The organism is Streptomyces mutabilis (genome assembly GCF_014649815.1).
Taxonomy (GTDB): domain Bacteria; phylum Actinomycetota; class Actinomycetes; order Streptomycetales; family Streptomycetaceae; genus Streptomyces; species Streptomyces mutabilis.
On the sequence record NZ_BMTT01000014.1, the window covers coordinates 1 to 57,671 of the forward strand.

44 protein-coding genes and 4 pseudogenes (1 of these 48 running past the window's edge) are annotated in these 57,671 nt (G+C 72.9%); 21 read left to right on the plus strand and 27 right to left on the minus strand.

The features are described 5' to 3' along the window. Window positions 1-382: 382 nt before the first annotated feature. The gene (locus tag IE142_RS25130) at window positions 383-832 is read left to right on the plus strand and encodes a PTS sugar transporter subunit IIA (RefSeq protein ID WP_191887870.1); all 450 of its coding nucleotides are present in this window, start codon (window positions 383-385) and stop codon (window positions 830-832) included. 77 nt (window positions 833-909) lie between these two features. Further along, window positions 910-2,580, plus strand: a complete 1,671-nt coding sequence (gene ptsP, locus IE142_RS25135; protein WP_191887871.1) for a phosphoenolpyruvate--protein phosphotransferase — start codon at window positions 910-912, stop codon at window positions 2,578-2,580. Window positions 2,581-2,653: 73 nt separating this feature from the next. Here the strand turns inward: ptsP and IE142_RS25140 are convergent, their stop codons facing one another. Both IE142_RS25140 and IE142_RS25145 read right to left on the minus strand, forming a co-directional pair. Then, window positions 2,654-3,544: a DUF8829 domain-containing protein gene (locus IE142_RS25140; RefSeq protein WP_191887872.1), complete on the minus strand. Its 891-nt coding sequence runs from the start codon at window positions 3,542-3,544 to the stop codon at window positions 2,654-2,656. Between the two features lie 122 nt (window positions 3,545-3,666). After that, window positions 3,667-5,643: an acetoacetate--CoA ligase gene (locus IE142_RS25145; RefSeq protein ID WP_191887873.1), complete on the minus strand. Its 1,977-nt coding sequence runs from the start codon at window positions 5,641-5,643 to the stop codon at window positions 3,667-3,669. A 212-nt stretch (window positions 5,644-5,855) separates the two neighbouring features. On the opposite strand from IE142_RS25145, the gene IE142_RS25150 reads away from it, so the two are divergent. Continuing rightward, window positions 5,856-8,237 carry a TIM-barrel domain-containing protein gene (locus IE142_RS25150; RefSeq protein ID WP_191887874.1) on the plus strand — a complete coding sequence of 794 codons (2,382 nt, stop codon included), beginning with the start codon at window positions 5,856-5,858 and terminating at the stop codon, window positions 8,235-8,237. A 31-nt stretch (window positions 8,238-8,268) separates the two neighbouring features. On the opposite strand, the gene IE142_RS25155 is transcribed toward IE142_RS25150, so the two are convergent. Together IE142_RS25155 and IE142_RS25160 are read right to left on the minus strand one after the other, a co-directional pair. After that, window positions 8,269-8,805: an NUDIX domain-containing protein gene (locus IE142_RS25155; protein WP_191887875.1), complete on the minus strand. Its 537-nt coding sequence runs from the start codon at window positions 8,803-8,805 to the stop codon at window positions 8,269-8,271. A 47-nt stretch (window positions 8,806-8,852) separates the two neighbouring features. After that, a complete protein-coding gene (locus IE142_RS25160; RefSeq protein WP_191887876.1) occupies window positions 8,853-9,662 on the minus strand; it encodes a M15 family metallopeptidase in 810 nt (269 codons plus the stop codon). 149 nt (window positions 9,663-9,811) lie between these two features. Here IE142_RS25160 and IE142_RS25165 point away from each other — a divergent pair, with 149 nt between their 5' ends. Then, complete coding sequence (locus IE142_RS25165) at window positions 9,812-11,437, plus strand: GGDEF domain-containing protein (protein WP_191887877.1); 1,626 nt, start codon at window positions 9,812-9,814, stop codon at window positions 11,435-11,437. Window positions 11,438-11,752: 315 nt separating this feature from the next. Further along, window positions 11,753-12,362: pseudogene (locus IE142_RS25170) on the plus strand (MIP/aquaporin family protein); the annotation flags it as partial. 103 nt (window positions 12,363-12,465) lie between these two features. Here the strand turns inward: IE142_RS25170 and IE142_RS25175 are convergent. The 4 genes from IE142_RS25175 to IE142_RS25190 are packed head-to-tail and all read right to left on the minus strand — an operon-like array spanning window position 12,466 to window position 16,870. Beyond that, entirely contained in the window at window positions 12,466-13,071 is a 606-nt protein-coding gene (locus IE142_RS25175) for a GTP-binding protein (RefSeq protein ID WP_043375304.1), read from the minus strand. Between the two features lie 46 nt (window positions 13,072-13,117). Then, window positions 13,118-13,513, minus strand: a complete 396-nt coding sequence (locus tag IE142_RS25180) for a DUF742 domain-containing protein (protein WP_191887878.1) — start codon at window positions 13,511-13,513, stop codon at window positions 13,118-13,120. A 10-nt stretch (window positions 13,514-13,523) separates the two neighbouring features. Continuing rightward, the gene (locus IE142_RS25185; protein WP_191887879.1) at window positions 13,524-13,958 is read right to left on the minus strand and encodes a roadblock/LC7 domain-containing protein; all 435 of its coding nucleotides are present in this window, start codon (window positions 13,956-13,958) and stop codon (window positions 13,524-13,526) included. Continuing rightward, window positions 13,955-16,870, minus strand: coding sequence for a sensor histidine kinase (locus tag IE142_RS25190; protein WP_191887974.1), 2,916 nt, complete (start codon window positions 16,868-16,870; stop codon window positions 13,955-13,957). Before IE142_RS25190 ends, IE142_RS25185 begins: the two co-directional genes overlap by 4 nt. Window positions 16,871-17,298: 428 nt before the next feature. On the opposite strand from IE142_RS25190, the gene IE142_RS25195 reads away from it, so the two are divergent. Both IE142_RS25195 and IE142_RS25200 read left to right on the plus strand, forming a co-directional pair. Beyond that, window positions 17,299-17,853 carry a hypothetical protein gene (locus tag IE142_RS25195; protein WP_306432604.1) on the plus strand — a complete coding sequence of 185 codons (555 nt, stop codon included), beginning with the start codon at window positions 17,299-17,301 and terminating at the stop codon, window positions 17,851-17,853. Window positions 17,854-17,855: 2 nt separating this feature from the next. Then, a pseudogene (locus IE142_RS25200) lies at window positions 17,856-18,104 on the plus strand (SRPBCC family protein); the annotation flags it as partial. A 6-nt stretch (window positions 18,105-18,110) separates the two neighbouring features. Here IE142_RS25200 and IE142_RS25205 read toward each other — a convergent pair. The 4 genes from IE142_RS25205 to IE142_RS25220 form a co-directional block, all read right to left on the minus strand. Further along, a complete protein-coding gene (locus tag IE142_RS25205; protein WP_191887881.1) occupies window positions 18,111-22,781 on the minus strand; it encodes a hypothetical protein in 4,671 nt (1,556 codons plus the stop codon). 62 nt (window positions 22,782-22,843) lie between these two features. Continuing rightward, window positions 22,844-23,725, minus strand: coding sequence for a hypothetical protein (locus IE142_RS25210; RefSeq protein ID WP_191887882.1), 882 nt, complete (start codon window positions 23,723-23,725; stop codon window positions 22,844-22,846). Between the two features lie 82 nt (window positions 23,726-23,807). Then, complete coding sequence (locus tag IE142_RS25215; RefSeq protein ID WP_191887883.1) at window positions 23,808-25,334, minus strand: hypothetical protein; 1,527 nt, start codon at window positions 25,332-25,334, stop codon at window positions 23,808-23,810. 134 nt (window positions 25,335-25,468) lie between these two features. Beyond that, a complete protein-coding gene (locus IE142_RS25220) occupies window positions 25,469-26,164 on the minus strand; it encodes a GntR family transcriptional regulator (RefSeq protein ID WP_191887884.1) in 696 nt (231 codons plus the stop codon). Window positions 26,165-26,340: 176 nt separating this feature from the next. Between IE142_RS25220 and IE142_RS25225 the strand changes: the two genes are divergently transcribed. The 3 genes and pseudogenes from IE142_RS25225 to IE142_RS25235 form a co-directional block, all read left to right on the plus strand. Then, entirely contained in the window at window positions 26,341-27,663 is a 1,323-nt protein-coding gene (locus IE142_RS25225; protein WP_191887885.1) for an MFS transporter, read from the plus strand. Continuing rightward, complete coding sequence (locus tag IE142_RS25230) at window positions 27,660-28,490, plus strand: putative hydro-lyase (protein WP_191887886.1); 831 nt, start codon at window positions 27,660-27,662, stop codon at window positions 28,488-28,490. The genes IE142_RS25225 and IE142_RS25230 overlap by 4 nt, the downstream gene beginning before the upstream one ends. A gap of 47 nt (window positions 28,491-28,537) precedes the next feature. Then, window positions 28,538-29,237, plus strand: a pseudogene (locus IE142_RS25235) (LamB/YcsF family protein); the annotation flags it as partial. Between the two features lie 10 nt (window positions 29,238-29,247). On the opposite strand, the gene IE142_RS25240 reads toward IE142_RS25235, so the two are convergent. The 5 genes from IE142_RS25240 to IE142_RS25260 all read right to left on the minus strand — a co-directional run bounded on the left by IE142_RS25240 (window position 29,248) and on the right by IE142_RS25260 (window position 35,070). Continuing rightward, entirely contained in the window at window positions 29,248-30,096 is an 849-nt protein-coding gene (locus IE142_RS25240) for an SGNH/GDSL hydrolase family protein (protein ID WP_191887887.1), read from the minus strand. Beyond that, window positions 30,093-31,253 carry a glycosyltransferase gene (locus tag IE142_RS25245; protein WP_191887888.1) on the minus strand — a complete coding sequence of 387 codons (1,161 nt, stop codon included), beginning with the start codon at window positions 31,251-31,253 and terminating at the stop codon, window positions 30,093-30,095. Before IE142_RS25245 ends, IE142_RS25240 begins: the two co-directional genes overlap by 4 nt. Continuing rightward, on the minus strand, window positions 31,250-32,377 hold the full coding sequence (locus IE142_RS25250; protein ID WP_191887889.1) for a glycosyltransferase family 4 protein: 1,128 nt from the start codon (window positions 32,375-32,377) through the stop codon (window positions 31,250-31,252). The genes IE142_RS25245 and IE142_RS25250 overlap by 4 nt, the downstream gene beginning before the upstream one ends. A 547-nt stretch (window positions 32,378-32,924) precedes the next feature. Continuing rightward, window positions 32,925-34,343: a HEAT repeat domain-containing protein gene (locus tag IE142_RS25255; protein WP_191887890.1), complete on the minus strand. Its 1,419-nt coding sequence runs from the start codon at window positions 34,341-34,343 to the stop codon at window positions 32,925-32,927. Window positions 34,344-34,677: 334 nt separating this feature from the next. Next, window positions 34,678-35,070, minus strand: coding sequence for an ankyrin repeat domain-containing protein (locus IE142_RS25260; protein ID WP_073730749.1), 393 nt, complete (start codon window positions 35,068-35,070; stop codon window positions 34,678-34,680). Between the two features lie 319 nt (window positions 35,071-35,389). On the opposite strand from IE142_RS25260, the gene IE142_RS25265 reads away from it, so the two are divergent. Together IE142_RS25265 and IE142_RS25270 are read left to right on the plus strand one after the other, a co-directional pair. Beyond that, complete coding sequence (locus IE142_RS25265) at window positions 35,390-35,584, plus strand: hypothetical protein (RefSeq protein ID WP_003977410.1); 195 nt, start codon at window positions 35,390-35,392, stop codon at window positions 35,582-35,584. 53 nt (window positions 35,585-35,637) lie between these two features. Further along, window positions 35,638-37,371, plus strand: coding sequence for a P-loop NTPase family protein (locus IE142_RS25270; protein ID WP_191887891.1), 1,734 nt, complete (start codon window positions 35,638-35,640; stop codon window positions 37,369-37,371). 327 nt (window positions 37,372-37,698) lie between these two features. Here the strand turns inward: IE142_RS25270 and IE142_RS25275 are convergent, their stop codons facing one another. Then, complete coding sequence (locus tag IE142_RS25275; RefSeq protein WP_191887892.1) at window positions 37,699-39,198, minus strand: SCO1417 family PLP biosynthesis transcription factor; 1,500 nt, start codon at window positions 39,196-39,198, stop codon at window positions 37,699-37,701. A 64-nt stretch (window positions 39,199-39,262) separates the two neighbouring features. Here IE142_RS25275 and yczE point away from each other — a divergent pair, with 64 nt between their 5' ends. From yczE to IE142_RS25295, 4 genes are all read left to right on the plus strand, one after another. Continuing rightward, entirely contained in the window at window positions 39,263-39,961 is a 699-nt protein-coding gene (yczE, locus tag IE142_RS25280) for a membrane protein YczE (protein WP_191887893.1), read from the plus strand. Further along, window positions 39,958-40,734 (plus strand): glycerophosphodiester phosphodiesterase family protein, encoded by a 777-nt coding sequence (locus tag IE142_RS25285; RefSeq protein WP_191887894.1) that lies wholly within the window; start codon window positions 39,958-39,960, stop codon window positions 40,732-40,734. The genes yczE and IE142_RS25285 overlap by 4 nt, the downstream gene beginning before the upstream one ends. A 57-nt stretch (window positions 40,735-40,791) precedes the next feature. Beyond that, the gene (locus IE142_RS25290) at window positions 40,792-42,141 is read left to right on the plus strand and encodes an MFS transporter (protein WP_191887895.1); all 1,350 of its coding nucleotides are present in this window, start codon (window positions 40,792-40,794) and stop codon (window positions 42,139-42,141) included. 278 nt (window positions 42,142-42,419) lie between these two features. After that, window positions 42,420-42,794: an RNA polymerase-binding protein RbpA gene (locus tag IE142_RS25295; RefSeq protein ID WP_003977404.1), complete on the plus strand. Its 375-nt coding sequence runs from the start codon at window positions 42,420-42,422 to the stop codon at window positions 42,792-42,794. A 128-nt stretch (window positions 42,795-42,922) separates the two neighbouring features. Here the strand turns inward: IE142_RS25295 and fxsA are convergent, their stop codons facing one another. The 4 genes from fxsA to IE142_RS25315 all read right to left on the minus strand — a co-directional run bounded on the left by fxsA (window position 42,923) and on the right by IE142_RS25315 (window position 47,196). Further along, window positions 42,923-43,501, minus strand: a complete 579-nt coding sequence (gene fxsA, locus IE142_RS25300) for an FxsA family membrane protein (RefSeq protein ID WP_191887896.1) — start codon at window positions 43,499-43,501, stop codon at window positions 42,923-42,925. A 95-nt stretch (window positions 43,502-43,596) separates the two neighbouring features. Then, window positions 43,597-44,475: a polyprenol monophosphomannose synthase gene (locus IE142_RS25305; RefSeq protein WP_229830875.1), complete on the minus strand. Its 879-nt coding sequence runs from the start codon at window positions 44,473-44,475 to the stop codon at window positions 43,597-43,599. Between the two features lie 525 nt (window positions 44,476-45,000). Next, window positions 45,001-46,605, minus strand: coding sequence for an amidohydrolase (locus IE142_RS25310; protein WP_191887897.1), 1,605 nt, complete (start codon window positions 46,603-46,605; stop codon window positions 45,001-45,003). A 150-nt stretch (window positions 46,606-46,755) separates the two neighbouring features. Then, window positions 46,756-47,196, minus strand: a complete 441-nt coding sequence (locus tag IE142_RS25315; RefSeq protein ID WP_043375238.1) for an Lrp/AsnC family transcriptional regulator — start codon at window positions 47,194-47,196, stop codon at window positions 46,756-46,758. Window positions 47,197-47,459: 263 nt separating this feature from the next. Here IE142_RS25315 and IE142_RS25320 point away from each other — a divergent pair, with 263 nt between their 5' ends. Both IE142_RS25320 and IE142_RS36965 read left to right on the plus strand, forming a co-directional pair. After that, entirely contained in the window at window positions 47,460-47,897 is a 438-nt protein-coding gene (locus IE142_RS25320) for a hypothetical protein (protein WP_191887898.1), read from the plus strand. Window positions 47,898-48,133: 236 nt separating this feature from the next. Beyond that, the gene (locus IE142_RS36965) at window positions 48,134-48,415 is read left to right on the plus strand and encodes a hypothetical protein (protein WP_229830877.1); all 282 of its coding nucleotides are present in this window, start codon (window positions 48,134-48,136) and stop codon (window positions 48,413-48,415) included. On the opposite strand, the gene IE142_RS25325 is transcribed toward IE142_RS36965, so the two are convergent. After that, window positions 48,378-49,550 carry an acyl-CoA dehydrogenase family protein gene (locus IE142_RS25325; RefSeq protein ID WP_191887899.1) on the minus strand — a complete coding sequence of 391 codons (1,173 nt, stop codon included), beginning with the start codon at window positions 49,548-49,550 and terminating at the stop codon, window positions 48,378-48,380. The two genes, IE142_RS36965 and IE142_RS25325, sit on opposite strands and share 38 nt — an antisense overlap. A gap of 311 nt (window positions 49,551-49,861) precedes the next feature. On the opposite strand from IE142_RS25325, the pseudogene IE142_RS25330 reads away from it, so the two are divergent. Then, a pseudogene (locus tag IE142_RS25330) lies at window positions 49,862-51,113 on the plus strand (glycoside hydrolase family 18 protein). Between the two features lie 76 nt (window positions 51,114-51,189). Here the strand turns inward: IE142_RS25330 and IE142_RS25335 are convergent. The 3 genes from IE142_RS25335 to IE142_RS25345 form a co-directional block, all read right to left on the minus strand. After that, window positions 51,190-51,846, minus strand: coding sequence for a TetR/AcrR family transcriptional regulator (locus IE142_RS25335; protein ID WP_191887900.1), 657 nt, complete (start codon window positions 51,844-51,846; stop codon window positions 51,190-51,192). Window positions 51,847-51,927: 81 nt separating this feature from the next. Continuing rightward, window positions 51,928-52,068, minus strand: a complete 141-nt coding sequence (locus IE142_RS25340; protein ID WP_107476404.1) for an SCO1431 family membrane protein — start codon at window positions 52,066-52,068, stop codon at window positions 51,928-51,930. Window positions 52,069-52,247: 179 nt separating this feature from the next. Then, window positions 52,248-53,627 (minus strand): C39 family peptidase, encoded by a 1,380-nt coding sequence (locus IE142_RS25345; protein ID WP_191887901.1) that lies wholly within the window; start codon window positions 53,625-53,627, stop codon window positions 52,248-52,250. A gap of 290 nt (window positions 53,628-53,917) precedes the next feature. Between IE142_RS25345 and IE142_RS25350 the strand changes: the two genes are divergently transcribed. Together IE142_RS25350 and IE142_RS25355 are read left to right on the plus strand one after the other, a co-directional pair. After that, on the plus strand, window positions 53,918-54,538 hold the full coding sequence (locus tag IE142_RS25350; protein ID WP_191887975.1) for a uridine kinase family protein: 621 nt from the start codon (window positions 53,918-53,920) through the stop codon (window positions 54,536-54,538). Between the two features lie 431 nt (window positions 54,539-54,969). After that, window positions 54,970-56,835, plus strand: coding sequence for an AAA family ATPase (locus tag IE142_RS25355; RefSeq protein ID WP_191887976.1), 1,866 nt, complete (start codon window positions 54,970-54,972; stop codon window positions 56,833-56,835). A 78-nt stretch (window positions 56,836-56,913) separates the two neighbouring features. Here the strand turns inward: IE142_RS25355 and IE142_RS25360 are convergent, their stop codons facing one another. After that, window positions 56,914-57,671, minus strand: partial view of a hemolysin family protein gene (locus IE142_RS25360; RefSeq protein ID WP_191887902.1) — the 3' portion only. It continues 280 nt past the right edge of the window; only the last 758 of its 1,038 coding nucleotides appear in the window; the start codon falls outside the window, past its right edge; it ends in the stop codon at window positions 56,914-56,916.

Consider the following 57,671-nt stretch of genomic DNA (forward strand, 5'->3'; position numbering starts at 1 on the left):
AAGGAACGGTCGCTTCCTTTGTACTCACCCTCTCGGGCTTTCCTCCGGGCGCTTCCCTTCGGTGTTTCCAACACTATCAGGCTTTCCTGGTGCTTCTGACCACCATCCTGCGGGCATGCAGAAGGCGATCCGGCGATAGGATCTGACGAGTTGGTTGCTGCCGCGGCGGATGCTTGGTTCGCACCCCTCAGCCTCAGGCAGGACTAATTACTGTACACGGTGTCGTGGAAAGCGTGCAAATCCGGGTGGACTGTGGTCTAGACCTCTAATCGGAACTCTCGTGCGGAACCGGTACTTCCTATGACATACCCTGCTGCACAGTGGCGCCGTCCGGGACAGGCAGTGACGGCCCGTACACATCTCCGCCCCCTGGAGGCTCCCCATGACCACCGTCTCGTCCCCGCTCGCAGGACGTGCCATCGGACTGGCCGCCGTGCCCGATCCCGTCTTCTCCGGGGCCATGGTCGGCCCGGGTACCGCCATCGACCCCGTCAGGGAGCCTTCAGAGGCAGTGGCCCCCGTGGACGGGGTCATCGTCTCTCTGCACCCACACGCCTTCGTCGTGGTCGACGACAGCGGGCACGGCGTTCTCACCCACCTCGGTATCGACACCGTGCAGCTCAACGGTGAGGGGTTCGAGCTTCTGGTGAACAAGGGGGACACCGTCGTACGCGGGCAGGGCGTGGTGCGCTGGGATCCGGCGGCCGTGGAGGCCGCGGGCAAGTCGCCGGTCTGTCCGATCGTGGCCCTCGAGGCGACCGCCGAGGCGCTCACCGAGCTCCGTGAGGACGGCGAAGTGACGGCCGGCGAGAGTCTCTTCCTCTGGAAGTGACATCAGCGCCGTCGTAGGACGGCTCGTAGGACAACCACCGCGGCGGCGGGACCCGCCGCACTATCGGGACAGGTGAGATGGAGACAACGCTGCGAGGCGTCGGTGTGAGCCACGGCGTGGCGATCGGCGAGGTTCGGCACATGGGGACGGCGGTGCTCGAGCCGCCGGCGAAGCGAATTCCGGCCGAGGAAGCCGAGCGCGAGCAGGGGCGCGCCCGCAAGGCCGTGGAGGCGGTGGCTGCCGACCTGATGGCGCGCGGCAATCTGGCGGGCGGCGAAGCCCAGGCGGTGCTCGAGGCGCAGGCCATGATGGCCCAGGACCCCGAGCTGATGGCGGATGTGGAGCGACGGATCGCCGTCGGCAGCACGGCCGAGCGCGCGGCGTACGACGCCTTCGCCGCCTATCGCGCTCTGCTGGCCGGTGCCGGTGAGTACCTGGCGGGCCGCGTGGCGGATCTCGACGATGTGCGGAATCGTATCGTCGCCCGTCTGCTCGGGGTGCCGATGCCGGGCGTCCCGGACAGCGAGGAGCCCTACGTCCTTATCGCGCGTGACCTCGCGCCGGCGGACACGGCGCTGCTGGACCCGACGCTGGTGCTCGGATTCGTCACCGAGGAGGGCGGTCCGACCAGCCACAGTGCCATTCTCGCGCGGGCGCTCGGTGTGCCTGCCGTGGTGGCGCTGCCGGGTGCCGGGGAGCTTCCGGAGGGCACGGTCATCGCCGTGGACGGCAGCACCGGCGAGATCCTCGTCAACCCCAGCGCGGAGAAGAAGGCGCGGATGGAGGCGGACGCGGCCGAGCGCAAGGCCGCCCTCGCCGCATCGACGGGGCCGGGGGCGACCTCGGACGGTCACAAGGTGCCGCTGCTGGCGAACATCGGCGGTCCCGCGGACGTACCCGCTGCTGTCGAGGCCGGGGCGGAGGGTGTCGGTCTTTTCCGTACCGAGTTCCTCTTCCTCGACGACAGCGAGAACGCACCGTCCGAGGAGAAGCAGGTCGCCGCCTACCGACAGGTGCTGGAGGCCTTCCCCGAGGGGCGGGTCGTCGTGCGGGTGCTGGACGCCGGCGCGGACAAGCCGCTGGACTTCCTGACGCCGGGCGACGAGCCGAACCCGGCGCTGGGCGTGCGCGGGCTGCGGACGCTGCTCGATCACCCGGAGGTGCTGCGCACGCAGCTGACCGCGCTGGCCAAGGCGGCGGAGGGTCTCCCGGTCTACCTCGAGGTCATGGCCCCGATGGTCGCTGACCGCGCCGACGCCAAGGCGTTCGCGGACGCGTGCCGCGATGCCGGGCTGCGGGCGAAGTTCGGCGCCATGGTGGAGATCCCGTCGGCCGCGCTGCGGGCCCGATCGGTGCTGCAGGAGGTCGAGTTCCTGTCGCTGGGGACGAACGACCTCGCGCAGTACACCTTCGCGGCCGACCGTCAGGTGGGCGCGGTGTCCCGGCTGCAGGACCCGTGGCAGCCGGCGCTGCTCGACCTCGTCGCGCTGTCCGCTGAGGCGGCGAAGGCGGAGGGCAAGAGCTGCGGCGTCTGCGGTGAGGCGGCGTCGGACCCGCTGCTGGCGTGTGTGCTGACCGGTCTGGGCGTCACCTCCCTGTCCATGGGTGCCGCGTCCCTTCCCTACGTCCGGGCGACACTGGCGAAGTTCACGCTGGCTCAGTGTGAGCGGGCCGCAGCGGCGGCCCGGGCCGCGGACAGTGCCGAGGATGCGCGCAACGCCGCTCAGGCGGTGCTGTCCGGCGAGTAGGGCCGGGCGGGGCCGAAGTCGTGGCCGTGAGTGCGGGGCGTTCCACCTTCGGGTGGGGCGCCCCGCACCGCGTTCAGTGGTGGTGTCCCGGTGACCTGTGGTCGTCTCCCAGGTCGGGCGGCGCGCAGTAGTCGACGTTGGACTCCGGGGCGATGAGGTCGCCGGATTCCACGTCGGTGCAGTAGGCGTCGAAGACCTCGCCGGCGGTGAGGGGTTCGAGGCCGTAGCCGCGCAGGCGCCAGCCGTGGATGCGGTCGGGGCCGTTCGGTGTGCTGGTGCGCATGACGAGCCCGCCGGGGCTGTGGGTGGCCAGGCCGAGGGCGAGGACGCTGGTGAATTCGAGGGCCTCGGCCTCGTCGATGAGCGGGGTGCCGTCGAGTTCGTCGTCGGCGTGGAGGACGGAGACGAGGGTTTCCGGGGAGCCCGAGACACTGCAGACCAGGTGCCGGTTGCCCGGTGGGGCGGTTTCGAGGACGCGCAGGAGGAGGCGCGAGGCGCGGGTGAACGCGGCTCGGCCGAGGTCCTCGCCGCAGGTGGTGCAGCTCCCGAGGTGGGCGAGGAGGTGGGACGCGTACTCCCAGGTGGCCTGACGGACGGCTTCATCGACCAGGACGGGGAGAAGGTCGGCGAGTGGCTGGCCCTCGTACGGGACGGTGGGGCCGTTGGCCGCGAGTTCGGCGGTGAATCGGCTGCGGCTGGCGGGGGCGTCGGGGTCGAGGCCCGCCCCCGTGCAGAATTCGGCGTACTCCTCGGGGTCGAAGAGGGCGATCGTGGTGTGGGTGCCCTGTGCTGCTCGTGTTTTGAGCAGGGCTTCCACCTGGTGGAGGTAGGCGGCGTGGTCGTCGAAGCTGAAACTTCGGTAGCGCCGCATGGCGCGGAAGTCGTGTTCGTCGGTGAGCAGTCCGATGGTGCCGGCGATTTCCCGGCGCAGGTCGCGTCGCGTGGTCTGGTCGGTGTGCGCCATGTTTCCCCCTGTGCGCAGTCGATCAATGCTCACTCACAGTAACCGGCGGCACTGACAACGGCGTCGGGTCGGGCGTCGTGGACCGGCCGCCTGTCGCGGCGGCCGATCGGGCGAGGGCATGGTCAGGTGCGCTTTCGGGCGAGGCCCTCGTAGAAATGGAGCAGGTCGAGGTTGTCGATGGAGCCGGGGTTGACCGCCTTCTCCAGTGGGGCGCCCTGGAGGAGGCGCTTGACCGGTACCTCGATGCGCTTGCCGGTCAGGGTGTGCGGGATGCCGGGGACCTCGATGATCTCGTCGGGGACGTGGCGGGGGGAGAGTTCTTCGCGGATGGTCCGCTTGATGCGGGTCAGCAGGGTCTCGTCGAGGGCGGCGCCGGGGGCGAGGTGCACGAAGAGGGGCATCCAGTAGCCGCCGTCGGGCTGTTCGACGCCGATGACGAGGGACTCCTTGATCTCGGGCAGCCGCTCGACGGCTTCGTAGATGTCCGCCGATCCCATGCGGACGCCCTGCCGGTTCAGAGTGGAGTCGGAGCGGCCGTGGATGACGACCGATCCTCGTGAGGTGACGGTGATCCAGTCGCCGTGCCGCCAGACGCCGGGGTAGGTGTCGAAGTAGCTGTCGCGGTAGCGGCTGCCGTCGGGGTCGTTCCAGAAGCGGATCGGCATGGACGGCATGGGGTTGGTGACGACGAGCTCGCCGACCTCGTCGGTCAGGGGCTTGCCGGCGGGGTCCCAGGACTGCAGGTCGGTGCCGAGGCCGGGGGCCTGGAGTTCGCCGATGTACACCGGGAGGGTGGGGACGGCACCCGCGAAGCAGGAGCAGACGTCGGTGCCGCCGCTGACGGAGGCGATCCACAGGTCGGCGCCGCCCGCGGCGAATTCGTCGTGCAGCCAGCGGAAGCCGTCGGGCGGGAGCGGGGAGCCGGTGGTGGCGACGCACTGGATCTTGGAGAGGTCGTGGTCGCGGGCGGGGTGGACGCCGGCTTTGCGGCAGGCCATGACGTAGGCGGCGGAGGTGCCGAAGAGGGTGGCGCCGGTGCGTTCGGCGATGCGCCACTGGGCGTCCGTGTGCGGGAAGCCGGGGCTGCCGTCGTAGAGGACGATCGTGGTGCCGGTGAGGAGACCGGAGACGAGGAAGTTCCACATCATCCAGCCGGTCGAGGTGTACCAGAAGAAGCGGTCGTCCGGACCGAGGTCGCAGTGCAGGCCGACCTGTTTGAGGTGCTCGACGAGGATGCCGCCCTGGGACTGGACGATGGCCTTGGGCAGGCCGGTGGTGCCGGACGAGTAGAGCACCCACAAGGGGTGGTCGAACGGCAGCTCCTCGAAGACGGGGTCCACGTCCGCGGCCGTCAGTGTTTCCCATTCCAGCGCGCCCTCGGGTGCCTCCCTGCCGAGGAGTGGGATGTGGACCACGGCGCGCAGGGTGGGCAGTTCGCGGCGGAGTTCGGCGACGGTGTCGCGGCGGTCGTGTTCCTTGCCGCCGTACCGGTAGCCGTCGACCGTGAACAGGACCACGGGTTCGACCTGCTGGAAGCGGTCGAGGACGCTGCGGGCGCCGAAGTCGGGGGCGCAGGAGGTCCAGACGCCGCCCACGGCGGCGGTGGCGAGGAGGGCGACCACGGCCTGGGGGATGTTCGGGAGGTAGCCGCTGACGCGGTCGCCGGGGCGTACCCCGAGGGTGCGCAGTTCGGCTGCGAGCGAGCCGACCTGTCGGCGCAGTTCGGCCCAGCTGACGGGAGTGGGGTCGTGGGTCTCGTCGACGTACAGGAGGGCCGGTTCGTCCGCGCGGGTGGCCGCCGCGCGCAGGGCGTGCTCGGCGTAGTTGAGCGTGCCGCCGGGGAACCACTGGGTGCCGGGCATCGAGCGGTCGCCCAGCACGCGCGCGTAGGGGGTCGCGAAGCGGACGTCGAACCATTCGGTGACGGCTTGCCAGAAGGTGTCCGGCTCGTCGACGGACCATCGGTGCAGGGCCGCGTAGCCGCCCTCGGCGGGCGCGCCGTGGTGTGCGGCCGCCCAGGACTGGAAGGCGGTGATCCGGGCTCGCGCGATGCGTTGCGGATCCGGCTGCCAGAGCGGCTGGGGGTTCTCGGTCGACATGGGCGGCTCCCGGACTGTGCGCGTCGTGTGCGTCCTCCGCGCACGGGCTGGGGTGTGCGCGTGACGCGGCTGACACGGACGATGCCATGTGATCGTCTCCCGCACCAGGGCGCGACCCACATAGTCGGCCTCATGAAGATGTGGTGCCGTTACGGGTGAACGGCAGTTGAACGAGACCCGCGCGGGGGCTGGTCGGTGGCAGGGTGAGCAGCATGGACGGTCGTGACCTGGTGCGTTCGATGAAGGCGGTCGGTTCTGCGGGGGCGGCGCACGGGTTGCGTACCGTACGGGCGGCGTGGCGCAGGCGGCGGGCGGATGCGGCGGGGCTACCGCCGCGGGGCGCGGAGCGCGCCCGGGTGCCAGGGCCGATGCGGGAGGTGGAGCCCGGGCCCGGTGGCGGGATCATCCGGTTCGACCGTTCGGAGCTGCGCGTCCTCGTCGCCGTGAACGGGGCGGTGTTCTGGGGGTGGGACGGGGCCGGGCCGGAGCCGTCGTACGCGCTCGCGGGCCGCTGTCCGGAGCCCGATCCGCGGGCGGTGCTGGAGCCGGACAAGGACGGTGGCTGGCGGGTGGTGGCTGAGCGGGCGACGGTGGCCGTCTCCCGGCACGGAGCGATCGAGGTCCGTACGCCGGGGGGCGTGGTGCTGCGGCGGGAGCTGCCGCCGCGCTGGTGGGAGCCGGTCGATGGCGGTCGGGCCCGCTGGACGCAGCGGTCGGAGGTGGCGGCGGACGCCCGCTTCTTCGGGCTCGGTGGACGGTCCTCGGGCCCGCGGTTGCGGGAGGGCACGTACCGGCTGTGGAACGGCGCCGCCGCTCCGGGGTTCGGTTCGGGTGAGGACCGGTCGTCGGTGACGATGCCGGTGCAGTTGGTGGTGGCGGACGCGGGGACGCATCTGGTGTTCCACGACAGTTCGTGGGACGGGACGGTGGCGTTGCGGGAGGGTGAGGAGGGGGCTGGGTCGGGGCACGACCGCCCGGGGCGCAGTGTGCTGCGGATGGAGGGTGGTCCGCTGCGGTGCTGGGTCGCGGTGGGCACTCCCGCGCGTGTGCTGCTCGCGTGGGCCTCGCTCACCGGGGCGCCGGCCCTGCCGCCGGCGTGGGCGCTCGGTCACCAGCACGCCCGGTCGGGTTCCGGTGACGAGCAGGGGGTGCGGCGGGTCGTGGCCGGCTTCCTGGAGCGTGATCTGCCGTTGGACGCCGTGCATCTGGACGCCGGGCATCTCGATGGAGGTCAGGTGTTCACCGTGGACGAGGAGCGGTTCCCCAAACCGGCCGTCCTCGCGGAGGAGCTGCGGCGGGACGGTGTCCGGCTGGTGTCGGTCGTCGATCCGGCGGTCCCGGCCGTACCCGGCAACGCCGTGTACGACGGCGGTACGGGTGAGGACGCCTTCGTGCGGGATGCCTCGGGGCCGGTCGTGCGCGGGTTGGCGCGGCCCGGGGAGGTCGTGTTCCCGGACTTCACGCGCGCGCGGGTGCGCGAGTGGTGGGGCGGGTGGTACGAGGAACGGCTCGGCCGGGGGTTTGCCGGCTTCTGGCACGACTTGGACGAGCCCACCTCGTTCGCCGCGTTCGGGGAGCCGACGTTGCCGCGTTCGGCCCGGCACTCGCTGGAGGGCCGGGGTGGGGACCACCGGGAGGCCCACAACGTGTACGCGCTGTGCATGGCCCGCGCCGGGTTCGAGGGGCTGCGGGCCCTGGCGCCCGGGGAGCGGCCGTTCGTCCTGTCCCGTTCCGGGTGGGCGGGCATGCAGCGTTACGGCGGTGTGTGGGCCGGGGACGTGGGCGGCGGCTGGCCCGGGCTGCGGGCCTCGCTGTCGCTGGTGACGGGGCTCGGGCTGTGCGGGGTGCCGTACGCGGGGCCGGACGTGGGCGGGGCCGACGGGTGTCCGTCGCCCGAGTTGTATCTGCGGTGGCTGCAACTGGCCGCTCACCTGCCGTTGTTCCGCACGCGGGGTCGGTGGGAGGCGGGCGGCGGTGAGCCGTGGGGGTTCGGTGCCGAGGTGCTGGAGCACGCGCGCGTGGTGCTCGACGGACGGCGGCGGCTGCTGCCGTACTTCGTGACGCTGGCGCACCTGGCCCGGCGTACGGGCGCGCCCTATGCGCGTCCCATATGGTGGTCGAATCCGGAGGAACGGGCTCTGCGGGACTGCGAGGACGCCTTCCTGCTGGGCGATTGTCTGCTGGTCGCGCCGGTACTGGACCCGGGGGCGGACCGGCGGGCGGTGCAACTGCCCCGGGGACGCTGGTACGACACGGCGACGGAACGGGCGTACGAGGGACCCGCGCAGGTTCTCGTCGACGCCCCCGTGGCACGTATTCCGGTGTTCGCGCGCGCGGGTGCCGTGATCCCGGTGCGCGGGGAGGACGGGGCGACGGTACTCGAGGCGTGGGCGCCCGCGCGGGGGCGGACCGGCGGCGGGCTGGTCGTGCCGGACGCTGGCGACGGCTGGGAGGAGCCGGAGATCGAGCGGTACGGCTCGCGTCGGGAGGGGCGGCGGGTGGTCGTGGAGCGGCAGGGCGAGAACGGCGTGTGCGAGCCGTCCCGCCCGGTCCGTGTCCGCGGGTTGGAGGTGGAGCGCTCGGCGCGGACGTAGCGTCAGCCCAGATCGGATCCGGAAGTGCGGATCAGATGTAGCGGCCCTCGAACCAGGCCCGCACGGCCCGCGTGTGGAGGGGGAAGGCCAGCTCCTCCGCCCTGCGCAGCAGGTGCCATCCCTCGGTCTCGTCCGTGGCGGCGGACGGCGGAAGGCCCTCGGCCGACCGTTCCGGGAGGAGGCCGAAGAGCAGCAGGTGGCCGTCGGGCGAGCTCATGGCGTCGATCAGCCGTACGTCGCGGCTCGCCGCGTCGATGCCCGTCTCCTCCTTGAGTTCGCGCACGACGGCCTGCCGCCAGTCCTCCCGGTCGTCGACGTAGCCGCCGGGCAGTGCGACGCCTCCGCGCGCGGGGGACACGGTTCGGGTGATGACGACCAGGGCGGTGCCCTGCGTGTCGTACACGGGCTGGAGGGCGACCGCGACCGGCAGTGGGTTGCGGTAGGCCACGGTGCCGCACGCCGGGCAGGTGCGGGGCCAGCCGGAGACGCCCTCTCCGTAGAGCGATCCGCAGCTCGAACAGTGGCACCCGGGTGCGGAGTTGGGAACGGAGGTATGAGATTCGGACACGCGGCGGACTGTATCCGATGGTTCGGTGGGCGGCTCCGGCAGGCGGCTCAACGGCGGCCGGCGAGGGACTTCGCGGAGACCGGGAAGTCGAAGTAGGTGTCCGTGTACGGCTCGGGCTTGTACGTGAAGTGCCACCACTCCTCGGGGAGGTTCACCAGGCCGACGTCCTCCAGGGTGTCCTTCAGCAGCAGCCGGTTGGCGCGCTGGATGCCCTGGATGCGGGGGTCGAGGGTGTGGGAGCGGGTGTCGAAGCAGTCGTAACCGGTGCCCATGTCGGTGGAGTTGTCGGGGAATCGCTCCTCCTGGGGCGCGTAGCAGGGCACCAGGGGCTCTCCGGGGCGGTAGGGCCGGGTGGGCTTCGCCGGGAGCCGTACGAGGGTGAGGTCGACGGTGGAGCCGCGGCTGTGGCCGGACTTCTCGGCGATGTAGCCGTCCGCGAACAGGCGGGTCTTGTCGATCTCCGGGTAGAACTCGGCCTTCATCCTCTGGTCGTCGAGGTCCTCGGCCCAGCGGACGAAGTGGTCGACGGCGCGCTGCGGCCGGTAGCAGTCGTACACCTTGAGGGAGTAGCCCTGGTCCAGCAGGCGGGTCTGGGCCCGGTGGAGGGCTTCGGCGGCGGGGCGGGTGAGGATGCACAGGGGCTGCCGGTAGCCGTCGATGGGTTCGCCGACGAAGTTGTGCCGGGTGACGTAGCGCATCTCCTGGATGATCGTGGGGTCCACGCTTCTCAGGGCCACGAAGTCCTCGGGAGCCTTGGGCTCTTGCTTCGCCTGCGCGGTGGCGGGGGCGGCGGTCACGGTGACCAGGGCGGCGAGGGCGGTGACCAGGCCGCGGAACGCGGTGGAGATTCGTGTCATGCTCCCTGCATCTATCAGGCGGAGGTGGCGCGGGGGAAGTGGGCGGTCACCCGACACGCCCCGCGTACGCTCCGTGAGCGATGGGGAATCATGCGTGAACGTCTCATGAATTGGGCCCGGCCGGTCACCAGCGGCGCCATCCTGCTCCCGTGCGCTCCTGGACGGATACTCTCCGCTTCGCCTTCCAACCGGTGGTCAACCTGATGACCGGCGGGGTCGCGGCGCTGGAGATACTGGCCCGGCCGGAGGGCGGCGACATCCTGGCCGAGGCGCGCCGCGATCCCGGACTCGACGGGCGGCTGGCGGTGTCGGCGTTCCGCGCGGCGGTGCGCCAGGAGACATTGCTGCCGCTGCACGTCAACGTGTTCGCGGGAACGCTGGCCGACCTGGGTGGCCTCCAGCCCTTGCACGACGCCGTGCGCGAGGCGGGGCGGATGCCCTGGGAGGTGACGCTGGACGTCTGTCCGCCGTATGCGCATGTGCCTCGGCGGGCGCTGCTGGAGGCGGTTGCCGCGGCGCGGGGCCAGGGATTCCGCATCTGTGCGGACGGGGTCGGTGACGGTGACGCACCGCTGCGGATGCTGACGGACCTGGCGCCGGAACTGGTGAAGCTCGACGCCTCCTTGCTGGCGCGGCCCGCGGCGGTGCGGGCGATGCGGGTGCTCTGCGACGAACTGGGGGCGCTGCTGGCCGTCGAGGGCGTGGAGACCGAGTCGCAGTACGCTGCCGCGCGGTCGGCCGGCGCGCAGTGGGCGCAAGGGGAACTGTTCGCGCCGCCCGCGCGGCTGCCGGCGGCGGACGTGTATGTTCCGCCCGGTTCTTCCGGCGTCCTGCCGGCGCCGCGTTCGGGTCCGTCGGTCCGGCAGTTCGTGCGGCCGGCCGCGCTGTTGCCCGCGACCGCGTCGGCGGGGCAGGTACGGGCATTGCTGACCGGATCGCCGGACGTGTCCGGTGTGCTGCTCGTGGACCGGAACGGGGTTCCGGTGAGGTCGGTGCACCGGTCCCGTTTCCTGCTGTCGATGTCGGGGCGCTACGGGCACGCCCTGTACGCCGACCGGCCCGCGGCGAAGCTCGGCGACGTGCCGCGGACGGTGGGCGTCGACGCGACGGCCTGGGAGGTCCTGGACGTCGTGGCGGTCGGCGGCCCCGGCCGTACGTCGGACGACGTCGCCGTGGTCGACGCGCACGGACGGTGCGTGGGCGCCGTACGGCTCGCGGATCTCGTGCGGGCGCTGGCGGAGAGCCGGGTGGAGGAGGCGGCCGGACTCAATCCGCTGACCCGGCTGCCCGGCTCGGACGCGATCACGGGTGAGGCGGACCGGTGGATCGCTGAGGGGCGGGCGTTCGCGCTGAGCTGGCTCGACGTGGACCACTTCAAGCAGGTGAACGACCGGGCCGGGTTCGCGGCGGGCGACGAGCTGATCCGCGCGGTCGGCCGGGCGCTGCTGCAGACAGCGTCGGGGGCCACGCGCGTGGGGCACATCGGGGGTGACGACTTCCTGGTGCTCACCGAGCCGGAGGAGCTGGATCCGCTGGCCGCCGCCGTGCTGGACGTGCCGTGGTCGGCCGACGGGCGGCCCGTGACGCTGTCCCTGGCGACGGTCGTGTGCCTGCCCGGGAGTGTGCCGGACCATCGGCAGGCGGCGGCCTGCCTGGCCCCGCTGAAGGAGGCCGCGAAAGCGTTGGGCGGGGCGAGTTGGGTGCTGGGCCGGGCGGGGGCGCCGGGGCACGAGGTCCGGCGCGGCTCGAGCCGGGCGGCGGCGCAGACGGGCTGAGTCCGGCGCCCCCGCCGGTCGCGTGCGTCCGGGACGGCCGCGGCACGGCTCACGAAACGTTGCGGTCGCCCACCTTGACGCTCCGCAGGCGCCGGTGAACACTTCCGGTGTCAGTCGACATCGCCGTACATCTCGGCGTATTCCGGTACGGCGTCGCGCGGGCTTTTCCGTGCTTCGAGGCCCACTCCCCCACGGACGGTTCGGCTGCTACGGCACGCTCGTCACTCACGCCCCCTCGGCGCAGGACGCCATGGGAGACGCATCCGCACGTACGGACCGGGGTCGATCGTCCCGGGCCGGGGCCCAGGAGCCGCCATGAGCAACGGAGACGTCTTCGTCGGCGAGATCATCGGTACGGCGATTCTCATACTCTTCGGCGCGGGTGTCCGCGCCGCCGTGCCCCTCAGGTACAGCAAGGCCCGGGCATCAGGATGGGTGGTGATCGCGTTCGGCTGGGGGTTCGGCGTGCCGGCGGGCGCGTACACCGCGGCCCCTCTCTCCGGCGGGCACCTCAATCCGGCCGTCACTCGGGATCGCCGTCGACATTGGTGAGTGGGGCAAGGTCCGGGTGTACGTGCTGGGGCAGTTCGTCGGCGCGATACTCGGGGCCGTGCTGTGCTACCTCACGTACTTCGCCCGGTTCCAGGCCAACGTACGCGAGACCGGCACCACCGAGGGCACGGCGGAGGAACCCGTTCCGACGCTCGGCGTCTTCTCGACCGTTCCGGAGATCCGGAACCCTGTCGCCAACCTGATGACGGAGGTCATCGCGACCGTGGGGCTCGTCCTGCCGATCCTCGCCCTCGGGCTGACGGAGGGGCTCGACGAGTCCGGGACGCTGGTGCTGATCGTCGCCCTGCTCGTCGTCGGAATCGGCTACTCCCTCGGCGGTCCGACCGGCTACGCCCTCAACCCGGCACGCGACCGGAACTGACGCAAGGCGGTGGAGAAGAGCTTCGGGTGGGCTGGAGGGCGGCGACGGCTAGCCCGCGGGCGGACGACGACCTCGTCCGCCCCCAGGGAGGCAATCAGGTCGTGACGGCCCGGCGGCGGTCCGCGGCCTGGGCCATGGCGTGCTGGACCACGCCGATGAGGGTCTCCTTGACCGACTCCCGGTCGCGTGCGTCGCACATCACCAGTGGCACGTCCGGGTCGAGGTCCAGGGCCTGGCGGACGGTCTCGGCCGGGTACCGGGCCGCTCCCTCGAAGCAGTTGACGCCGACCAGGAACGGGATGGAGCGGCGTTCGAAGTAGTCGACGGCGGCGAAGCAGTCCTCCAGGCGGCGGGTGTCGGCCAGGACGACGGCGCCGAGGGCGCCCTCGGAGAGTTCGTCCCACATGAACCAGAACCGCTCCTGGCCGGGCGTGCCGAAGAGGTAGAGGACCAGGTCCTCGCGCAGGGTGATCCGCCCGAAGTCCATGGCGACGGTGGTGGTGTGCTTGCCCTCCACCCCGCTGACGTCGTCGACGGGCCGGCCGGCCTCGGTGAGCAGCTCCTCGGTGCGCAGCGGGCGGATCTCACTGACCGCTCCGACCAGGGTGGTCTTGCCGACGCCGAAACCGCCGGCCACCAGGATCTTGAGCGTGACGGGCTCGACCGGCGGCTTGCCGCGCTGAGAACGCCCGAAGATCATCGCTTTCTTCTCCTTAACGTGCCACTTGCCGTGCCTCCGGGCCCGTTCACAGTGCCCTCAGTCCATTGATCACGTCGCGCAGGATGCCCTCGTCCGGCAGTTCGGCCGGCGGCACGGGCCGGTTCACGTGAACCAGTTCGCTGTCCACGAGGTCGCCGACCAGAACCCGTACGACCCCGACGGGCAGGTCCAGTTCGGCGGCGAGTTCGGCGACCGACTGGGGGGCCTGCCGGCACAGTCCGACGATGTCCACGTGCTCCGGGGAGAGCGTGACGTCCGCCTCCGGGTCGTCCACGTGGGGTTCCGTGACGACGACCGCGATCAGGTCGAGGCGGTGCTGACCCGCGCTGGTGGTGCGGCCGCGCGTCATGGCGTACGGACGGACGACGGGGCCGGCCTCGTCGTCGAACCAGTGGTTTCTTCCCTGACCGTCTGCGCTCATGTCATCCCACTTACCCACCCGAGGGCAGCTCGGTGCGCGGGGCGGTGCCCAGGTGCGCGCCGACCCGCTTGACGAGGAGGGTCATCTCGTAGGCGACCTGGCCGACGTCGGAGTCGGCGTCCGAGAGGACGGCGAGGCAGCTGCCGTCGCCGGCGGCGGTGACGAACAGGAACGCGTCGTCGAGTTCGACGACCGTCTGCCGGACGCTGCCCGCCTCGAAGTGGCGGCCCACGCCCTTGGCGAGGCTGTGGAAGCCGGACGCCACGGCGGCCAGGTGCTCGCTGTCCTCCCGGGTCAGGTCCTTGGATGCGCCGATCGCCAGTCCGTCTCCGGACAGGACGACGGTTTTGCGGATGCTCGCGACACGGTCCACCAGGTCGTCGAGGAGCCAGTTGAGCTCGCCGGTCCTGGTCGTGGTCTGGCCGGTCGCCTTCGGTGCGGTCATCGACCGTCCCCCTTTGTCGTTCCTCGTGGTACTTGTGGTGCTGTGCCGCCGGGGACGTCGTCACCCGCGGCGTTCTCCCTGCGTCCGCGCTGCCAGCCGCGCTGGAGCGAAGCCATGCGGCTGCGTACCTCTTCGGCGTCCCGGTCGGCGGGGGCGGGGCGGTCGTCGGCCGGTGTTCGGGCGCGCTGCCTGAGCTGCGGGGCCAGACTGGCCTGCCGTACACGCCGGGGCAGGGCGCCCGTGCCGGTTTCGGCGTCGGGCGACGTGCCCGGGAGGCCGGGTGCGTGATCGGCGTTCCGGGTGCGGTGCTCGCCGTCGTCGGTCGAGGATTCAGTGCGCTCGGGTGATGCGCCGCGGCGTCGGGCCGGGAGGGACGGCAACGCTTCGGGATCCGTCCGGCCCGCGTCCCGGCTGTCCCGGCCGTCCCGGAAGCCGGTGCGGTCCGCGGCGCTGTCGTCGCGCCGGCGGCGGGACGGCAGCGCGGGGAGCTCGCCCCGCCGTCCCTGCGTCGTTGTCCGGCCCTCCCTCGTCGGGGCCCGGACCGCCCTCCGGCCCGAGTCCTCCGCGGGCGCCTCGTACGCGTCGTCACGGGCCGCCCGTTCGGGGACCGGCCGCCCGTGCGAACTGACCAGCTTCGGAGTCCTGCGGCGGGGCAGCGCGACCGGCCCGTTCGCCGCCTCGTCCGCGCGCGCGGGCGACGTGCCGTCGTGGTCCCCGTCCTGGTGTCCCCGTTCCGTGCGGCGGGCCGACGCGTCGTCGTCCGCCGTGACGAGGGGACGGCGCGGGCGGAACAGGCCGCCCCGTTCGCTGTCCTGGTCGCCGAGCCCGCCCGGCAGGTCGTCGAGGGCGTCCAGGTCCACGGGCGCCTCGAGTTCCACCGGCCCGTCCAGCAACGGCGACGCCCGTCCGGGCAGCCGTGCCGGGACGTGGGCGAGGGCGGAACGGCGGCTTTCCTCCCGCTCTTTCCCGGCGGCGTGCTGGGGGCGATCGAGCCGGAAGCCGACGCCGTTGGTGTCGGGGGCGTCGTCCGTCAGGAGCGCGTCGGGAACGAAGACGACCGCCGTGATGCCGCCGTAGGGGGAGGGCTGCAGGGACACCCGGACGTTCTGCCGCTGGGCGAGCCGGCTGACCACGAACAGGCCGAGCCGGTCGGTGTCGGACAGCTCGAACTCCGGGGTCTCGGCGAGCCGGAGGTTGGCGTCGAGGAGGGCGTCGGCCGCCATGCCGAGGCCCCGGTCGTGTATCTCCAGGGTGAAGCCGTTGGCGACGCGCTCACCCAGGACCTGCACCGCGGTGTGCGGCGGGGAGAACACCGTGGCGTTCTCCAGGAGTTCGGCCACGAGGTGGGTGAGGTCGGCGACGGCCGGGCCGGTGACGGCGATACGGGGCAGCCGGCGTACCTCGATGCGCTCGTAGTCCTCGACCTCGGCGACGGCGGCCCGCACCACGTCCATGAGCTGGACGGGCTTGCGCCACTGCCTGGACGGGGCGGCGCCGGAGAGGATGACCAGCCCTTCGGCGTGCCGGCGCATGCGGGTGGTCAGGTGGTCGAGGCGGAAGAGGTCGGCGAGTTCCTCGGTGTCCTCGGTGCGGCGCTCCATGGTGTCCAGCAGGGTGAGCTGCTTGTGCAGCAGCACCTGGCTGCGGCGGGCGAGGTTGACGAAGACCTCGGAGACGCCGGCCCGCAGGCCGGCCTGCTTGACGGCGGCCTCCACGGCGGCGCGTTGGAGGGTGTTGAGGGCCTGGCCGACCTCGCCGATCTCGTTCTTGTCGTACTCCAGGCGGGGCACCTCGGTCTCGACGTCCACCTCCTCGCCCGCCGAGAGGCGGCGCATCACGCTGGGCAGGCGGACGCCGGACGCCTCGTGGGCCTCCAGGCGCAGCTGCCTGAGGTCGCGGATGAGGGAACGACCGACCCGCACGGAGAGGACGAGGGAGAACAGCAGGGCGATCAGGCCGAGTGCGCCGGCGATGACCACCTTGGCGATGGTGTTCGTCGCGACCGGGTCGACGCGGTCCTGGTAACGCTCGGCGGCTTGGTCGTCGAGGTCGCCCAGTTCGTCGAGGACGCTGCCCGCGGCGGTGTCCCAGCTCTTGGCGGTGACGCCGCGGGGCGCGCCGGTCTCGGTGGCGACGGCCGCCTCCTCGGCGGCCCGCAGGGGGGCGGAGGAGGCGTTCTGCCAGAAGCGCTGGTAGCGGCCGCGTTCGGCGGCGGGCAGCAGCGGGAGGTTGATGTCGTACATCACCGTCCGCTGGGCCACGAGGTCGGAGACGTCCCGCGTCTCGGCGCGGGTGAGCCGGCCGGTGACCAGGGCGGAGCCGAGGAGGGCGTCCTCGCGGGAGAGCAGTTCGCGCGCGCGGGAGACGTTGACGAGTGCGCGGTACTGCTTGTCCAGGTTGACGTCGTCGACGACGTGGAGGTTGGCGAGCAGTTCGTGGCAGGGGTCGACGAGCCGGTTGTAGAGGCCGAGGGCCTGCGCGCGGTCGACGGTGCCGTCCTCGACGCTGCGGCGCAGCGAGCCGATGCCGTCGAAGGCGTCCAGCACGGCGGTGAGCCGCTCCTTTTCGGCCTGGCCCATCGCGTCGCGGACGTCGGCGTTCGCGGCGCCCCGGCGGATCTCGGCGACAGCGTCGTCGGTGGCGGTGCGGCTGCGCTCCAGGGCGGCCAGGCCGTCGGAGGCACGCGGGTCGGCCAGGTGGACGAGGGTCTGGCGACGTTCCTGCTGGAGGACGCGGATGGTGTCCTCGACCGGGTAGCCGATCTCCTCGACGACGGTGGTGACGTCGAACAGGCGGCTCGCCTCACGTCCCGTGAGCACCGTGGCGAAGCCCCAGATAGCGGTAAGGGACACCAGCGGCACGAGAAGCAGCGCCACGATCTTCCGGCGGATCGACTTCCCGCGAAAGCGCATGGCCTCCCCCAGATCGTCCCCCACCGGCAGGGGGTACACATGTGCGTCAACAAACGGCGCGAGCCTACTACTGCCGCACAGGTAACTCGAAGACGCGGCCGGAATTCGAGCCTCCGCACCTGCTCGCGGCGATGGTCAGTTGTCCGGCCATTGCGGGAGATTGGCTCCCGGGTCCCGTTGGCGGGTGGCGAGGGCCCTCCTTCGGGCGGAGCGGGCGGGTTGGCCGAATTTTTTCGACCGCACGTGATCGCCGGGAATCTTGAGCAGCCCTCGTTCGTCCTTCACTACGGGAAATGGAGGCGGAATCGGCCACAGGAGCCGCATCCCGCCCCCGGGCGGCGTAAAGCAGCGCAAGCCGGGCAGCCAGAGGGGAGCCGTGTTCGCGGACACGGGCGAGCTGTCTGCAGGCGGTGGGGAGTGACATGTCGATGGGCACGGCGGAGCGGCGCAAGGCGCCCGAGGACGGTGGTGCGGCCGGGTCGACGGCCCGCGAGGCGCCGGACAGCGACATTCCGGCGGCCGGGCCTGACGTGTCGGCGCGGGAGCTGCCGGCACGGGCGGACCGGCCCGAAGAGCGGGAAGAGCAGTCGACGTACCGGCCGTTGTGGACGGAGGAGCCCGCCCGGCGGCGTCGGCTGCCGGATCCGGTGCGTACGGCGGCCGTGCGGGCGGTGCTGGTCGTGGCCGTGACGCTGATATCGGCGATGGTGGCCTTCCTGTGCACGATGGCGGGGTCATGGCTGGCGTTCCCGATGGTGATCGGCAGCGTGGCGGGCACGGTGGTGGCCACGTGGGGCGTGCTGGACGTGTGGGTGACCCGCCAGGTCTGGAACCAGCGGCACGGTGTGGTGTCGGTGCCGAGCAGCACCGCACGGGCCGTGCGTCGCGAGCGGCGACGGGCGAGGCGGCAGGCCCGGTCTGCGGAGCGCGCTCAGGAGCGGATACGCCGACGGGGCGGCACGGGGCAGTTGTCGCACCCCTGAGCGACTGGCTGTACGCACCGGACGTCGTGGCGTCGGGGGCGGACCTGTCTCGGTCGGTGGAACTGTTCCACCGGGTCAACACGCAGGACTTCGCGGCCTGCGAGCGGACCCGGCCGGCCATGTCGTCCCGGGCCTACCGCGCGGGCGGCGTGCTGGTGCCGACCGAGCACCACATCGGGACGTTCCACGAGTGGCTGCTGGGGCGGCTCGACGTCGCCGAGGGCCGGGACCGCCCCCGGCACCTGTCCTAAGGCGGCTCAGGCCGGTGCCTGCGCGGGGCGCTTGAACATCCGCGTGGCCGTGATCTCACTGTGCACCGTCTCGCCCTCGCCGTCACCGGCCCAGGTCGGCTGGGGCAGTCCCGGCCTGAGGTGTTCCTCCACGCTGATGTACTTCAGTCCGGCCCTGAGGTCGGCGTCGTTGCGCAACCGGATGACCAGCGGGAACTCGGCCAGCGCGGTCGTGTCGAACAGACCCGTGGTGTAGAGCAGCTGTACGCCGAGCGCGTCGGAGACGGCCCGCTGCAGCTCCAACAGGTAGGTGGCGTTGGCCCGACCGATGGGGTTGTCGAGGAAGAGGGTGCCGGCGTGACGGTGCCGGTCGCGGCCCCGGTCGTTGCTGCGGAGCGCGGCCATCGTGCAGTACAGAGCGATGGCCGCGGTGAGCAGCTGACCGCCGGAGAAGACGTCACCCATCTGGCCGACGGGGACGCGCTCGGCGCGCAGTACGGCGTCCGGCTTGAGGATCTCGACGGCGACGCCCTTGGGCTGCAGGGCGGCGGCGACGCCGCGCAGCAGCAGGGACATACCGTCGCGGCGCAGGTCGGAGTTCTTCTTGACGGCCGCGCGGGTGGCCTCGTCGACGACCTCGCCCAGCCGCTCGGTGAGGGTGGCCTGATCGGGTTCCTCGAAACGGATGCGCAGGAACTCCTGCCCGGACCACTCGCCGAGCCCTTCCGGCAGCCGGGACAGCCGCTGGGCGGACCGGAGGGTGGCGAGGGCCGACTCCACCAGACCGCGCAGCCGGTCCACGATCGAGTCGCGGTTGCGTTCCAGCTGGGCCAGTTCGTCGGTGAGGACGCGGAGCCGGGGCGCGAAGGCCTCGGCCCACTTGGCGGCGTGCTCGGGCAGCGCGGAGGCGGGCAGCTCGCGGATCTGCTGGCGGGCGGGGGTGCGGACCTGCTCGTAGCGGGTGGAGTTGGCGTGCCGGACGAGAACGTCGCTCGCCTCGCGCACGGCGGCCTCGGCGGCGGAGAGGTCGGCGGCGCAGCCGCGCAGCGAGCGGCGGGCCTCGGCGGCGGACCGGCGGGCGTCCTCCAAGGCGTCCGGGTAGGGCTCGGGCTCGTCCTGCTCCTCATCGGACGCGTGCTCGCGCAGCAGGTCGCGGAGCATGGCTGCGATCTCGTCGAAGCCGCCGGCCGCGTCCTCGGCGGCGCGATGGGCGTCGAGCAGTGCGGCGTGGGCCTCGCGCGCGTGGGCCAGCGCCTCGGTGCGGGAGGAGAGTTCGCCGGTCGCCGTGCGCAGGAGCGTCTGGGCGTGTTCGGCGTCGCTCGGGACGAGCTCTTCGGGGAGTCCGGTGTGGGCGTCGCCGTCCTCGGGCGCGTGGCGTTCGGCCTCGCCGCGCAGCCGGCCGAGCTGCTCGCTCGCGGTGGACATGCGGGTCTCCAGGAGCTGGACCAGTTCCTCCGCGCGGGCGGCGGCGGCCTGCCGGGAGGGCCCGTCGGAGCCGTCGGGTGACTCCAGCAGCTGGGCGGCCCTGGCGCGGACCTTGTTGCTGAGCCGGTCCAGTTCGGCTCGGGCGGCGCTCTCGTCGCTCTCCGCGCGGGCCTGCTCGGCGCGCAGGTCGGCGCCGACGCCGACCTTCTCGTACACCTGGGACGCGGCCCGGTAGGCCTCGCGGAGGTCCGGCAGGGACGCCTTCGCCTTCGGCGCCTCCGTGCCGTCCTCGGCTGCCTCTTCCGGTACGTCGTCGGGGGCGCCGGCGATCTCGGAGCGCTCGGCGCGCAGCGCGCGGGCGGTGCGGCGGGCGTCGTCGGCGGCCCGCTGGGCGGCGCGACGGTCCTCGTCGGCGGCGCGGGCGCGCTCCAGACAGGCCTGGGCGCGGGCCTCGGCCTCGGCGCCCTCGTCGGCCAGCTCACGGAGCCTGGCCTGCCAGCCCGCGCGTTCCCGCAGCCGGAAGGCGAGGCCCGCGAGCGCGTCGGCGGCGCGGCGGGCCTTCTGCGCGGCCTCCTGCCGCTCGTCCCGCACCCGTACGGCCTCGGCGGCGCTCTCCTCGGCCTCGGCCCGCACGGTGCGCGCCTCGGTCAGCTCGGCCTCGGTCTCCTCGGCGAAGGCCTGCGCTTCCTCGGCGGTCCGGGCCAGTTCGGCGAGGCGGCCGGCGGGGCAGCCGGTGCGCCAGGAGGCGAGCCGGGCCGCCAGTTCCCGGTCCTTGCCGAGCCGGGCGGCGAGGGTGCGGATCTCCTCGTCCCGCTCCGCCGCCCGGGCGCGCAGCGCGTGCCGTTCCTCGTCGGCGGCGTGCTCGTCGTGCATGGCGGGGTTCGGCGGTACGAGGAAGACGTCCCCGGTGCCGGAGTCGGGGGCCGGGGTGGGCGCGAGCAGGGCGGCGGCCGTGCCTACGGCGACGGCGGAGCGCGGCAGCAGCGCGGCGTCGCCTAGGACCTCCCGGGCGCGGGTGTGCGAGTCGGGGTCGGTGATGATCACGCCGTCGACCAGCTCGGGCCGGGCGGCCAGGACCCGTGCGTGATCGGCGGGGTCGACGGCCTGGGCGAGGTAGCGCCAGCCGGGCAGGGCGGGGATGCCGTGCTCGCCGAGGAACTCGACGGTGGCCAGCACGTCCGGGCCGGGCGGCAGCAGTCCGCCGTCGCCGAGCGCGCCGAGGATGCGGGAATCGTCGGCCGCCGCGGTGCGGAGGTCGAACAGCTGGCGTTCGGCGGAGGAGACGGTGTCGTCGAGCAGTTCGCGCAGTTCCTCGGCGAAGCGGTCGAGCTCTTCGGCGGTCAGCGCGCCCTCGGCCGCCCGGTGCGCGGCGGACGGGTCGCCGGCGTCCGTGTCCTGTCGGGGCTGCGGGATGCCGGGGCGGGAACCGGTGGCCAGGCCGAGCAGTCCGGCGAGCCGTTCCTCGCCCGCCAGCGCCTCGGCGGTGCGGAGTTCGGCCTCGTGGGCGCGCCGGGCCGCGGTGGCCGCGTCCGCGGCGCGGGCGGCCGTCAGTTCGGCGCGGCTCTCGGCGGCGGCGGCCTCGCGCGCGTGCTCCGTGGCCCTGCGTGCCGCCTCCCGGGCGGTGTCCCACGCCTCGACGGTCGTCTTCTCGGCGTCGCTGGCGGCGAGGGCGGCCCGGGCGGGGTCGGCGTCGGGTGCGCTGTCGTCGAGCCAGCCGGCGCGGACCGCTTCGGCGGTCTCCTGCTCGACCTCGGTGAGGCGCTGGCGCAGGTGTCCGGCCTCGCTGCGGGCGCGCTGGGCCTCGGTGGCGGCGGCGGTGGAGTCCCGATGGGCGGCGTCGCTGACCTCTTGGAGGGCGGCGGAGCGCTCCTCCTCCTCGTTGGCGTGGTGCTCGGCCTTGCCGGCCGCGGCGTGCAGGGCGCGGACGAGGTCGACGGCCGCCTCGGCGCGGGCGGCGAGCGCGGGGGCCGCGTCCCGTTCGGCCTCCTGGATGGCGGCGGAGACGCGGGCGACGCGGTCGGCGGCGGCGCGGTGGCGCAGGACGGCTTCGGCGGCCTGCCAGGCGGAGTGCAGGGTGCGTGCGTCGGCGAGTTCGCGCTTCTGCGCGGCGGCGGACTTCTCGGCTGCGGCCAGGGCCAGTGAGGCGTGCCGGTAGGCGAGTTCGGCGGCGATGAGGGCGCTGCGGTCCCGGGCGGACTCGGCGTGCGTGACGGCGTAGGCGGCGGCGGTGACCCGCTGGGCGAGGTCGCCCGCCCGGACCCGCTCCTGGGCACCGCGCGCGGAGAGCCGGCGCGCCAGGCTCCTGGTCCGGCGTTCGGCGGCGGTGTGGATGTCGCGGGCGCGGGCGCGGGCTTCGGTGGCCTCGACGATGCGGCCGAGGAGGTCGACGGAGCCGGCGGTGAAGTCGCGTTCGGCGATGAGTTCGGCGCGGCGGCCGAGCTTGTTGCCGAAGCCGCCCACCAGGTCGGCGAGTCCGTCGGTGTCGCGGGTGTCGGTGACGGCGCGCAGGAGGAGATCGGTGAAGTCGGAGTCCTTCTTGACCGCGAAGAGGCCGGCGGCCTCGCCCTCGTCGGCGTTCATCTCGCGCTGGTAACGGAAGAGTTCGGGGTCGAGTCCGAGGTCGCCGAGGTGCTCGATCCAGCGGTCGTGGATCTCCTCCCAGTGCACCTCCAGGTGCGGGTATGCCTTCCCTGCCTCGGTGATGGCGTCCCGGAAGCCCTTCATGGTGCGCCGCCGGCCCTGGGCGCCGGAGACGCCCTCGACGGGCGGGCGGACGGCGGTGGCCTCGGCCACGGGCAGGTTGTCCAGGGTCAGTCCGGGGCCGGGACGGAAGGAGTACCAGGCCTCGGCGAACTTCCGCGGGTCGTTGGAGACCTGGCGCCCGCGCCACTCGCTCACCTTGCCGGCGACGACGCACTCACCGGTCTGCACGTGCTGCCATTCCAGCGCCACGTGTCCGCAGTCATCGGCGAGCAGGAACTTGCGCAGCACGCCGGAGCTGGCGCCGCCCAGGGTGTTGCGGTGGCCCGGCAGCATCACCGAGAAGATCAGCTTGAGCAGCACGGACTTGCCGCCGCCGTTCTCCAGGAACAGCACGCCGGCGGGCGCGGGCCGGCGCGGCGGGCCGACGGGCTCCTCCTCGAAGAACTCCGCCTGGGTGGGGGCGGGGTCGGGCACGGGCTCGCCGACACCGCGCAGGTCAAGCACGGTGTCGGCGTAGCGCGCACCGGCGGGTCCGATGGAGTAGAGGCGGACCCGGGACAGCTCGTACATGGCGGACTCTCGTAAGTCTTCGGGTAGTCGGGGGCGGGCGACGTTCGGCGGCGGGCAGGTGGTCAGGAGCCGTGGAAGGGCAGCCCGGCGTCGGCCACCAGCTCCAGGTCGTCCGTCTCGTCGGCGGGCAGCAGTGTCGCCGTGCCGTCGGTGACGGGGACGATGCCCAGGTCCAGCAGCTCGGTCATGGCGGCGCTGCCCGCCATGTCGCGGACCTGGAGCTGGTAGCGGGCCGTGGTGCGGTACGTGCCGCCGTTGTCGTCGCCGGTGCGCTGGAGGAAGCCGGACTCGGTGAGGAAGGCGGCGGCCTTGCCGACGATGCCGGTGGTGGAGCCGGGGAGTCTGCGCGCGTCCTTGGTGGCGCCGGTGGAGCTGCGCCGGGCCCAGATCCGCCAGGCGGCCTCCAGACCGGGCGCGTCGGTGGCCGGGTCGGTGTTCTCGCCCCGCTCCTCGGCCCGCTCCTCCAGGCGCCGGCAGGCCTGGCGGACGAAGGCGTCCACTCCGTTGACCGTGACCCGGCCGATGTAGCCGTCGTCGGCGAGGTCCTCGGGGCGCGGGTAGGCCATGGCGGCGACGGCGAGGTGGGCGAGGCCGTGCAGGAAGCGGTCGCCGGAGTCGGTGGCGGCGCGACGCGCGTAGTCGCCCATGCGGACGGCGAAGACCGAGTCCTCGGCGGCGGTGACGGCCATGCCCGCGCGCGGCGACACCTCAAGGACGACCAGCCCGAGGCCGGCGGCCACGGCGTCGGCGAGGCGGGCGAAGGGCGGGTCCTCACGGTAGCGGCGCAGCAGGTCGGCGTACTCCTGGTCGCGGGCCGGGAGCAGCTTGGGCTGGAGCCCGAAGGCGACGAGTCGCGCCGCGTCGGCGGCGTCGGCGGGCGTGACGGCCGCGGTGGCCGGTGCGGCGCCCGCTTCCGGTCCGCTCCGGTCGACGTGCTCGGTCACGGTCGGTTCTCCTCGCTGTGCTGGTGCTGGTGGTGCTCAGGGGCCTGGTGTTGCTCGGGGCACTGGTGCCGTCGACGGGTTCTCATGCCGCCTCCGTGCGGTCGGCGGCCATTCCGGCCGCGTCCAGCAGTGCCGTGCCGACGATGAGGTCGGCGCCGCCGAACTCGGGGTCGTCCAGCTCGGTGCCGTCGTCCACGGCGAACAGCAGTTTCGGCTCGCCCTGCCGGTATGCCGTGCCGACCGGCGGGCTGGCCGCGTGGACGGCCAGCAGGGCGACGAGGTACGGCAGGTCGGGGTCCTGGGCGCGGGCGTCGGCCAGCAGCCCGGAAAGCCGGCGCGGGGCGTCGTGCGGCAGGTCGAGCAGTTCCATCGCCGTCGCGAGCTGCTCCTCGCTGAAGCGGCTGTCGTCCGGGGTGGCGATCAGATCGGGTTCCGGCATCTCCGCGCCGAGGTGCTCCCGCTCCACGGGCGGGGTCAGCAGGATGTCGACGAGGTCGCCGACCCGGACGGAGACGGGCGTGCGCAGACCGGTGCCGTGGGCGAAGAAGGCGTCGGTGACGCGGAGCGCCTGTTCCAGGGGCAGCGGCAGGACCGGGGCGACGAGGTGGCCGTACAGGTCCAGGCCCGAGGTCGTCAGCGGGGTGGCGAAGGCCTGCCGGTCCTGCTCGGCGCGGAAGAGCGGGCCGGCCTCCAGGAGGCGGGACTGGAGTTGGGTGTGGCGGCGGATGCAGTCCTTGACGATGTCGACGAGCTCGGCTGCGCGGCGCTTGTGCTCGGGGTCCTCGGACTCGTCCCGTGCCTTGCGGATGTTGGTGAGGATCGCGTTCTCGTGGCGGTACCGGTCTGCGACGTGCTCCAGGGCCTCGGCGATCATGTCGGGGACGGCACTCAGCCAGTCGACCGCGCGGACGTTGCGCCGGGTGGCGTCCAGGGCCTTGCGCAGGGTCTCCGAGTACTGCACGGTCCGGTACCGGGCCTGTTCGGCCGCGAGCTGGGCGTCGGCGAGCCGGCCGCGGCTGATCAGCACCTCCAGCTTGACCTCGGCGGCGATCTGGGCGCTGGTGACGTCGGTGTCCAGGGCGCCGACGAGGACGTTGACCGCCTCGTCGGTGGTGCGCAGGTAGACGGTGCCGCCGGGGCCGGGGACCTCCTCCAGCAACTTGAAGTCGTAGTCGCGGCGCACATAGGTGCCGTCCGGGCCGAAAGTGCCGTACACCGCGCGGAAGCCGCGGTCGACGCTGCCGACGTTGATCAGGTTCTCCAGGACCCATCGGGCCACTCGCTCGTGCTCGGCGACGGGCCGCGCCGGGGCCTGCGCGGCGACGCGCGGAACGAGCCGGGCGACGATCTGGTCGTGGTCGGCGCCGGTGTCGAAATCCATGTTGAGCGTGACGAGGTCGATGGCGGCGAGGGCGACCTCCGCCATGCCGTACACCGAGTACTCACCCGCGAGGTTGGCCTTGCGCGCGTCGAGGTCGTGCAGCGGCGCCGTGCAGGCGAGCGCGCGCAGCCGCCGCGCCAGTCCCTCGTCGGCGGCCGGACCCGGGGCAGGGCGCGGCCCCGCGCTGAGCTGGGGCGGAACGCTGTCCGTCGATGCAGGCGAAGTCACGGTGGACAGACTAGGTCCTCGGTCTGACAACGACCCAAACGACGCGGACGGCCCCCGACGCGACAGCGACGCGGACGGCCCCGGGCCCGACGGACGTCGGCCCCCGCCCGACGGACAACGAGCCCCAGGAGAACCTAGGCCTCGTCCCCGACCCGCCGCAGATAGACCTCCACGACCCGGTTCAGTGAGTTCTCGAGGTAGACGGCGAGCAGACGCGCCGCCGTCTCGCGCTCGCCGGCCCGCAGGGTGTCGAGGATCTCCGCGTTGCGCGCGATGTAGGGCTCGTGCAGGCGCCGCGGGTCGTCCACCACATGGAAGGCGAGGCGCAGTTCGGCGAAGACGCTGCGCATCAACTCGTCGGTGCGCTCGCTGCCTGCGAGGGCGACCAGTTCCCGGTGGAAGTGGATGTTGGCCGTACCCACGCCTTTCCAGTCACCTTCGCGGGCCGACCGCCGCCCCTCCTCCACCGCCTCGGCGAGGCCGTCCAGGGTGTACGGCGGTTGCTCCAGCCCGCGGACGACGGCGCACTCGACGAGGGTGCGGGTGCGGTAGATGTCCTCGACGTCCTCGACGGTCAGGACCCGGACGAAGACGCCCCGGTTAAGCTCGTGGACGAGCAGGCGTTCGTGCGTGAGCAGCCGGAACGACTCGCGCAGGGTGTTGCGGGAGACCCCGAGCGCACCGCCGATGCTGTCCTCCGACAACCGGGTGCCGGGCGGGAAGTAGCCCTCGGCGATCCGGCTCCTGAGGATGTCCGAGACCCGCTCCGCGGTACTGGTCCGCCCGAGGAGGGCACGGTCGTCCGCCAGACCCGTCAACTGCTCAGCCATGCCCGGAATTCAATCGCAGATACCAGAACGAAACAACATGGGTATTGAGGGATCGTTGAACGATCCCCTACGGTGCCGTCAGTGTCGTACGGCGCCCGCTCCGCTCACCGCGCCGCCGCAGCGACTCACCCGCTCAGATCAGGAAGCACCCTCCGTCCTCCCACTGCGAGGTGCCCATGAGCACATCCCCTCCTCCCCCGCAGGCACTGCCGGCCGAAGCCGGTCCCCCTACGGATCAACATCCCTCGGACGGCGGCCCGTTCGGCTGGCTGCGGGCTCTCGGTCCCCGGGGCCGCCGCGCCTTCGGCGGTGCTTTCGGCGGCTACGCGCTCGACTCCTACGACTACTTCACCCTGCCGCTCACCATGGTCGCGCTGTCCGCGAACTTCGGTCTGGACAGCGGCCAGACGGGGCTGCTCACGACCGTCACGCTGGTCGTCTCCGCCGTCGGCGGCGCCCTCGCGGGCGTCCTGGCGGACCGCGTCGGCCGGGTCAGGGCACTGCTGCTCACCGTGATCACCTACGCGGTGTTCACGGTGGCCTGCGGCTTCGCGCCCGACTACGAGACGCTGCTGGTCTTCCGCGCCCTCCAGGGCCTCGGCTTCGGCGGCGAGTGGGCGGTCGGCGCGATCCTGGTCGCCGAGTACGCGAGCGCCAGGCACCGGGGGCGCACGCTCGGCGCGATCCAGAGCTCCTGGGCCGTGGGCTGGGGACTCGCGGTGGTCGTCTACACGCTGGTGTTCTCGCTGGTCGGCGACGACCTCGCCTGGCGCGTGATGTTCTGGACGGGCGCACTGCCCGCGTTGCTCGTGGTCTGGGTGCGGCGCAGTGTCCAGGACGCGCCGAGGGCCGCCGAGGTCCGCGAGAAGGGCGCGGGCAAGGGATCGTTCGCGGCGATCTTCCGGCGGGGCACCGCCGGCGCGCCGGGCCTGCTGCGCGTGACGCTCTTCGCGAGTCTGCTGTCCACCGGCGTCCAGGGCGGCTACTACACCCTCGCCACCTGGGTGCCGACGTACCTCAAGGACGAGCGCGACCTGTCGGTCGTGGGCACCGGCGGCTACCTGACGTTCCTGATCTCGGGGGCCTTCATCGGTTACCTCACCGGCGGCTACCTCACCGACCGGCTGGGCCGCAGGCGCAACATCTGGCTCTTCGCCCTGCTGTCGGCGATCTGCATCCTGGGGTACGCGAACATCCCCAGCGGCGCCGACACCCTGCTCCTGGTGCTCGGTTTCCCGCTCGGTTTCTGCATGTCGGCGATCTTCAGCGGCTTCGGTTCGTACCTGAGCGAGCTGTACCCGACGGCGGTGCGGGGCGCGGGACAGGGATTCACCTACAACACCGGGCGCGCCGTGGGCGCCGTCTTCCCGACCACGGTCGGCTTCCTGGCCGACAGCTGGGGTGTGGGCGGCGCGCTGGTCTTCGGCGCCATCGGCTACGGCATCGCGGCGCTGGCCCTGCTGGGGCTGCCGGAGACACGCGGAAGGGAACTGGCGTGAACCACCACTCGCACCCCGTGGACCGGCCGATCGTCCTCGTCGACGAGCACGCGCACGCGTGGAGCCCCAGAGCGGCCCGCTCCCGCTTCCGGAAGGGGCTGACCGGTCCCACGGCCGGGGTCTCGGCCGGCCACACCCAGGCCAACCTGATCTCGGTGCCCGCCGACTGGGCGTACGACATGCTGCTCTTCTGCACCCGCAATCCGCAGCCCTGCCCCGTGCTCGACGTCACGGACGCCGGGTCGTGGACCACCGCGCTCGCCGACGGCGCCGACCTGCGCTCCGATCTGCCGCGCTACCGGGTGTGGCGGGACGGCGAGTTGGTGGACGAGCCGACGGACGTACGGGCGCACTGGCGGGACGACCTGGTGTCCTTCCTGATCGGCTGCAGCTTCACCTTCGAGTGGGCGCTGACCGCGGCGGGGGTCCCCGTCCGCCATGTCGAGCAGGGCCGCAACGTGCCGATGTTCGTCACCACCCGTCAGTGCCGTCCGGCCGGGCGGTTGCGGGGGCCGATGGTCGTGTCGATGCGCCCGGTACCGCCCGCGCACCTGGACGCGGCGATCCGCGAGACCGGTCTGCTCCCGGCGGTCCACGGCAGCCCGGTGCACTGCGGGGCCCCGTCGGCACTGGGCATCGTGGACCTGGACCGGCCGGACTTCGGCGACGCGGTGCGGGCCGAGCCGGACGACATCCCGGTGTTCTGGGCCTGTGGTGTGACCCCGCAGGCGGCGGTCATGGCCTCGCGCCCGCCCTTCGCCCTCACCCACGCGCCGGGGCAGATGTTCCTCACCGACGCGCGGGACGAGCACTACCGCGTGGGTTGACGGCCCGGATGCCCCGGCGGGTGCCGGAGAGCGGAGACACTGGAGACATGACCTCGATCGACCTCAACGCCGATTTCGGCGAGGGCTTCGGCCGCTGGCGGCTCACCGATGACGACGGCCTGCTCACGGTCGTCACCAGCGCCAACGTGGCGTGCGGCTTCCACGCGGGGGACCCGGTCATCATGCGGCGGGTGTGCGGGCTCGCGGCCGAGCGGGGCGTGGCGGTCGGCGCCCAGGTCTCCTACCGGGATCTGGCGGGCTTCGGACGGCGTTCCATGGACGTCCCGTCCGACGAGCTGGCGGCCGAGGTGGCCTACCAGATCGGCGCCCTGGCAGTCTTCGCCCGGCCGCCGGCACGCCCGTGGCTTACGTCAAGCCGCACGGCGCCCTGTACAACCGGGTCGTGGGGACGAGGCGCAGGCCGCGGCCGTGGTCGACGGCGTGCGCCTCGCGGGCGGCACTCTGCCGCTGCTCGGACTGCCGGGCTCGCGCCTGCTGGAGCTGGCCGGCCGGGCCGGACTGCCCGTCGTCCCGGAGGCCTTCGCCGACCGCGCGTACACCGACGCGGGCACGCTCGTCCCGCGCGGTCGGAAGGGCGCGGTGATCGCCGACTTGGACGCCGTGGTGGAGCGCTCGGTGGGGCTGGCAGTCTCCGGTACGGTCACCGCCCGGTCGGGGACGCGGGTCGAGGTCCGCGCGCGTTCCCTGTGCGTGCACGGCGACACGCCCGGCGCGGTGGAACTGGCGCGGCCGCCGGTCAAGCCGCCTCCGTCCGCTCTGTCGCCGACAGGGCGGCGAGGGCGGCGGAGACCGCTGCGGAGGTGCGCAGATCGAGGCGGGCGCTCGTGCCGCGCGCGTGGTGGCGCAGTTCGTCGGCGGCCAGGGTCAGCAGTTGGGGCAGGAGGTCGGTGCAGCGCCGGGCCACCCAGCCGGTGCCGGCGGTGGCCAGCCACCACAGGCTCGCCGACCTGGTGGGGGCGGGGAACTCGTTCTCCGGTGACGGCGCCGGACCGGTCGCCGCGCCGCGCTCGGCGAGCAGGGCGTGGAAGCGCAGGGCCAGCTGCCGGTGGCCGCCCTCACCGGGGTGCAGTCGGTCCGCGCTCCACATCGCACGGTCCGTGGTCCAGTGGCCTTCGCACGCGTGCAGGTGCACGGCCCCGTACCGGTCCGAGAGAGCGTGCACCACGGCGTTGACCGCCCGCTGCCGCCGGGCCAGCGGGCGGGCCAGCGCCCCCGGCAGCCCGAGCATCGTCCCGGGGTCCGGCAGGCACGCGGTGAGCAGCAGCGCGCCCTGAGCGTTGAAGGCGGCGTACACCGTGTCCAGCCGCGCGGCGACCGCGCCGACGTCGAAGGTGCAGCGCAGGGTGTCGTTGACGCCGACGACGACGGACACGACGTCGGGCCGCAGGGCGAGGCCGCCGGGCAGCTGCCGTTCGACCACGTCACGGGTCTGCGCCCCGCTGACGGCGAGGTTGGTGAACTCCACGGGCTCCTCGGCGAGTCCGGCGGCCAGCAGCGCGGCCCACCCGCGCCACCCGTCCCCGACCGGATCGCCCACACCCTCGGTCAGCGAGTCGCCGAGGGCCACGAACCGGACGCTTGTCATGACACGGTCTCCGGCAGCACGGGGTGCGTGGGCAGCGGCGCGTCGTGCGCGGCCAGGAACGCCTCGACCGCCGCGCCCCAGCCGAAGCATTCGGCACGCGCGCGTGCCGCCTCCCGCCGCTCCGCTTCCCGGTGTCCGAGGAGGAGGGACACGGCGTCGGCGAAGGCGTCCCCGTGGTCGGCCGCGACGGCACCGGCGGAGCCGATGACCTCCGGCAGCGCCGACGACGCGCTCGCCACCACGGGCGTACCGCACGCCATCGCCTCCAGTGCGGCCAGCCCGAAGGTCTCGGCCGGTCCGGGCGCCAGACACACGTCGGCGGACGCCTGGAGGGCACCGAGCAGCCCGCGGTCGGCGACGTGGCCGAGGAAGGTCACCGGCAGCCCGCGCTCCCGCGCCCGCTGTTCCAGCCGCGGGCGCAGCGGACCGTCCCCGGCCACCACCAGCACCACCCGCTCGCCCCGCCGCCGCAGCGCCGCGACCGCGTCGAGCGCCGTGCCGGGCCGCTTCTCCACGGACAGCCGGGAGCACATCACCAGCAGGGTCTCGTCCACGCGCGCGTGCCGGGCGCGCAGCCTGCGGTCACGCAGCGCAGGGTGCCGCACCGTCAGATCGACGCCCAGGGGAGCACGTACGACGTTGCGGGCCCCGATGCGGACGAACTCCCGTTCGGCGAACTCCGTGGTGCACACCACGCGCGCGTACGTGTGCGCCGTACGGAGGTTGAGTGCGTCGGCGGTCCGCCGGGCCGCCCCCTCGGGCAGCCCCCAGGTGCGCAGCACCCCGTCGGCGGTCTCGTGGGAGACCATCACGGCGGGGACCCTGGCCCGCCGGGCCCACTTTCCGGTCCAGCGCAGCGTGGTGCGGTCGGAGACCTCGAGACGGTCGGGGGCCAGTTCCTCCAGCAGCGCGGCGGTGCGCCGCCTGTCGGTCAGCACGCGGTAGCCACCGGTGCCGGGCAGCACCGGAGCCGGGAGGGTGATGATCCGGCCCTGTTCGGTCTCCCGGTCGTCGGCGTGCTCGCCGGGGACGATGAGGACGGGGTCGTGTCCGGCGGCCCGGTAGCCCTTGCCGAGCTCGCGCAGCGCGGTGCGCAGGCCGCCGGAGGCGGGTGCGACGAAGTTCGCGAGCCGGACGATGCGCAGTGCGCCGCTCATGCCGCCAGCACCGCCTTCCGGGTGGCGAGGACGTCCGTGTAGTGCCCGATCAGCCGGTCGCCCACGGCCGCCCAGGTGCGTCCCTCGACGGCCGCCCGCCCGGCGGCGCCGTACGCGGCCCGCAGCGAGGCGTCGGCGGACAGGGACCACACCGCGTCCCGTACACCGGCGGCGTCGCGCGGCGGCACCAGCAGACCGGTGCGCCCGTGGGTGACCAGGTCCAGGGGGCCGCCGGCGGCGGGCGCGACGACGGGAACGCCGCTCGCCATGGCCTCCTGCACGGTCTGGCAGAACGTCTCGAAGGGACCGGTGTGCGCGAAGACGTCCAGGGAGGCGAAGACGCGGGCGAGTTCGTCCCCCGTGCGACGGCCCAGGAAGACCGCGCCCGGCAGCACCTGCTCCAGGCCGGGGCGGCTGGGGCCGTCCCCGACGATCACGACGCGCACGCCGTCCAGTCCACAGACGCCGGACAGCAGCTCCACCTGCTTCTCGGGGGCCAGCCGCCCGACGTAGCCGACGATCAGCTCGCCGTTCGGGGCGAGTTGGCGGCGCAGCGCCTCGTCGCGCCGGTCGGGCCGGAAGCGGACGGTGTCCACGCCCCGCGGCCACAGGCTGACCCGGGGCACGCCGTGCGCCCGCAGGTCGCGCAGGGCCGCGCCGGACGGGGCGAGGGTGAGGTCGGCGGCGGAGTGCACCGAGCGGATGCGCCGCCAGGCCGCCGCCTCCCCCGCTCCCATGTACGTGCGGGCGTAGCCGGCGAGGTCGGTCTGGTACACGGCCACCGCGGGGACGCCGAGGCGGGCGGCGGCGGCCATGCCCCGTACGCCGAGCACGAACGGGCTGGCCAGGTGGACGAGGTCGGCACGGTGCGCGACGATCGCCGCGGCCACGCGCCGGCTGGGGAGGGCGACGCGGACCTGGGGGTAGCCGGGAAGCGGGAGGGAGGGGATCCGGACGAGCGGGCACGGTGCGGAGGTGTCCGCACCGTTGCCGGGGGCGGTGGCCGGAGCGACGACCACGCAGTCGTGACCGCGGTCGACGAGGTGCCGGGCGGTCTGGAGCGTGCAGTGAGCCACGCCGTTCACATCGGGGGGAAAGGATTCGGTCACGATGACGACACGCATACCGGTGTTGTCGCCGGGCTGGACGTGCTCGCGTCAACGTCGATCTTTCCGGGCGGGGAACGTCCCATGAGCGTTGCCCTGCCCACCGGGCGGGCCGCCCCCCGGCCACGTCCGCCGTACCCGCGGGCCATCCGTCGTTCATACGGAAGGCTGCCGCCCGGCAGCACGGGAGGGTTGGCCTCCGCTCACCCGGCTCGCCCGCCTCGCCCCCGGCGAAGGGGAGGAACCGGCTCGCACCGGGGCTCTCCCGCCGACGGCGGCAGTGGCGTACGGAACCCGCCCGCGCCCGGACGGCCGCGGCCACCGTCCCGCCGACCCCGGCCTCGCCGTGGCCCACTCCGGCGCCGCCTGCGCACTCGACGGGACCGCGCCACTTCCCCAGTCCTCTGACGGGCCGGCCCCGCACCCACCCGCACCCCCACCGGCCGGCCTAACACCGACCCACCTGCACGACGCGACGGCCGGGCCCTCGGCGTCCCGCCCGCAACGGTCCGGCCGTCCCCTCACCGCGCCGCCGGAACCGGCGCCCGCGGCTTTTCCGGTCCGCTCACACCGCGGGCGCGTCGGGGCCGAAGCGGCTGCGTACGGCCGTCTGGACCTCGTCCTCCTCGGCCGGGTCGGCGGCCAGCCTGCGCAGGCGTTCGACGACGCGGTTGTCACCGGTCTCGGCGTGACGGGCGGCGAGTTCCCGGGTGGTCTCCTCGCAGTCCCACAGGCATTCGATGGCGAAGCCGGCGGCGAAGGAGGGGTCGGTGGCGGCCAGCGCCCGGGCGGCACGGCCGCGCAGGTGGGAGGAGGCGGTCTCGCGGTAGATGTGGCGCAGTACGGGGGCGGCGCAGGCGATGCCGAGCCGGCCGGTGCCGTCGACGAGGGTCCACAGGGTGGGCGCGTCGGGGCCTTCACCGCGGATCGCCTCCCGCAGGGCGGCGAGGACGAGGTCGCGGTCCTGCGCCCCGCCCCGGCAGGCCAGTACGCGCCCGGCGGCGGCACCCAGGACGTCGGGCCGGTGCACCCAGCCGCGCGCGCGGTCGACGGCGGCGAGGCTGCGCATGCGCTCGAAGGCGGCGACCGCGCCCTCCACGACCGGTGTCGTGCCGGTGGCCACGGCGCCTTCGATCAGGTCGAGGGCGTCCGGATCATTGCGGTCGGCGAGATAGCGCAGGGCTGTGCAGCGGGCGCCCTCGCCACCGGACCGGGCGGCCTCGATGATCTCGGGCCGGTCCTCCGGACCGGCGACGGCCGTGAGGCAGCGGGCGGCGGGCACGTGGAGCGCCGCACCACGCTCGACGCCCTGCTCGGCCCAGTCGAACACGGCTCGCACGCTCCAGCCCGGACGCGGTCCGGTGGAACTCATCTGCCGCTGCCATCGGTCGAAACAGCCCGTCTCCTGGGCGGCACGCACGCGCGCGGCGATCGATTCGCGCGGATCGTCGGCCCACAGGCGCCAGGGCCGGGGTTCGAAGGCGTCACGGACGGCGACGGCCAGCTCGGCGTCGCCCTCGGCATCACGGGGGAAACGCGCGAGGACGGGCGCGGCGAGGGCCCGCAGGCCGGCGTCGTCGTCGCGCAGCGCCAGCTCGTCCAGGGCCCACGCCCAGTTGACGCCGTGAGCGGCGTACCTGCGCAACAGCTGGAGCGCGTCCAGCCTGCCGTAGGAGGCGAGGTGGCCGAGGACCGCGAGGGCCAGCCCGGTGCGTGACTCGTCGGAGTCCAGCACGTCCTCGGGGTCGAAGAGGTGGGCCTCGATCGCGTCCAGCTCGCCGTTCAGGTCGAGGTAGAGGCGGGCGTAGTAGAGGGAGCGGTTCTCGACGTGCCAGTCGTGGCGGGGGTCGTGGAGCACACAGTGGTTCAGTGCCGCGAGCGCTTCGGCGCGCGGAGCGGTGAGCGCATGCAGCGTGCCGTCGCCGCGACCCCGCTGAAGCAGGCCGAGCAGCGTACCGCTGGGCGCTATGACCGGATCGAACATGGGAAACAGCCTCACATCAAGCGTCGACGCAACCGGGCAGCACGCGTTACCTGGCCGTGCGCCAACACGTCGAAGCGCCCGCCGTCTCTTGCTTGCTGAAGACCATGTTCCTCTGCCTCTCGTCGGTGGCCCTTGCGGGCCGTGTCACGGCCCGCGCGGTGCGGCAACACCTGCCCAGCCATCACGTCCGTGAACCACGTCGTCATGATGGCCCGGCGGTCACATCTGCCGCGACCGAAATTTCGGCGGCCCGGCACCGCCTCCCCCGCTATGTGTGTCTCGCCTGGTCAGAATGGGCGGAGCGAGCCCGGACCAGGTCCGGTCCCGCGTCCGGTCACTGGGCGCCGAACAGCTCCAGGAGCTCGGTCCGGGCGAACATGCGCGCCGTGTCCACGGCCGACGGGGTCCCGGCGGACGGGTCCGCGCCGGCCTCCAGAAGCGCCTTGGTCACTTCCGTCTCACCCTTGAAGGCGGCCCCGGCGAGCGGTGTCTGACCCCGGTCGTTGACGCGGTCCGCCTCGGCGCCACGCGCCAGCAGGGCGCGCACCGCGTCCGCGTGGCCGTGATAGGCGGCCAGCATGACGAGGGAGTCGCCGCGGTCGTTGGTGAGGTTGGCGGGGACACCGGCGTCCACGTACGCGACCAGTTCCTCCGTCCGCCCCTGCCGGGCCAGATCGAAGATCTTGGTCGCCAGCTCCACGACCTCGGGGTCGGGGGCTTCACTCATCGGCCGGACCGCCTCTCACTACGGACGTCGCACGGTGCGGACGTCGGGGACTGCGTGTGCGCACGACCGCGAGCGGTGCGGCCGTGCGAGTGAATCGCCAGGGTACTGGCTGGCACGACACTCGAGCCGAAGTGCCGGAGGTAAAGATCGGCAAGGACCCGGCCGCGCGCAACAGCACTGCTCAACCGGCCCATTCCCCCCTACCCCACCCGGGGCAACTTTGGCGTTATTCCACCATTTGCACCTTTTATCGTACGGATACATCCTGTGAGCCTGGAAGTACTCATGGTGACTGTCCCCGCGAACCAGGAGAACTCACATGATCCTCTCGATCTCAGGCGTGGTCCTGCTCGGCATCGTCGTCTTCATCTTCTTCCGCAAGGACGGCCTCAAGGCCTCGCACGCGCTGGTCGCAGTCCTGTTCGGGTTCTACCTCGCGTCCACGGCCATCGCCCCGAGCATCAAGGCGGGCGGCGAGAGCCTGGCGGGCCTCCTCGGCGGCATCAAGTTCTGACGGCCCGCGCGACCCGCCCCACATCCGCACGTACGCACTCCCAGGAGGCAGCAGTGGCCCGGCGGCCCCTCCCCCGCATTCTGAGCAACGGCGGCGCACAGCTCGCCCGGAGCCGGGAGCTGGCCCGGACGGCGGCCGACAGCGCCACCGACGTCCTCCAGCCGCTGATCACGATCGGCCGCGGTCTGCGCCGACTGGCCGCGGCCGCGCGGCGCCGGTGGACCGAGACCCCCAAGGACCGGCGCGGCGCGCTGCTCTTCCTGGCGGCGTCGGTGGTCCTGGTCGTGGCGCTCGTGCCGTACGGCCCGCTGCTCGCCGTCATCGCCTTGATGGCGGCGGCAGCCTGGCAGGGCAGGGACCGCACCCCGCCGGCACCGGAGGGCCCCGACGACTCCCAGACCCAGCGCCTGCGATCCCTGTACGAGGCCCTGGTCCCGTACTTCTCCCTCGCCGAGGACCCCGACCCCCTGTACGCCCACGGCGGCGCCTGGGAGAAGGCCTTCCCGGCGTACGACTTCGACGACGGCGGGCGTTTCGCCCACCTGGTGATCCGCTACCCCGCGTACTTCACCGACGGGGAGGCGGAGTCCCGGGCCCGCATCGAGCACCTGCTCACCGCCAAGGCGGGCCGGGGCCGGGAGTACCACTTCACCTGGAACGAGGAGGCCAACCACCTGACCGTCGACGTGCTCGCGGCGCTGCCCACCGACATCGCCGCGCAGCGCTTCGTGACGGCGCCAGGCGAGACCGTCCTGGGCTTCACCGACCCGACCCGGGTCCAGCGCACCCTCCCGCTCACCCACGGCGAGGAACAGCGGGACGTGCCGCCGGTGGTCTGGCGCACCGGCATCCGCTCCACCGAGCCCCACCTGCTGGTTCTCGGTCAGCCCGGCACCGGTACGTCCACCCTGCTGCGCTCGGTCGCCCTGCAGGCCCTGCACCACGGCGACCTGCTGATCGTCGACGGCGGCGGCACCGGCGAGTACGCCTGCCTGGTCGGCCGGGACGGCGTGCTGGCCGTCGAGTGCGGCCTCACCGGCGCGCTGACCAGCCTGGAGTGGGCCGCCGCCGAGACGGAGCGCCGGCTGATCGCCGTCAACCGTGCCCGACAGCAGGGCGAAGTCCCGCCCGACGACACCAGGCGGCCCCTGTGGGTCTTCCTGGACCGGCCCAGCGCCTTCTCCCATCTGGCCGCCGCAGACGGCCGCAGGGACCCGCAGTCCCTGCTCCAGGTTCCGCTGCGGCACGGCCGTGCCGCGAACGTGACCGTGGTCGTCGCCGACCAGCTGGACGCCCTGGAAGGCCTCAGCGACGCCGTACGGCAGCACACGCGCGCGCGTGTCGTCCTCGGCCCGGCCACGACCGACGAGCTGACGGCCGCGCTCGGGGCTCCCCCGCACACCACGCCCGTCGATCAGGTCCCACCAGGCCGGGGGTACGCCCGCCTGGGCAGGGGTCCGGTGCACCGCCTCCAGGTGCCGGCCACGCCCGACCCGTACGACGACGCGACGAGCGAAGCGCACCGCCGCGCGGTGCTCGACCTGCTCCCGCCGCGCACGACACCGGCGGACGGCGAGCGGGCCCCGGCGCCGGTGGAGGCGGAGGCGGAGGCGGAGATCTCCACCGAGAAGAAGACCGGGCCGGCCGAGCCCGAGCCGGAGGCGCACGGGGCGGACGCCGAGCCGACGCCGGTCGCGGCGGGGCCGGCGCCGCAGGAAGCGACCATGAGGGGAACGGCTCCGCCGGAGACGGTTCCCGCCAGAGCGGTCGCGGCGGAGACCACCTGACGAACGACCGGCCGCGCCTTCAGGCAGGACCTCGTCCGGTCCGGTCCGGGCCCGGCCTGGACCGACCGGTCGTTCGTTGCCCAACCGGTCCGCGTCCTGCCGGTCGGCGTCCTGCCGGTCCGCGCCACCGCACCGGACCACCGGGCTGTGCCGGGCCGACCGAGCCACCAGTGCCTACCTGACCACCCGACCGCAGCGCCGGCGTCCTCGGGCACCGGCAGGGACGCGGACGAGGAGCGAGGCGGGACGGAAGAAGAGCCGGAGCGGACCGAAGGAAAGGAGTCCTTCGTCGCCCCTCCACCCCGGTAACCGCGCACCCCGCCCCGCTCACGCCACGAACGTCCGCGGCGGCTCCCCGCCCCCCGCACCGCCGTTCACCACCACCCGGGCCGCGGCGGCCAGCCGTACCGCCGCCTCCTCGGCCACCGCGCCGCCGACGGTGAACGGCAGCCGCACATAGCCCTCGAAGGCCCCGTCGACCCCGAACCGCGGCCCCGACGGGACGCGCACCCCGACCCGCTCCCCCGCCTCGGCGAGCCGGGAGCCCGAGAGGCCCCCGGTCCGCACCCACAGGGTGAGTCCGCCTCGCGGTACCTCGAAGTCCCAGTCGGGCAGCTCGCGGCGTACGGCGGCCACCAGTTCGTCCCGGTTCTGCCGGGCCTGCTCGCGCCGCACCTGGACGGCCTGCTCCCAGCCACCGGTGCTGAAGAGCCAGTTGACGCCCAGCTGCTCCAGGACGGGCGTGCCCAGGTCGGCGTACGCGCGGGCGGCGACCAGGCTGCGGATGACGTCGGGCGCGGCGCGGACCCAGCCGATCCGCATGCCGGCCCAGAATGCCTTGCTGGCGGAGCCGACGGTGACGACCGTGGATCCGGCCGGATCGAAGGCGCACACGGGGCGCGGCATCTCGACCTCGTCGTCCAGCCACAGCTCGCTCATCGTCTCGTCGGCGACGAGCACCGTCCCTGCCGAGCGGGCCGCGTCCACCAGCCGCCTGCGCTGGTCCTCGTCGGCGAGCGCGCCGGTGGGGTTGTGGAAGTCCGCGACGACGTACGCGATGCGCGGCGCCGCGTCGCGCAGCACCTGGCGCCAGCGGTCCACGTCCCAGCCGGTGAGCCCCTCGGCCATGGCGACGGGAACCAGGCGGGCCCCCGCCTCGCGCATCAGCTGGAGGATGTTGGCGTACGAGGGCGACTCCACGGCGATGCGCTCGCCGCGCCCCCCGAAGAGGTGGCAGATGGCGTCGATCGCGCCCATCGCCCCCGTGGTCACCATGATCTGCTCGGGCATGGTCGGGATGCCGCGCGCCGTGTAACGCTCCGCGATCATCGCGCGCAGGGCGGGCAGCCCGGCCGGGTAGTCGCCGTGGGTGTGCGCGTAGGGGGGAAGTTCCTCCAGGGCCCCCTGTACCGCGCGGGTGAGCCAGGGCTCGGGTGCGGGGAGCGCCGCGCAGCCGAGGTCGATCATCGAGCCGAGAGCCTCGGGCGGCAGTGGCTCGAGCCCCCGCGCGGGCAACGGGTTCCCGGCCGGCACGGCCGTCCAGCTGCCCGCGCCGCGCCGCGACTCCAGGAACCCCTCGGCGCGCAGAGCCTCGTACGCGGCGGCGACGGTGGTGCGGCTGACGGTCAGGGCCAGGGCCAGCTCCCGCTCGGCGGGCAGCCGGGCGGCGACCGGTACCCGCCCCTCGAGCACCAGCAGTCGGATGCCGTCGGCGAGCGCCCGGTAGGCGGGTGGGCGACGGGTGCCGGGCCCGGCGGGGCGGTCCTGCTGGGAGCCGAGCAGCCGGGCAAGCTGACCCGCCCCCACGGCCGAAGTCCACTGCGCCATGGAAATCAGTCCACCTTCCCCGAATTGGCCATGGTTGGCTCTTCCTCTCAAGCCACAGGGTGTCATGCAGCAGTCCACTACCACCACAGGGGGGCACGTCTTGTCCAGGCAACCCGGCCGGCGGCATCTCGCCAGGCGACTGACCCAGCTCTACGGCGGGCTCGTGCTCTACGGCGCCAGTTCCGCGCTGCTCGTCAGGTCCGGGCTGGGCCTGGAGCCGTGGAACGTGCTGCACCAGGGCCTCGCCGAGCGCACGGGCCTGTCGATGGGCGTGGTGCTGACGATCGTGGGCGCGGTGGTGCTGCTGCTGTGGATCCCGCTGCGCCAGCGGCCGGGCCTCGGCACGGTCTCGAACGTGCTGGTGATCGGCGCCGCGATGGACGCGACACTGGTTGTCGTGCCCGACACCGACGGCTGGACGCTGCGGATCGCCACGATGGCGGCGGGCATCGTCCTGAACGGAGCGGCCACCGGGCTGTACATCGCCGCACGCTTCGGCCCCGGTCCGCGCGACGGACTGATGACCGGGCTGAACCGGCACACGGGGCTGTCGGTGCGCCTGGTGCGCACGGCCGTCGAGATCACCGTCGTGGTCACGGGCTTCGCGCTGGGCGGCACGGTCGGTGTCGGCACGATTCTCTACGCCGTGTCGATCGGCCCGCTCGCTCAGGTGTTCCTGCGCGTGTTCGCCGTCCCGGCGGCATCCGACGGCAGCACGGTGGTTGCCGCCGGTCAACCCGGGCGCTCGATACTGCGCCGGTGACCACCCCGACGCGCCACCCCCGCCATCCCTACCTGGACCACCCCGGACCGATCCCCTTCGCCCACCGGGGCGGTGCGGCGGACGGCCTGGAGAACACGCTGCGGCAGTTCCGGCGCGCGGTCGAGGCGGGTTACCGGTACATCGAGACCGACGTCCACGCCACGCGGGACGGGAAGCTGGTGGCCTTCCACGACGCGACCCTGGACCGGGTGACGGACGGAGCCGGGCGGATCGCCGACCTGCCGTGGGAGCGGGTGCGCCGCGCGCGCGTGGCCGGCGAGGAGCCGGTGCCGCTGTTCGAGGAGCTCCTGGAGGCGTTCCCCGACGTGCGCTGGAACATCGACGTGAAGGCGGAGCCCGCGCTGCTGCCCCTGCTGGACCTGATCGGGCGGACGGACTCCTGGGACCGGATCTGCGTCGGCTCCTTCTCGGAAGCGCGGGTGGTGCGTGCCCAGCGCCTGGCCGGTCCGCGCCTGGCCACCTCGTACGGCACCAGGGGCGTCCTCAACCTGAGGCTGCGCTCCTGGGGCGTCCCGGCGGCGCTGCGCCGCTCGGCGGTGGCCGCGCAGGTGCCCGAGACCCAGTCGGGCATCCAGGTGGTGGACCGGCGATTCGTCCGCGCCGCCCACGCGCGCGGACTGCAGGTTCACGTCTGGACGGTGAACGATCCCGAGCGCATGCACCGGCTCCTGGACCTGGGAGTGGATGGCATCATGACCGATCACATCGACACACTGCGCAAGGTCATGGAGGACCGCGGCGTCTGGGTCTGAGGATCCCGGCGCGGCCCCGGGGGCGGTGCGCGTGCACGGGGAAGCGAGGGGGCACGGGTGGGCACCGACACCCTGCGGACGGACGCGGCCGACGGGGCCGACGGCCGCCGGCGTGAACAGCGCGGCTGGTATTTCTACGACTGGGCGTGCTCGGTCTACTCGACGAGCGTGCTCACCGTGTTCCTGGGGCCCTATCTGACCTCGGTCGCGGAGTCGGCGGCGGACGCGGACGGATACGTGCACCCGCTGGGCATACCCGTGCGCGCCGGATCGTTCTTCGCCTACTCGGTGTCCCTGTCGGTGATCGTGGCGGTACTGGTGATGCCCCTGGTGGGCGCCGCCGCCGACCGCACGGGCCGCAAGAAGCCGCTGCTGGCGGCAGCCGCGTACACCGGGGCGGCGGCGACGACCGCCATGTTCTTCCTCGACGGCGACCGCTACCTCCTGGGCGGTCTGCTCCTGGTGGTCGCCAACGCCGCCCAGTCCGTGGCGATGATGCTCTACAACTCCTACCTCCCCCAGATCGCCCCGCCCGAGGAACGCGACGCGGTCTCCTCGCGCGGCTGGGCCTTCGGTTACGCGGCCGGTGCGTTGGCCCTGGTCGCGAACCTGATCCTCTACACCGCGCATGACTCCTTCGGGCTGTCCGAGAGCGCGGCGGTCCGCATCTGCCTGGCCTCCGCCGGACTGTGGTGGGGCGCCTTCGCGCTCATCCCGCTGCGGCGGCTGCGCGACCGCCGCGCTCCGGCCAGGGAGGGCTCGGCACTGCCCGGGTTCCGCCAGCTCGCCGCGACCGTCCGCGACATGCGGCGCCACCCGTTCACGCTGGCCTTCCTGCTGGCATACCTCGTCTACAACGACGGCATCCAGACGGTGATCTCCCAGGCGTCCGTCTACGGCTCCGAGGAACTGGGCCTGGGTCAGTCCACGCTCATCGTGGCGGTACTGCTGGTCCAGGTGCTCGCGGTGGCGGGCGCACTGGCGCTGGGCCGGCTCGCCCGGACGTACGGGGCCAAGCGCACGGTCCTCGGGTCGCTGGTCGCCTGGACCGTCACCCTCGCGGCCGGGTACGTACTGCCGGCCGGGGAGCCGGTGTGGTTCTTCGTACTGGCCGCCGGCATCGGACTGGTCCTCGGCGGCAGTCAGGCGCTGTCCCGCTCCTTGTTCTCCCACCTGGTCCCGCCCGGCAAGGAGGCCGAGTACTTCGCCGCGTACGAGCTGAGCGACCGCGGGATGAGCTGGCTGGGGCCGCTGCTGTTCGGGCTCACCTACCAGCTGACCGGAAGCTACCGCGACGCGATCATCTCGCTGGTGGCCTTCTTCGTCATCGGTTTCGTGCTCCTCGCGCGGGTGCCGGTGCGGCGGGCGATCGGCGACGCGGGCAATCCGGTACCCGCAAGGATTTAGCACTCGGCGCGAAAGGGCTGTAGTGTACGCGTTTGGCCTGCCAGGCGTACCGTTACTGCGCGTCAAAGGTGCCGAAACGCTATGTCGCATCTGCCAGCAGAGGTGACAAACCGGACGTCGGCGGGTACTGCACTGGTTGCAAGGCTGCGACTGCGACGGCGACGCAGACGCCCGGATCGGGAGTCGGGACGGGAATCTTTACCGCCGCCCGGACGTTGACCGGATGACGACGACAGCGACACCTGTCCTGTGGGCGACAAGCCCGGGAGGCACGATTCATGAGTGAGCGAGCTCTTCGCGGCACGCGCCTCGTGGTGACCAGCTACGAGACGGACCGCGGTATCGACCTGGCCCCGCGCCAGGCCGTGGAGTACGCATGCGAGAAGGGGCATCGATTCGAGATGCCCTTCTCGGTCGAGGCGGAGATCCCGCCGGAGTGGGAGTGCAAGGTCTGCGGGGCCCAGGCACTCCTGGTGGACGGCGACGGCCCTGAGGAGAAGAAGGCCAAGCCCGCGCGTACGCACTGGGACATGCTGATGGAGCGGCGCACCCGCGAGGAGCTCGAAGAGGTCCTCGAGGAACGGCTGGCCGTTCTGCGCTCCGGCGCGATGAACATCGCGGTGCACCCGCGAGACAGCCGCAAGAGCGCCTGACATGGTGCGTAACGGGAAACCGTAGGCGACACAGATCGAACACCGCGGGTGCCGTACGTGGATCTCACGTACGGCACCCGCGGTTTCGGTGTGTCCGCGGCAGCGCGACGGCCGTCGCGCGGAGCCGCTCAGTGCGTCAACGGCGGGCGGGGGTCCTGCGAGGCGTCGCCAGGCTCGTCCCGTATGACCTCGCCCTGGACGACCTTGCCGTCCGGCTGGTGCATGCGGGCCTGCCGGAAGGCGTCACCCAGCGTGCCCGGGCCCGCCTCGCGGAGCTTGCGCTCCACCGTCCGCTCCGCGTAGCGGCTCACGGCCTTCTGCACCGGGGGCAGCAGCATCAGCAGGCCCAGCGCGTCCGAGATCAGGCCGGGGATGATGAGAAGCAGTCCGCCCAGCATCATCAGGCCGTTGCCCTCGCTGTTGCCGGTGGGCCGGGCTCCGGGCACGGGACCGGACTGCTGCTGTCGCACGGTCTCCTGGAGATTGCGGAAGGCCCGGCGACCCGCCGCCTTGATCACTACGGAACCGAGGACGACGCCCGCCACCAGCACCAGGAAGACCACGAACCCGCTGGAGGCGCCCGCGACCACGGTCAGCAGCCAGATCTCCAGCACGAGCCACGCGGCGAGGCCCAGCGGCAGGTACGTACGCAGCTTGGAACGCGGGGGCCGGGCGGGGGACCTGGGGGTCTGAGCGCCAGTCGTCATGCTCCCAGTGTGCCTGGTCACGGCTCAGCTCGGCATAAGGGGACGACCAGGCCGTCTGTCAGTCAGGCTCTTCGCCGATCAGGCGCTCTCGCCGGTCAGGCCTTCTCGTCGGTCGCCCGTGTCGACTGGTCGCCCGGCTCGACGACCGACGCTCCGGCCGCAGGCGCGTCCACCGGCCGGTCGGGCTGCACGTCGCGGCCCAGGACCTTGCCGACCCGCTCCCCCACGCCCCACGTGGTGACCCGCCAGAGCGCCTCCACGAGGATGTCCCGGCTCATCTTGGAGTCACCGTGCTCGCGCTCGACGAACGTGATCGGCACTTCTACGACGTGGTAACCGGCCTTGATGGCCCGGCGGGCGAGGTCGACCTGGAAGCAGTAGCCCTGGGAGGCGACCTCCTCCAGGCCGAGCCCTTCCAGCGTCTCGCGCCGGAAGGCCCGGTAGCCGCCGGTGATGTCCCGCAGCGGCAAGTCGAGTGCGAGGCGCGAGTACATGCTGCCGCCGCGGGAGATGAACTCGCGGGACTTGGGCCAGTTCACCACCCGGCCGCCGGGCACCCAGCGGGAGCCGAGCACCAGGTCGGCCCCCTTGAGCGCCGTCAGCAGGCGGGGCAGTTCCTCGGGCTGGTGGGAACCGTCGGCGTCCATCTCGATCAGCACGCCGTAGCCGTGCTCCAGGCCCCAGCGGAAGCCGGCGAGGTAGGCGGCACCCAGCCCTTCCTTGCCCTTGCGGTGCAGGACCTGGACGCGGTCGTCCTCGGCGGCCAGCTCGTCGGCGAGCTTGCCGGTGCCGTCGGGGCTGTTGTCGTCGGCCACGAGGACGTGCGCCTCGGGAACCGCCTCGCGCACGCGCGCGACGATCGCCTTGATGTTCTCCGCCTCGTTGTAGGTCGGGATGATCACCAAAGCCGTGCCCAGGGGACCGAACCGCCTCCCCTGCCCCGCCGCTGCGGGCGTCCCGTCGCCGTCGTTCACCGCTGCCCCTTCGTGTCCGTACGCAGAGGACCACCATAATGGCCGCGGCCTGCGGTGACGTGACAGGACGTCCGCAAGGGGTGTCGTTTCCCCGGAAGCGGGGTAGGGATTGGCGATTCGGGACCGTTTGCGCGGCGGATGGGGGCCCGGCGCCCTTCGGGCCGACCCGGGACCCGCCGGCTGCGGGTCGACCTAGGCCGTTGTCTACTGAACGCCCGGGCCCCACCCGGGTCACACCTCCCGACCGACGGGAACGTTCCGTCGTCGCGGCGCGAGCGCTGAGCCTGGCTCCCAGTGACGGTGCCCCTGTGCGGCACACCGTCCCTGACCCAGCGGCGCCGCGACGCGCGCGCGGAGGATTCCCCGGTCGGGCGTCCGGTGGTGGACTCGGCCGAACCTACCGGCCCCCCGCCGTCGCCTGTCAACAGTCGTTCGACCTGCGGCTTCCCTGCCAATGCCCAGGTCAGCGCGGAGGATGCGCAGGTCGCGGGCGGGAGAAGATCATCGCCCCGTCGGCCGCGTGGATCACTCGCCCGGCCGTACGAACACCGTCCGGCCGCCCACCACGGTACGCAGACAGACGGGCAGGTCACCGCCCGGGGACAGGTCGGGCAGACCCGGGGTGCCGGAGCGGGGATCGGTCGACCAGCGGGCCACCCGGTCGTCGGGGGCCTGGACGACGAGCTCGCCAGTGCGCCACACGGCGTAGTCGGCGGGTGCGCCCGGTACCAGGAGACCCGCGTCGTCGCGACCGACCGCCCGCCAGCCGCCGCGCGTGTGCGCGGCGAAGGCCGCGCGGACGGAGATCCGGTGCTCGGGCGTGCGGTGGAAGGCGGCGGCCCGGACGGTGCCCCACGGGTCGAGGGGCGTGACCGGGCTGTCGGAGCCGAAGGCGAGCGGGACCCCGGCGCGCACCAGGGCCGCGAAGGGATTGAGGGTGCGGGCCCGTTCGGCGCCCAGGCGCTGTGCGTACATGCCGTCCTCGCCACCCCACAGGGCGTCGAAGGCGGGCTGGACGGAAGCGGTCAGGCCCAGCTCGGCGAAGGCCGCGACGGTCTCGGGAGTCATCATCTCCGCGTGCTCGACGCGGTGGCGGGCGGCGCGGACCCGGGCGAGGCCGACCTTGTCGGCGGCGGCGCGCACGCCCTGGACCACGGCGGTGACGGCGGCGTCACCGATGGCGTGGAAGCCCGCCTGGAGACCGGCCTCCGTGCAGGCGACGACGTGCGCCGCGACGGCGGCGGCGTCCAGATAGGCGGTGCCGGTGTGGTCGGCGTCGGCGTACGGCTGGTGGAGGCAGGCGGTGTGCGAGCCGAGGGCGCCGTCGAGGAAGAGGTCGCCGGCGGCGCCGACCGCGCCCAGCTCCCGCGCCTTGTCGACGTCCTGTTCGGCCCAGTAGCCGATCACGCGCGGGCCGGTCCCCTCGGCCGCCAGTCGCAGCAGTCCCGTGAGGTCGTCCTCGGAGGAGATCTCCGGGCCCGCGCACTCGTGAACGGTGCCGATGCCGAGGGAGGCGGCGTGCGCGAGGGCGGCGCGCTGGGCCTCGGTGCGCTGCGCGTAGGCGACCGCACCGAGGGCCGCGGCGCGCACGGCGTGGTGGGCGTCGGCGGTGAGGGGGCCGTCCACGCGAATGACGTCACCGGGGACCAGGTCGAGCAGGGCGGTGGTGACAACGGCCGAGTGGACGTCGATACGGCTGAGGTAGAGGGGACGGCCACCGGTGGCCGCGTCCAGCTCGGCGCGGGTCGGGGGCTGCCTGTCGGGCCACCGGGAGGCGTCCCAGCCGTGGCCGAGGAGCACCCGGTCGTCGGGGCGCGTCGCCGCGAAGTCTTGTACGAGGGCGAGGGCGGCCTCCCGGGTGGGGGCGCCGGACAGGTCCAGGCCGGTAAGGGCGAGGCCGGTCGACGTGGTGTGCACGTGTGCGTCGGTGAACGCCGGAGTGACCAGGGCACCGTCCAGGTCGATCACCTCGTCCACGCCGTCCGCGAAGGCGTCGGCGGCGCCCTCGGAGCCGACCCAGGCGACCTGGCCGCGTTCGACGACCATCGCCGTCGCGAAGGGGTCGGCGGGACTGTGGACCTCGCCGCGGCGCAGCAGAACGGTCGTGGACGGGGTGGTGGTCTCACTCATGGACACCAGTCTCACCCCTCGCGGGGCGCGCCCGGCACGCAGGTCACCCCGGTACGGGGCACGGGCACGGGCACCCCGGCCCGGTCGGCGCCGACGCGGACGGGACCGGTACGCGCCCGTCGAATTCGGGGCCCGTGGGACCGAGAGCCGTCAGATCCGAGGCGGCCGGGCCTCGTACGGCGTGGACAGCACCACGGTGGTCCGGGTCGAGACACCGGCCAGGGAGCGCACTCGGGCGAGGAGGTTCTCCAGCTCGTGCGGGGTCGACACACGTACCTTGAGGATGTAGTTCTCGTCGCCCGCCACGCTGTGGCAGGCCTCGATCTCCGGGACGCCCGCCAGGCGGTCCGCGATGTCGTCGGGAGCGCTGGGGTCGAACGGTTTCACGGAGATGAAGGCGGTCATGGGCAGCCCGACCGCCTCCGGGTCGACCACCGCGGCGTAACCGCGGATGACACCGCGCTGCTCCAGCCGCCGCACCCGCTGGTGCACGGCCGACGTGGACAGGCCCGTGGCCTTGCCCAGGTCCGTGTAGCTCATCCGCCCGTCCTTGACGAGCAGCTGCACGATCTGTCGATCCAGCTCCTCCATGGCGCAAGAACCTACAGTGCGGTTGATCTCCTCGGATACCCGAGCACTCCGGGTCATGCCCGGTTCGTGATGTGACGGGGAGTCGGGCGGCAACGGGGCGGCGACACACCGTCCGGGGCACCTGGGAGCACCGTGTGACGAATACCACACCATCCGGACGGTCTCCGTGATGTTCTCGTGATTACCCCGAAGGGGGGACGGGAAGTGCTTGCTGTGGTCGAGGCCGCAGTGCCGTCACGGCCCAGCCCGAGGGGGAGAATCCCATGCAGAGTGTTAAGCGCCCTGGTCGCACCGCGCCCAAGCGGCAGCAGCCGGTCGTCGAGCCCGTATCGGAGGGCGTCGAACCCGACGCCTTCGACGACGAGGAACTCGACACCTACGACACCTTCGAGATGTACCGGGTGATCTGCCCGGACTGCGCGCAGCCGATCGCGCTGCTGGCGGACGAGGAGGAACTGCCGGAGCACGCGCTGTGTGCCTCGCCGTGGAACCCGTTCGGGCTCACGGTCTGCGCGGGCACCGGCCGCAGGGCCGCCGAGGCCCGCCCGGCGGACGAGTCCTTCCGGCCCCACGAGCAGGACACCGCCCTGCTGTTGACGCTCCCCCAGGGCCTCGACTGGCGGACGCAGCCCTTCTCCCACGTCGGCGGCCCGGGCTCGCGCCCGATGCGGGTGCCGGCGATGCGGCGCGAGGCGGCCTAGGACACGGTTCCGGCCGGAACAGGGTTCGGTCCGGAACATCGTTCGGCCCAGGACACGGTTCGGCCCGGGACACGGACGATCCAGGACAGGGGTTCCGGCGCGCCGCCGCAGCAGCCGGGCGGGCGGCCGTACGTCGGAGAGGGCGCAGCAAGGGCGGATCGGTACCGGACGCCCGCGAACTCACTCTCGATTTCGCGGGACGGTGACCTGTACCCACATTGCCGCGTTGACCTGATATGACCCCCACGTACTCGGCGACCGGGCCTCGGCGCCGCGGGTTCGTCCCGGTGCCCGCCGGTCCGGTTCCGCCGGCTCCGCAGCTCCCGGACCCGCCGATCTACCGTGAGCTGATGCGCACCTGGGCCGACCGCGGCCGGACCCTGCCGGGCCGCGATGACCCCGAGTGGGTGAGGCTCGCGGCACCCCCGCGCGATCTCGGGGGGTTCTTCACCACCGGTGGCTTCCGTGTCACCGGGGACCTCAGCGTCCCTCGGGACCCGCGAGATGACGGGCGATGACCATCCGCTGGATCTGGTTGGTGCCCTCGACGATCTGCAACACCTTCGCCTCGCGCATATAGCGCTCGGCCGGGAAGTCCGCGGTGTATCCGTAACCGCCGAGGATCTGCACGGCGTCCGTGGTGACCCGCATCGCCGTGTCGGTGCAGTGCAGTTTGGCCATGGCCGCCTGCTTGGCGAACGGCAACCCGGCGTCGCGCAGCCGTGCCGCTGTCAGGTACAGGGCGCGGCCGGCCTCGATCTGGGTCGCCATGTCGGCGAGCATGAAGCGCAGCCCCTGGAAGTCGGCGATCGGCCTGCCGAACTGCCGCCGCTGCGCCACGTACGACAGGGCCTCGTCGAGCGCCGCCTGGGCCACGCCGACGGCGCAGGCCGCGATGCCGAGTCGCCCGGAGTCGAGCGCGGACAGGGCGATCGCGAAGCCCTGGCCCTCGTCGCCGATGCGCCGGGCGTCGGAAACCCGCACGCCGTCGAGGTGGACCTGCGCGGTGGGCGAGCCCTTGAGCCCCATCTTCCTCTCCGGCACGGCTGCGCTCAGCCCCTCGGCGTCACCGGGGACCAGGAAGGCGGTGATGCCGCGCGGACCGTCCTCCCCCGTACGCGCCATGACCGTGTAGAAGTCGGCGATGCCACCGTGCGTGATCCACGCCTTGGTGCCGTCGATCACCCAGTCGTCGCCCTCCCGCACCGCCTTGGTACGCAGGGAAGCCGCGTCCGAGCCGGAGGCGGGCTCGGAGAGACAGTAGGCGCCGAGCAGGCCGCCGCCGAGCATCGCGGGCAGGTGCTCGGCCTGCTGCTCCTTGGTGCCGTAGGCGGCGAGCGCGTAGGAGGCGAGGGAGTGGACGCTGACGCCGAGGCCGACCGTGAGGCGGGCCGCGGCGAGCTCTTCGAGGACCTGGAGGTACACCTCGTACGGCTGGTCACCGCCGCCGTGCTCGGCGTCGTAGACCAGGCCGAGCAGGCCGGATTCGGAGAGCAGGGCGAAGACCTCGCGCGGGAAGCGTCCCGCGTCCTCCTCCTCGGCCGCGGCCGGGACGATCTCACGCTGCGCGATCTCGCGGACGAGTGAGATCAGGTCCCGTGCCTCGTCCGTGGGCAGTTGCCGGTCCACCGGCTGCGGGGCGCGGTCGGGCATGGCGACGCTCTCCTCCCTGTCGGGCACATCGGCGGACGTGCGCCTTGGGTGGAGGCGCTCCCGCCGGCTCTGTTCGGCCTGGCCGATGCTCGCACTCCCGGGTCGCGGGAGCGGTTGACCAGCGGCTGTGCGCTGTGAGTATGCCCGATCGGAGGCATGGCGTCACCAGTTAACGACCGCTTACTTCAAGAAGGTGCCCGGCGACTCCCGAAGAGCCGTGTCCCGCCACCCGGACACGAAGTTGTTCCGAACCATTGACCCGACTGGTCTAGTCCTTCTACGGTGACGGCCCGAACGCCCTTACCGCGTTCATGTCAATCGGAGCGCGTTCCCTCCGGACGCTCCTCTCCGCGCTGTGTGCCGCCGCCCTCGGCGCGGGACTGCCGGCCGGCGCCGGCCGGACCGCGGCCGGCGCCGGCGGCGCCCGGCACGCAGACCGCGCGGACCTCACAGGTCGCGGTCGGCTCGAAGGTCGTCGGCTACTTCACCGAATGGGGCACCTACGACCGCAAGTACCACGTCAAGAACATCGAGACGTCCGGCTCCGGTGCCGAGTTGACCCACATCAACTACGCGTTCGGCAACGTCACCGGCGGCAAGTGCGCCATGGGTGACGCCTACGCGGCCACCGACCGGGCGTACACCGCCGCCGAGTCCGTCGACGGGGCCGCCGACACCTGGGACCAGCCGCTGCGCGGCAACTTCAACCAGCTGCTCAAGCTGAAGAAGCAGCACCCCGACCTCGAAATCCTCTGGTCCTTCGGCGGCTGGTCCTGGTCCGGCGGCTTCGCCGAGGCCGCGAGGAACCCGGCCGCCTTCGCCCGGTCCTGCCACGACCTGGTCGAGAACTCCAGGTGGGCCGACGTCTTCGACGGTATCGACATCAACTGGGAGTACCCGAATGCCTGCGGGCTGACCTGCGACACCAGCGGCCGGGAGGCCTTCCCGGAACTGATGAAGGCCCTGCGTGCCGAATTCGGCTCGGACTACCTGGTCACCGCGGCGATCACGGCCGACGCGACGTCGGGTGGCAAGATCGACGCGGCCGACTACGCGGGCGCGGCCCAGTACGTCGACTGGTACAACCCGATGACGTACGACTTCTTCGGCGCCTGGGACGCCGTCGGCCCGACCGCCCCGCACTCGCCACTGACCTCGTACTCCGGCATCCCCAAGGCGGGCTACCACACCTCCACGACGATCGCGAAGCTCAAGGGACTCGGCATTCCGCCCTCGAAGCTGCTGCTCGGCCTCGACTTCTACGGCCGCGGCTGGACCGGCGTCACGCAGGCGGAGCCCGGCGGCACCGCGACCGGCCCGGCCAAGGGCACGTACGAGAACGGCATCGAGGACTACAAGGTGCTGAGGACCAGCTGCCCGGCGACCGGCACGGTGGCCGGCACCGCCTACGCCAAGTGCGGCGGCGACTGGTGGAGCTACGACACCCCGCAGACCATCGCGACCAAGACGGCGTACAAGAACGAGCAGGGGCTGGGCGGCACGTTCTTCTGGGAGCTGAGTGGCGACACCGCGAACGGTGAGTTGATCAAGGCGATCGACTGACCCTGTGCCACGGGGGGCGGAAGGGCGGAGGACGGCTCGGGTCTCCGCCCTTCCGTCGGTCCCGGCGGGCCTTTCGTCAGTCCCGGCGGGCGGCGGCCGGGGCCGGGTAGGCGGGGTCCAGTTCCTCGATGGCGCGCAGGGTGCCGCCGAGCGACTTCACCAGGAGGTCGCGCATGGTGTCGCGGGGCAGTTCGGGGCGGCCGATCCAGTCCAGGGTGGCGCCTTCGACGCTGCACACCCAGGCGAGCAGGCCCATGCGGGCCAGCGCACCGATGTCCGAGCGCCCGTACGCGCCCTCGGCTATGGTGACGACGATCGACTCACGCACCCCGTCCCGGACGGCGTGCACCTCGGCGTCGAAGCCGACGCCACCGCTGACGATCGTGCGGTAGGCGGCCTGGTGGTGTTCGGCGTAGCGCAGGTAGCCGTCGATGGTGCGGTGGACGCGGTCCACCTGCGGCAGTTCGGTACCGCCCGCGGCTGTGATGACCAGGTCTGCGACGGAGTCCTGGATGATCGCCAGGTAGTAGCCGCGCTTGGACTGGAAGTAGTAGTAGATCAGCCCCTTGGCGACATGCGCCTGACGGGCGATGTCGTCCATCGACAAGGCGTCGTACGACGTGTCGGCGAACAACTTCCGCCCGATGGCGATGAGTTCGGCGCGGCGTGCCAGCGAGCGCTCGGTGCCGCGCGCCCGGGGACGGACGTCGGCGCACTGTTGACTGATATTCAAATTCGTCCCTGGTCTCCTACGGGGGCAGGACACCCGTAGTATGGCAGGTCGGATGGTGGGACAGGTCACATGAGGGTTACGTCACAGCAGGCCCAGCTGGACCACGAACATCGCGAGCACCACGACGAGGGTCCAGCCCATGACGTGCTCGAGGATCTTCGGACCGTCGTCCTTGGGGCCGCCGGTACGGACGCGGGCGGCGGTGGCGCTGTGTGCGGTCATGGCTCCTCGCTGACCTCGGACGTGCGGTGGACTCCCCCGGCGCCCCCTGTCGGGACTCCGTCGGCCCGCTCCCCCGGGAACTCTGTCCACCTTGCCACCGTGAGCGGCTTTTGCGGCGGAGACGTTGGTCACAGCGAGGCCCCCGGCAGCCGTGCCGGGGGCCGTCGTCAGGGCGGCGATCAGCGCACGCCCACCGCCGCGAGCGCCTTGCGCTGGCGCGGGCTGGGGCGCGCGGGGAAGTACAGGTAGCAGACGCCGCCGGTTCCAGAGACGACCTTGCCGTTGGCGTTGTACCGCTTGGTCCTGAGCCAGATGTTCTCCCACTCGCGCCGCTTGTAGACCCGGCGCACGGCCTCGTTGTCGTCCGACGCCGGGTCGTTGGCGATCACGTCGCCGTCGGCCGTGAAGCCGATCACGGTCATCAGGTGGCCCGAGGTGCCGTAGCCGGCCCCGGTCAGTTCCTCCGCCAGGAAGGACTGGGACGTGATGGCGGGGATCCCGGCCGCGATCAGGGTCTCCAGGTCGGTGAGGGAGCCGAGGCGGGTGACCACGCCCTGGAGGTGCTTGAACGTGGCGGCGTAGGCGGCGTTGAAGGGCCAGTTGCCGCAGCCGGCGTACTGGTAGTCATAGGTGTACCGGGCCGCGTGGCAGACCTGCGGGTCGGCGTAGGAGGGGTCGACCCAGGCGAGCTGCTCCTCGGTGAGCCTGCCGCCCCAGTACTCGATGATCATCTGCGAGGAGGTGGGGCTGCACCAGGCCTCGCCGCCGTTGTCGTACTCGGGGTACTGGCCCTTGTGGATCTCCTGGGAGTAGCGCGGGACTCGCAGTTCCCGGGCGAGCCCCGGGGTGGAGGCCGGGACGGTGAAGCGGTCGGGGACGTCCGAGCCCATCACGCCGAGCCGCCACACGGTGGGCGTGGCCCTCGTGCCGGGGCGGCGGTACAGGGCGAGCCGGAGCCGGTAGGAGGCCAGGCGCAGGCCGGTGGAGGCGTCGTCGATGGAGAAGGTGTCCGTCCAGACGCTGCTCCTGCCGTCGCCCTGGTCGTCCACCGAGGTGCGCCGGATGTCCTGGTCACCGTCGCCCGCCGCCCAGCGCCCCATCACGTACCGGGGCGTTGCCGTGCCGTCGGAGTAGCTTCCCTCGAGTTCGACCTGGATCCAGGTACCGGCCGGGGTGTGCGCGTTCCAGGAGGCGACGACCTCGGTCGCGGGCACGGTGAGCCGGTGGACCGGCGAAATCCAGGTGGCGTACTCCCAGGTGGCGGTCCTGCCGGTGTGCGGATCGGTGTAGTCGGCGGTGCCCGCCGGGGCGCCGATCACGACGCCGGGGCGGTCGCCCGCGACGGGGCGGGCGCCTCGCGCGGTCCCGCAGCGCCAGTCGCGGAAGGTGGTCCAGGCGCGGTAGTCGACCTGCCGGCCGGTGGCGGGGTCGGAGTCCGCCGGGCCACCGCCCGTGCCGGGCGCGGCTTCGGCGGTGGCCGGAACCGCGCCGCCGGCCACGGCGGTGGCCACCGCGGCGGCCAGGACGGTTCTGCGGGACGGCTGTTCGGCTCTGCTCATGGGCGGAAGACCCCCAGGTGTCCGAGTCGGGCGGGTCCGTTGCACGGTCGTGGGCCAACTATGACCGCAGCCACCCGTTCCTGCCAGCACTTGTGCGCTCGCCACGCCATGAACATTGGTGCCGACCAGTGGCGCGGACCGGACCGGCGGAAGAAGAGCCGGGACCGGTCGCAGGAAAGCCGGGACCGGCCGGAGAGAAGTGGGGACCGGCCGTGGCGACGCGGTCCGATCGGACGCGATTAGAGTGCGGACGAACGCCGTCCGCCCCTTCGCGCCGCCCGGGAGCCCCGATCCACGACCTCGCAGCCCTGCTCCGCGGGCTCCCCCCTTCCTGCGGCCCCGTGCGCCTGATCGGCGTCGACGGGCATGCCGGTTCCGGGAAGTCCACGTTCGCCGGCCGGCTTGCCGCCGAACTGGACGGTGCGCCGGTGCTGCATCTCGACGACATCGCCAGTCACGACCGACTCTTCGACTGGACCGGACGGCTGCTGAGCCAGGTGATCGAGCCCTTGCGGCGCGGCGAGACAGCGCTCTACGCCCCCTACGACTGGCGGGCCCGGCGCTTCACCGCACCCCGCCCCCTGCCGCCGGCCCCGGTGGTCCTCATCGAGGGGGTGGGCGCGGGGCGGGAGGCGCTGCGCCCACATCTGGCCCGGCTGTTCTGGATGGAGTTGCCGTGCCCGGAGGCGTGGGCGCGCGGGCGGGCGCGCGACGGAGCGGAGCAGCGGACGTTCTGGGACGGGTGGATCCCGGCGGAGCGCCGGCACTTCGCCGCCGACCCGTCGCGCCCCTTCGCGCACCTTCTGGTGCGGCAGGGTGAGGAGGGGTACGAGGTACTGCCGGGGCCTGCGGGATGCGCCTCCGCACCCTGGTTCCTCACTCACGGTGACGGACCGTCCGCAATGTGCTGAACTGGTGAAGATCACCGAGTCGCAACGGGCCGGAGTGCCCCAACTGCGCTTGACCCAGGTCCCGTACAGGTCTTACGTTCTGAATGTGCGGCCGTTCGAAGCCGCCCGCGGACACGAAGCCCCCGGTTGTTCCCCCGTGATCGGGGGCTTCGTTCTGCCCTGAGCCCGTTTCCCGGCTGCTCCGTGACGCCGCCAGCTCACCCTCCGTGACGGGTCCTCGTGCGCCCCGTGCGCTCCACCTCGTGGAACGAGGGGTCCCGGCACCCTTCGGAGGGGAGACCCCCGCGGGTACGATGCCCTCGGTGCGACCCGGGGCGCGGCTGCCCACACGCACCTTGCAACTCCGGCCCGCGGCAGAGCCGTTGGTCGAGGCGGCCGCCGGGCGACGGCTCGGCGGCATACCGACGGGGGCACGGTACGTGGGGGACGGGATGGACTTCGGCACGCAGGGCCCGCAGGCCCCGGCCGACCTCGCCTGGCTGCGCGGCGTGGACGCCTACACCATGGGGGCCTATCCGCAGGCGGAGGAGGAGTTCCGGGCCGCGGTACGCATCGACCCCGCGATGGCCGACGGCTGGCTGGGCCTGCACGCGCTGCGCGTCGACACCACGAACGCCCTGCTCAGGATGTTCCGGCACCGGGAGCGCTTCGGCGAGCAGCGCGCCCGTCATCGCCGGACCCTCAACTCCTGGTACTGGCTGGGCTGGTGGGTGCAGCCCGTGCTGGAGAGTCCCCGCGACCTGCTGCTCGCGCACGCCTCCCACTGGCTGGACGGCCGCCATGTCCCGGAGCTGGACCGGGCCCTGGCCGGGCTGCCGCCCGTGGACACCGACCCTCAGGTCCGCTTCCTGCACGCCTGCCGGGCGTACCTGGTCAAGGACTGGGAGCAGCTCGTCCGGCACACCGACCCGCTGCTCGGAGATCCCCTGCTGGGCATCGAGGCCGGTCTGTTCAGCGGCATGGCCCGGGTCCGGCTGGAGATGTACGGGCAGGCCGAACCGCTGCTGTCGGCGGCCCTGATGAGGTGCCGCAGCGAGCAGCCGCAGCGCAAGGAACTGCGGTACTGGCTGGCGCGGGCGCACGAGGGCACGGGCCGCAGCGCCGCCGCGCTGCCGCTGTACCGGGCCGTGCACCGGGTCGACCCGGCCTTCATGGACACCTCGGCCCGGCTGGCCGCGATCGCCGAGGGCGACGGCTACGACGACGCCGCCGACCTCTCGGGGCAGGCGCAGGCCATCCTGGGCCCGGACGGCCTGGACGGGCCCGACGGGCTCGATCCCCTCTCCGGCGCCGAGGAGCGCGACCTGAAACTGTCCGTCCCCGAGCCCGGCCTGTCCGCCCCCCTGCCCTCTCTGACGGGACCGCAGGTGCGGCAGAAGACCGACGGGCCGGCCCCTTCGCTGCCCACCGGTCCCACCGACCCGGCGCTCTTGGAGGAGGCGCTCGCCGAACTGGAGCGCATGGTGGGGCTGGAGCCGGTGAAACGTCAGGTCAAGGCCCTGTCCGCGCAATTGAACATGGCACGCCTGAGGGCCGGACAGGGCCTGCCGGTCCAGCCGCCCAAACGTCACTTCGTCTTCTCCGGCCCCTCGGGCACCGGCAAGACCACCGTGGCCCGCATCCTGGGCCGCGTCTTCTACGCCCTCGGCCTCCTCGGCGGCGACCACCTCGTGGAGGCGCAGCGGGCCGATCTGGTCGGTGAGTACCTGGGCCAGACCGCCGTGAAGGCCAACGAACTGATCGACTCCGCGCTCGGCGGTGTCCTCTTCGTGGACGAGGCGTACTCCCTGTCCAACACCGGGTACGGCAAGGGGGACGCGTACGGCGACGAGGCGCTGCAGGTGCTGCTGAAGCGGGCCGAGGACAACCGCGACCATCTGGTGGTGATCCTGGCCGGCTACCCGGAGGGGATGGACCGGCTGCTGACGGCCAACCCGGGGCTGTCCTCCCGCTTCACCACGCGGGTCGACTTCCCGTCGTACCGGCCGCTGGAGCTCACCTCGATCGGTGAGGTCCTCGCGGCCGAGAACGGGGACGTGTGGGACGAGGAGGCGCTGGACGAGCTGCGGTCGATCGCCGGGCACGTGGTGGACCAGGGCTGGATCGACGAGTTGGGGAACGGGCGGTTCCTGCGGACGCTGTACGAGAAGAGCTGTGCGTACCGGGATCTGCGGTTGTCGGTGTACCCGGGGGTGCTGAGCCGGGACGACCTGGCGACGCTGCGGTTGCCGGATCTGATGCAGGCGTACGGGGAGGTGCTGTCGGGGCGGGGGCCGCAGGATCCGTCTTCCTTGTAGGGCACCGGTGACGGTGTGGGCCGGGGCGGGGGCGGCAGCCGGCGTGGCGGGCTGCCGCTGCCGCCGCGGCTGGGGCGATCACGTCGCCAGCGTCACCTCCCGGTGGGCCGGGTCCCGTACTTCGCCGACCAGCAGTTCCAGTACGTCCTCCAGGGCGACCAGGCCCAGGACCCTCCCCGACGCGTCCGTGACCTGGGCCAGGTGGCTGGCGGCTCGACGCATCACGGTGAGGGCGTCGTCGAGGGGGAGGTCGGGGCGGAGGGTCGTCATGGGGCGCCACAGGTGCTGCGGGACGGCCCGGTCCGACTCCTCGGCGTCGAGGACGTCCTTGACGTGGAGGTAGCCCATGAAGGCACCCTGTTCGGCCGCGACCGGGAAGCGTGAGTACCCGGTGCGGGCGGTGAGCCCGACGATCTCTTCCGGGGTGACCGAAGGGCCGACCGTCACCAGGGACTCGCGGCCGAGCAGCACGTCCGTCACCGGGCGGGAGCCCAGTTCCAGGGCGTCCTCCAGGCGCTCCTGCTCCTCGGGGTCGAGCAGGCCCGCCTGACCGGCGTCCTCCACCAGCCGGTTGAGCTGCTCACTGGTGAAGACCGCCTCGACCTCGTCCCTGGGCTCGACGCGGAAGAGCCGCAGGATCGCCTGGGAGCAGGCACCCAGCGCGAAGGTGATCGGCTTGCAGAGACGGGCGAAGGCGACCAGGCCGGGACTCAGCCACAACGCGGTCTTCTCGGGGGCGGCCATCGCGAGGTTCTTCGGGACCATCTCGCCGATGACGAGGTGGCAGAAGACCACGGCGGCCAGCGCGATGACGTAGCCGAGCGGGTGGATGACTC

Coding starts and splice junctions, on each gene's coding strand:
- IE142_RS25130 (WP_191887870.1), top strand. CDS start 383: ATGACCACCGTCTCGTCCCCGCTCGCAGGACGTGCCATCGGACTGGCC.
- ptsP (WP_191887871.1), top strand. CDS start 910: ATGGAGACAACGCTGCGAGGCGTCGGTGTGAGCCACGGCGTGGCGATC.
- IE142_RS25140 (WP_191887872.1), bottom strand. CDS start 3,544: ATGGCGCACACCGACCAGACCACGCGACGCGACCTGCGCCGGGAAATC.
- IE142_RS25145 (WP_191887873.1), bottom strand. CDS start 5,643: ATGTCGACCGAGAACCCCCAGCCGCTCTGGCAGCCGGATCCGCAACGC.
- IE142_RS25150 (WP_191887874.1), top strand. CDS start 5,856: ATGGACGGTCGTGACCTGGTGCGTTCGATGAAGGCGGTCGGTTCTGCG.
- IE142_RS25160 (WP_191887876.1), bottom strand. CDS start 9,662: ATGACACGAATCTCCACCGCGTTCCGCGGCCTGGTCACCGCCCTCGCC.
- IE142_RS25175 (WP_043375304.1), bottom strand. CDS start 13,071: ATGATCTTCGGGCGTTCTCAGCGCGGCAAGCCGCCGGTCGAGCCCGTC.
- IE142_RS25180 (WP_191887878.1), bottom strand. CDS start 13,513: ATGAGCGCAGACGGTCAGGGAAGAAACCACTGGTTCGACGACGAGGCC.
- IE142_RS25185 (WP_191887879.1), bottom strand. CDS start 13,958: ATGACCGCACCGAAGGCGACCGGCCAGACCACGACCAGGACCGGCGAG.
- IE142_RS25190 (WP_191887974.1), bottom strand. CDS start 16,870: ATGCGCTTTCGCGGGAAGTCGATCCGCCGGAAGATCGTGGCGCTGCTT.
- IE142_RS25195 (WP_306432604.1), top strand. CDS start 17,299: ATGGGCACGGCGGAGCGGCGCAAGGCGCCCGAGGACGGTGGTGCGGCC.
- IE142_RS25205 (WP_191887881.1), bottom strand. CDS start 22,781: ATGTACGAGCTGTCCCGGGTCCGCCTCTACTCCATCGGACCCGCCGGT.
- IE142_RS25220 (WP_191887884.1), bottom strand. CDS start 26,164: ATGGCTGAGCAGTTGACGGGTCTGGCGGACGACCGTGCCCTCCTCGGG.
- IE142_RS25225 (WP_191887885.1), top strand. CDS start 26,341: ATGAGCACATCCCCTCCTCCCCCGCAGGCACTGCCGGCCGAAGCCGGT.
- IE142_RS25240 (WP_191887887.1), bottom strand. CDS start 30,096: ATGACAAGCGTCCGGTTCGTGGCCCTCGGCGACTCGCTGACCGAGGGT.
- IE142_RS25245 (WP_191887888.1), bottom strand. CDS start 31,253: ATGAGCGGCGCACTGCGCATCGTCCGGCTCGCGAACTTCGTCGCACCC.
- IE142_RS25250 (WP_191887889.1), bottom strand. CDS start 32,377: ATGCGTGTCGTCATCGTGACCGAATCCTTTCCCCCCGATGTGAACGGC.
- IE142_RS25255 (WP_191887890.1), bottom strand. CDS start 34,343: ATGTTCGATCCGGTCATAGCGCCCAGCGGTACGCTGCTCGGCCTGCTT.
- IE142_RS25260 (WP_073730749.1), bottom strand. CDS start 35,070: ATGAGTGAAGCCCCCGACCCCGAGGTCGTGGAGCTGGCGACCAAGATC.
- IE142_RS25265 (WP_003977410.1), top strand. CDS start 35,390: ATGATCCTCTCGATCTCAGGCGTGGTCCTGCTCGGCATCGTCGTCTTC.
- IE142_RS25275 (WP_191887892.1), bottom strand. CDS start 39,198: ATGGCGCAGTGGACTTCGGCCGTGGGGGCGGGTCAGCTTGCCCGGCTG.
- yczE (WP_191887893.1), top strand. CDS start 39,263: ATGCAGCAGTCCACTACCACCACAGGGGGGCACGTCTTGTCCAGGCAA.
- IE142_RS25295 (WP_003977404.1), top strand. CDS start 42,420: ATGAGTGAGCGAGCTCTTCGCGGCACGCGCCTCGTGGTGACCAGCTAC.
- fxsA (WP_191887896.1), bottom strand. CDS start 43,501: ATGACGACTGGCGCTCAGACCCCCAGGTCCCCCGCCCGGCCCCCGCGT.
- IE142_RS25310 (WP_191887897.1), bottom strand. CDS start 46,605: ATGAGTGAGACCACCACCCCGTCCACGACCGTTCTGCTGCGCCGCGGC.
- IE142_RS25315 (WP_043375238.1), bottom strand. CDS start 47,196: ATGGAGGAGCTGGATCGACAGATCGTGCAGCTGCTCGTCAAGGACGGG.
- IE142_RS25320 (WP_191887898.1), top strand. CDS start 47,460: ATGCAGAGTGTTAAGCGCCCTGGTCGCACCGCGCCCAAGCGGCAGCAG.
- IE142_RS36965 (WP_229830877.1), top strand. CDS start 48,134: ATGACCCCCACGTACTCGGCGACCGGGCCTCGGCGCCGCGGGTTCGTC.
- IE142_RS25325 (WP_191887899.1), bottom strand. CDS start 49,550: ATGCCCGACCGCGCCCCGCAGCCGGTGGACCGGCAACTGCCCACGGAC.
- IE142_RS25340 (WP_107476404.1), bottom strand. CDS start 52,068: ATGACCGCACACAGCGCCACCGCCGCCCGCGTCCGTACCGGCGGCCCC.
- IE142_RS25345 (WP_191887901.1), bottom strand. CDS start 53,627: ATGAGCAGAGCCGAACAGCCGTCCCGCAGAACCGTCCTGGCCGCCGCG.
- IE142_RS25355 (WP_191887976.1), top strand. CDS start 54,970: ATGGACTTCGGCACGCAGGGCCCGCAGGCCCCGGCCGACCTCGCCTGG.